The following is a 57240-nucleotide window of genomic DNA, read 5'->3' as shown; positions in this document are numbered from 1 at the left end:
CCGTCTTTCATGCCAAGTACAACATCGGTTTGGAAGATAATGGCCCAGGCTCCGCCTAATAATGCTCCAATAGCCACCGCTGGAAAAGCGGGCATCTTTCGCACAGCAAGCGTTAGCAACACAACAAGGGGCACAAGCATGAACAGATTCAGATTAAAGGTGTTTTCCAACAGCAACTGCATTTCCTGAATCTTCGCCGCTGACTGTTCTGTAGACGCGCTAAAACCCAGAATAACAAACAGAATAAGCGCAATGATAAAGCTGGGGATCGTTGTCCATAGCATGTAGCGGATGTGTTCAAACAGATCTACGCCGGCAACTGCAGGTGCCAAATTGGTTGTTTCTGAAAGTGGTGAAATCTTGTCACCAAAATAGGCACCAGAGACCACTGCACCTGCAGTAATTGCCGCAGACATGTCCATACCCGCGGCTACACCCATCAGAGCTACACCAACGGTCGCAGCGGTTGTCCAGGAGCTGCCGATACTCATTGCCACTACCGCACAAATTAAACAGCTGGCCGCGTAAAACATAGACGGATTAAGCAGTTCAAGGCCGTAATAAATGAGTGTAGGCACAGTGCCGGCAAGCATCCAGGTACCAATTAATGAACCCACTGCCAGTAATATCAGGCAAGCCCCCAGAGAGACTGAAATGCCCTGAATAATGCCCGCTTCAATATCTTTCCAGCGGTGGCCGTTTTTCATGCCTATGATAGCCGCTAAACCGGTACCAATTAACAGAGCTATCTGGTTGGGCCCGAACGATGAATTGTCAGAAAACAGATACACCGCCGTTCCCATCATTAGTACAAGTGAGACAATCGGGATTAACGCGTCCAGTAAGCTGGGTTGTTTAATTTCTTGTTGAGACGTCATGACTATTCCTTACATCACCGACCGATAAAACATCACAAGAATGACAACCGGACACACAAACTTTACATACCAAGGCCAAATTTTCCAAAACAGGCGCTGTTCCATATCGGGGGCACTGGCCTTCAGCTCGGCCAGAATTTCATTTCGCTTCCACACCCAGCCGGCAAAAATACACAGTGCGAAGCCTAACAACGGCTGACTGTACTTCGTCGTTAGCGCAATAACTAAGCCGAAAAGTGTAGAGAAATTCAGAATAATAATCGCGCTGAGCAGGAAAATGGTGGTGGTTACAATCCACACCGCGCGTTTGCGTGGCATATTCCGGCTTTCAGATAAATAAGCTACCGGCACTTCCAGCATTGAAATAGAGCTGGTTAAAGCGGCAATCACCATAAGTGCAAAGAACACCACGGACACCAATAAGCCTATCGGCCCTATAGTTTTAAATAATGCAGGTAACACGGTGAAAATTAACTGGTCGCCAGCGATTAAATCCCCCGACTCCGAGAAAATTTGTACGCCGTTGTTTAGCGCCACATACATCGCAGGGATAATTAACATACCGGCGATGATAGCAACACCGATATCCACTAATGCCACCCAGGCACCAATACTTGGCAGGTCCTCCTTTTTACTCATGTACGAGCCGTAGACCAGCATAGTACCTACACCCAGAGACATGGAAAAGAACGCCTGCCCCATAGCATCAATGAGCAGATCGGGATTCAATACCCGGGTAAAGTCGGGAACCAGATAAGCCGCCCAGCCTTCACTTGCGCCAGGTTGGAAACTGACATAAACAATCAGTAAGCCCATTAGTATGAACAGGGTTGGCATTAAACGCACAGACCACCGTTCGATACCGGCTTTTACACCACCGAGTACGATGTACGATGTTAAACTTAGGAATAGCGCACAAAAAATCAGATTGCTGCTAATAGAATAGCTAACAAACCAATCACTGACAGCCTGTGAAACAACCGGGCGTGTGACCGATTCACCAAAATAAGCAATCATCCAGCCGCCGACAATGGCGTAGAAAGCCAGTATCAGCGATACGGTTATACAACCCCACAAACCCGTCAGGCGGCCCAATGGATTTGACGTGATCTGTCCAAGCGAGTCGACCATGTTGGCTCTGTGAGCCCGACCAATGATCAGTTCTGCCATAAGCACCGGATATGCCAGCGCAAACGCTAACATTAAATAGACCAGTACAAAAGCCGCTCCACCATTACTGGCTACCTGGGTAGGAAACCCCCAGATGTTACCCAGTCCAACTGCTGACCCCGCTGCCGCCAGGATAAACCCGATACGGGAAGAAAACTCACCGCGAATCGCCATATTGTTCCCTTTATTATTGTTTTAATAATGATTTTATTTTGTTGTTGTATTTTTCAACACTGCTTTTTGAATGAAAAAGGGCTGGCAAACGCCAGCCCTTTCGGTATTTCTGATATTACCCTTGTTTAAATGCGTACTTACCTGTCTCAACCATGTCCAGTGTAATGTTTGCCGCTTCCGACAAATAGGGGTCGATGTCGTCCAAAGCCTCTGGCAGGTCATCAAGGTTTTCCACCTTGGGTAAACCCAGCCGCAACAGACGCTCGTTTGCACGCGTCAGCGCTTCAGCTTCGTTTTTTTCCTTCTCAGCCAAACGTTCTGATTCAACCAGGGAAATAAACGCTTTGTCTTTATTTTTACGATATTCTTCAATGTCTTGCTGAATATACGCAAACTCAGGATCCTGTAAAATGCGCGCATTATGTTTTGCCGCCAGAACGTCAATTGCAGACTGGGAATCACCAAACGTGGTGTAATTAGCTCGTTTAATGCTATCCCACGGCAATGCGTTTTCTTCCTGACTTTCGCCCCACTCTGCCGGATCTATTGGAGAAGGGAACAAAATATCAGGCACAACACCTTTGTGCTGCGTACTGCCGCCATTGATACGATAGAACTTAGCGATGGTGTATTGCACACTGCCCAGCGGGTTTTCGTATAAATCGTAGATACGTCCCAACCCTTTGTGTTGTTGAACCGTACCTTTACCGAAAGTTTGCTCACCGATGATTAATGCGCGATTGTAATCCTGCATCGCTGCGGCAAAGATCTCTGACGCCGAAGCGCTGTAACGGTCAACCAGCACCGTTAAAGGTCCGGAATAAGCAACACGTCCATCGGTGTCTTTATTCACACTCATGCGCCCGCCTTCATAACGGATCTGAACTACCGGTCCTGCCTCAATAAACAAACCTGAAACCAGTGTCGCTTCAGACAGCGAACCACCGCCATTACCGCGCAAGTCAACAATAATGCCTTTTACATCTTGCGCTTTTAACGCGTTGATTTCTTTAAGTACATCAACGTGTAGGTTGTTATAGAAACTGGGTATATCGATAACGCCAATTTTTTCGCCTTGGTGTGGACCTGACTCAGGCACAAACACTTCTGACTTGGCGGCGCGGTCTTCCAGTTTAATTTTGTCGCGAACGATATTGATCACCGAGATCGCGGTGCTGTCGCCAGTTCCTTTTTGAACCTGTAAGCGTACTTCACTGCCCTTTGGGCCTTTGATCAGTTCAACCACGTCGTCTAAACGCCAGCCGATAACATCAACAAAATCTTCATCACCCTGAGCGACACCCACGATCTTGTCTTCGGGCTTCAAAGCCTTCGTTTTGTCGGCAGGGCCGCCGGCTACAATGCTCTTGATGACAGTAAAATCGTCTTCACTTTGTAGTACTGCACCAATACCTTCCAGAGACAGATTCATGTCCATCTGGAAGCGGTCTGCATTACGGGGCGATAAATAACTGGTATGCGCTTCAATACTACGTGCAAACGAATTCATTACGGTTTGAAACACATCTTCGCTTTGCGTTTGTTTCAAACGCTTAATGGCACGCTCATAGCGCTTGGTCAGCAACTCTTTAATTTTTTCTGGCTCTTTGCCCGCGAGCTTCAGGTTAAGCGCGTCGTATTTAACACGCTGACGCCATAACTCATCGAGTTCTGCCATATCAGTAGCCCATGGCGCTTCTTCACGGTCGTAATAGAACTTGTCGCCCGCTTTTTCAAAATCAAACGGCGTATCGAGCTGCTTGAGCGCAAACTTATAGCGCTCTACGCGTCGTTCCAGATTGATGTTGTACATGTCGTACGCGATTTGCAAATTACCGCGGGTTAATGCATCGTCAAATTCGTCGCGGTATTTAGCAAAGCCGTCAATGTCTGATTGCAAAAACACATTGCGGTTGCCGTCCAAAGCCCGCAAAAATCGATCGTAGACTTTCTCCGAGAGTGCATCATCAAGTTTAATAAGCTTGTAATGCTCACGGGTGAACAACGTACTTATTCGCTTAGCGGCAGACGAGTGCTGTGGCTCCTGTTGGAGAACCGGCAAATCTTCTACGCTATTACCTGATGTAACGGCACCAGCGCCAACACTTAGCGCTAAAATAGCACCGGCGACTGAAACTCGGAGTAAATCTTTCATATTACGACCTCTTGGAACGTGCTAGACGTAAAGCCTCTGGGTTGACTTTAACCACCATCCCCGTATCCAGTTGAACATGAACACCGTCTTTCGCTACTTCGGTAATTACAGCATGCATAGGCGCTTTACCCAGCTTCACTGTAACTGCTGTACCGGTAGTAAGATCTGCGTCTGTTAATTTCGCTGGGGGTACTTTAGTTGGTCTGTTTGTTTTGGATTTAGTTCCATTATAGCGGCCTGGCGCTGATTTCGCCTGGCGTTCACCGCCATTTTTAGCAGCTGGTCTGCCGTCTGGCTTTTTGCGAGGTGGCTTACCCGCCGCTTTGCGTTTTTCGGCCGCTTTGGCTTTGCTTTCCTCCAGCTGTTGTTTAGCGTGATCTTCATGCTCCTGCTCAATCGCAGCATCCTGATTACCATCTAAGTCAACGCGGTGGTTACCTTTTTTAATACTGTAAAGGTAACGCCAGCTGTTGGTGTAATGACGCAGACTGGAACGTAACAAGGTTTTACTAACCCGTTCGTCTTCCTGCAGGCGCTCGGCCAAATCCTGGAAAATACCAATTTTTAAAGGACGAGCTTCACCTTCCAGGCTGAAGCATTTCGGGAATGTCTCCGCCAGAAAGGCGATGACTTCTTTACTGTTACTAAACTTCTGTGATGATTCCATCAATATTAACGTGTATATGAGTTAATCGAGATTGTCTGCATCATCCCAAGTTGCTAGCAGATGGTCAACCCAATCAAGCAAATCATCGTCATTTACGTACAATAAATTTTCATCTTGATGCCAAATTGACCAGGTATGAGACAGCAGACCTTCAAGCCGCTCCACTGAAATGTCTTCTTCAGCACGGTCATATACCATATGCAATATGGTATTTAACCGTTCAGCTGCCTCATCTGGCTCTTCAAATACATCTTCCATGTCCTGCCAGGTGGCAAGCACCACCTGAATGTCAATCAAATGCTTCATACCAATGTACGACTCAGGACACCTACAATCTCACACAGACCCGCCTCGTCTTCTGCTGTAAAGCGCGACAGCTTCGGGCTGTCGATATCCAGCACACCAATTAACTGGTTATTGACCACAATGGGGATCACAATTTCAGAGTTTGACGCAGCGTCACAGGCAATATGGCCTTCGAACTGGTGAACGTCTTCTATTCGTTGCACCGTATTGGTTGCTGCTGCCGTGCCACAGACGCCTTTACCCATTGGGATGCGGATGCAGGCTGGCTGCCCCTGAAACGGCCCTAAAACCAACTGGTCTTCTTTATACAAATAAAAACCCGCCCAATTGACATCGTCCATCTGGTTAAACAATAGTGCGCTAATGTTAGCCATGTTGGCAATCATGTCGCGCTCGCCCTCTACCAAACTACGGGCCTGAGCGGCGAGCTGTGAATAAAAGGTACTGCTTGTCAAATTCTGTCTCTCTTAGTGATATTTTTCTATTAGCTCAAATGACACTGACACGGTGGCTGTTATGTCTGACTGACCAGGCAAGCTACTGCTCATCTCGTCTTTCATTCGCATAGTGGCCATAACGGGCGGCATGCTGTGTCCGGCTGATTCATTAATGGTAATTACGTTACCCAATTTTACTCCCATTTCGCGCGCTAACAAGCCCGCTCGTACTTTTGCATCCTGTACAGCAGCTATCAGCGCCTGCTGATAGGCTTCGCCAGCATCTAAATTAATAAATTCAAAACGCTGAATGCGGTCTACGCCACGCCCTAGAATACCATCGAGAATTGAGTCGTAAGATTGCAGCTCCGTAGAGGTTACGCGTACCTCTCGACTTAAAATGAAGCCCTTGTCTTGCCTGCCATTCGGCGTGTGCTCGTACCACGGGTTTAAATTAACTGACATGGACTGAATGTGCTTTTCTTCTACGCCGGACTTCAGTAAAAATTGGACGACTGATGCCAATCGGTCTGACATTTGCTGATTTAACTTACTGACAACAGGACCGCGTTCTTCCAGCACAACACTGACTGTAAAAGCATCGGGTACAACGCTGACCGCCCCCTGACCAGACACATTAACTAACCTGCGATGCTCGTGGGTATTGGCGGCAAAAGCACTGCTCGAAAGTCCGACACTCACGATCAATGCACACAACATGTTAAAACGCATGATTTACTCCTTTGTAAATTGAGCGAGTAGCATGACAACTGTTACCTTAACGGTATCTGAACACATACTGACTGAGGTTTAACCAAAGAACCAATAACTTACCAGAATGGCTGTAACAATACCCGCTAAGTCTGCTGCCAGACAACAGGCTACGGCGTAGCGTGAATGTTTAATGCCCACTGCGCCCAGGTATACTGCAAGCACATAAAAGGTGGTTTCGGTAGAGCCTTGCATCACAGATGCCAACCTACCGGCAAACGAATCTGCGCCGTGATGTTGCATTGTCTCTATCATCAGCGCACGGGCACCACTGCCACTCAGAGGTTTCATAAGCGCGGTGGGCAATGCGTCAACGAAACGGGGGTCGAAGCCTAGCCATATTGCGGCGCTGGCTATCCATTGCACCAGAATGTCCATCACGCCACTGGCGCGAAGCATACCGATGGCCACTAACATAGCCAGTAAAAAGGGAATAAGCGAGACCGCTACATCGAAGCCCTTCTTTGCGCCGTCGACAAACTGCTCATAGGTATTATTTCCTACACGCCAGCCACTAATGAGTACACCCACAACAAAAGTGAATAACAGGCTGTTTGCCACAATGGCTGACTGACTGGCTAATTCTGAAGCAGCTAACTGTGCAAAATACAGGATCACCGCGGCTAACAAACCAAATACCGCAACCAGATACAGCAAAATTACGCGATTAAACAGGTTAATTTTCTGTACCGCGCAGGTCACAATTAACCCCGCCAACGTAGACGCACTGGTGGCAAGTAAAATAGGAATAAATACATCGGTAGGCTGGGCCGCACCCTGCTCACCGCGATACAAAAATACCGCAATAGGAAAGAGTGTTACCGATGAGGTATTTAAAACCAGAAACAGGATCTGGCTGTTTGTGAGGGTGTCCTTACGCGGTGCCAGGCTTTGCATGTCCTGCATAGCCTTTATCCCGAAAGGCGTAGCGGCATTATCCAGACCTAATAAATTTGCCGACATATTCATGGTAATACTACCAAGTGCAGGATGGTCGCGGGGAATGTCGGGCATGATTCGGCACAAAAATGGCGCAAGAAGCCGGGAGAATTTCTGAATCAGCCCCGACTTTTCTGCTACTTCAAAGATACCTAACCAGAACGCCAGCACGCCGATCAAACCGATCGCAATTTCAACGCTCAGCGTTGCCATGCTGCTAACCATCGACATTACATCCTGAAACCCCTGAGGATGATCGCCAAAAACTGCCTGATACATAGTTGCAGCAAAAGCGCTTACTATGAAAACAAGCCAAATTCTGTGAAGCATAAAGAAGCCTTATTGTTGTTTTAATACAACGGCAAGCGCCGCTGTGCTGATACATTATCAATAAGGGAAATGAAAAGCGGCATGCGGAGCCCCGCAATGCTGAAACACATCCCTGTTAGCAGCGCCTGGATAACTGTGCTAACAGAGATGATACTAGCGTTTGTTGTCGGTAAATAACAATTATTTATTACAACTTTGCGATAGATGTGGAATTATTTAGTTTAAAACGGTTTTCAGTGCGCCCAGGCAGAAATCGACATTTTTGTCGGTACAACCTGAGCCCATCAGGCCAATACGCCAGACTTTTCCAGCAAACGCGCCTAATCCAGCGCCAATTTCGAGATTAAACTCATTTAACAGTCGACCTCGGATTGCTGCATCGTCTACGCCTTCTGGAATATTGACAACATTTAACTGGGGCAACCGATACGCTTTGTCTACGGCCATTTCAATGCCTAAAGACTCCAGACCTGCTACCAGTTTATCGTGCAGTCGTGCGTGTCTGGCCCAGGCATTCTCCAGCCCTTCTTCGTGCAACATCACAAGCGATTCATGCGTTGCATAAATGCTATTCACTGGTGCTGTGTGATGATAAGCACGCTTGCCGCCCTGCCCCCAGTAACCCACAATCAGGTTCATGTCGAGAAACCAGCTTTGCACCGGCGTTTTTCTGGCCTGGATCACTTCAACAGCGCGATCACTGAACGACACAGGTGAAATACCGGGTACACAGCTCAAACATTTTTGCGAGCCAGAATAAATTGCATCAATTCCCCAGTCATCAACCGCGACTTCAATACCCCCCAGAGAAGTAACCGCATCTACAATAGTCAGACAGTCGTATTGTTGAGCCAGTTTACACATTGCCGCCGCATCGTTGCGAACCCCGGTAGAGGTCTCAGCGTGAACAAAAGCAACAACTTTCGCTTCAGGGTGTGCTTTCAGCGCGTCTTCTAATTTATTCAGGTCTGTTTGTTTACCCCAGTCGTCTTCTACGACAACCGCTTTTGCACCGCAGCGAATGACGTTTTCTTTCATTCGGCCGCCGAATACACCATTAATACACACAATGACTGTATCACCCGGCTCAACCAAATTAACGAACGCTGCTTCCATACCCGCAGAACCCGGGGCTGAAATAGGCATTGTCAGTGCATTGTTTGTTTTAAATGCGTATTGAAGCAACTCTTTCGTTTCATCCATCAGACCAATGAAATCCGGGTCCAGATGCCCCACAGTGCTGCGCGCCATGGCGTTCAGTACACGCGGGCTAACATCTGACGGGCCAGGTCCCATTAAGGTACGTTGAGGAGGAATATGGCTTGTATAAGTTTTCATAGTGCATACCTTATCGAACAAAAAAGTGACGCATTGATTCTGATTATCTACCGCTTGCAACCTGCTGCAACCATAATCAGGGCAATCCTTAATAGCGCTCATTCTACTTTGACCATCACAAACCACAATGACAAGTCGGTATTCTGTAAGGGATTACCATTATTCATGCTGTGAATGGCTTACATTCCGTCAAGCTTTGTATAGTTATACTGTTATACGGACAGGCGCTTTGTAAAAAGACAGTACAATCCTCTGTGGATAAATATTGCACAACCTGTTTAAAATCTGTTCATTTGGCGTGGATTTATTGAACAAATTGACTTGATGCGTGTTAGGAATGGTCTATAATTCAGTCAGTTTGAAGTATTTCTAAAAAATTGTTTATAAAGTGAGCAGGTTTGCGCTATTATTACTGAACCGCGTGAATACTATACACCTCTCCCTTTGTGAAAGTTAGCGCACGGCTCAGCAATGAGCCATTCCCCTAGGCCCGGAGCTTTTTAAGTTCTGGGCATTTTTTATGGGGCGACAAAAGTCACGCTGCTGATGAAATAAGTGTTGGCGGCTCAGTTCATACGTCACTAATGGTAACCATAAACAATTGCAACCGCCACCAACAACAGATTGAGGTATTATTCTTCGCGCAAACGCATTAACCCTTCTTGCATTGTCGATGCGACTAATTCACCTTGCTGGTTGAAAATCTGGCCACGCACCAAACCACGCGCACTTTCGCTGACCGGGCTTTCCATTACATACAACAGCCATTCATTCATGTTTACCGGACGATGGAACCACATTGCATGGTCGATGGTGGCAATCACTAAATTTTTATCTGTTATTTGCACACCGTGTGGCTGCAGTGAGGTACTCAGGAAATGATAGTCACTGGCATAAGACAACACCGCCTGATGCATTGACTGATTGTCACCCAGAGCTTCTTCCGTTTTTAACCAGGTTGCACGAACGGGTTTGCGATTCTTTGCCGTAAACGACGCCACTGCATCAACAGTACGAATATCAATAGGACGATGGTAGCTGAGCGCTTCCCTCATGCGTCGCCCCAAATGCGCATAATTGCGTTCGTACATTCTGATGTCTGGCTCAACGTCTTCCGGACGCGGCACATCAGGCATATCGGCGAACTGATGGCTCATACCCGCTTCTGGTGTCTGGAAAGACGCAGTCATGTAAAAAATACTGCGGCCGTTTTGAATTGCTTTCACGCGTCGGGCTGAAAAACTTTTGCCGTCACGCACTATTTCAACGTCGTAAACAACCGGCTTTTTCGCATCGCCGGGTAACAGAAAATAACTGTGGAAGGAATGCACAACGCGATCTTCCGGTACACTTTGATAAGCAGCCTGCAGCGCCTGGCCTAATACCTGACCACCAAACAAAGCGCGAAAGCCTAAATCCCAGCTTTGGCCTCGGTATAAACCGTGTTCAAGGGTTTCTAGTTCTAACAGTGAAGACAGTTTAACTTCATTTTGTTGTTCCAAGGATATCTCCTAAAACGTATTTATCACCCCGAAGAAATGCGCACCCTTTAGCGTGAAAAAAACGCGCAACTAGTGTGCTTTGGGGTTTCTTGGATAATATTTGTCGGCGCAGCGCGCGCGGTGATCAAAACAACGAGTGTCTTTGTACGGCAGCTTCATAAAGCCACTTATTCCTTCACCGCTGATTTCAGGGAGTGCCTGCACGATCAAATCTAACAGCGCATTAAACTCATTTTCTTTAGTGTGATCAAGTAATCGATAGTAACTATGGATTTTGAGGTGGTGGCTTAATGCTTCAAAAATAATGCATCCGGTGTGATGAATGGCGTTTAACCGGGAAATAGCGTCCATGATTGTCGCCGGCAATGCGAGCAATTCATCAGGATCGTCACCGTCCTCAAAATAGGAATGCAAGCGACTTTCGCTGGCACTTAGTGTTTGCACAGATTTTTCGTACGGAATTCGTGTGCCGGGCGCAGCAACGAATTTGCTTTGTGACGTGTCCCTATCAAAATGCAGGGTGTTTTTGGCATCGAAAAGGCAACACTTGAATACCCCCTTGCGATGAATGGAACGGGCCAGCATCACCACATTGTTAACGGCCTGGTCAAACGCGTCTTTTTTGTCGGGTTCATGCAGGTTAAGACTGGAGTCAATATAAACGCCGTCCGGTTGCCAGTTGATCGCCAGGCCGCCTACCACCGGATATTTCGCCAATCGGCTGATGGCAGCTAGAAATCCCTTCTCCGTATCGCCCATGCCATCGAGATAATTCTTATAGTAGCGCTCGAACTGCGCGTCATTAATGTAATTGAGTGCCTGTACGGTGTCATTCTGGGCCGAGTCAGTCGCCCGCTCCCGCAGAAAAGACTTACGAGAGCTGTAAACCACGGTCTCAATAGCCTTGCTGCTGCGACTTACCCAGACCGGTAACAAAGCTTCAGCAGGCGCAGGCACATGCTCACCAAATACCAGGTTTTCCAATAATGACAAATGAGAAAGCAGGTAGTCGCCCCCTTCTCGCTGGGCGCTTTCATTGTCACTTAGCATATAGGTGAGAATGTCAGACAGTATCTTGGGTAACCCTAGTGATGACGGCGGAATAACCTGTCGGGCAAATCGCGCTGATTGGCCGGAAGCCAACGCATACAGGGTACTTGCCAGGCCTTGTTCGTCGAATCGGGGACTCGACAGTGCCCCGTTCAATTGCGCATCGCCGATAAAATACACATCACCCAACCGCGCATTGGTTTGCTGTAGATCGCCAGACATCAGATCCAGTACATTGTTTTGCACCGGTTGCTGGTGCTCGTCTAGCTGCGCAAACACCGATGAACCCCAGTCAATTAATGCAATGCGCTCATTTACTTCATCCCATACCAGGTTCGAGGGCTTTATGTCGCCGTGAACAATAGGTCTTAACTGGCCCTGGTGCGTGTGGTGACGAAGATCTAGCAGGATTTTACCCAGCTGAACCGCAATTTTTACAACAAGTCGCGGATGCAATGCGCCTTCGCGCAAGCTGACTTGCTCTAAGTCCAGTCCGGGCGCGCGTTCCATCATAAGAATAGACTGCCGCCCTTTTTGATGAAAATCGATGACCCTGGGCACTAGCGGGTGGTCTACCAGCGACTGCATAAAAGCTTCTTCTTCCAACCGGTCCTGAATGCTGGCAGGCAGCGTAATACGGGTAAATTTAAAGACCCGGTGTTGCTGTTGACGGTCTACACCTGCGAAAGCAAAGCCATAAGCCCCTTTGCCAATAAGGTGAATATCGCGATAGCCCAAAGCACTCAGCTGTTCGGTGCATAATGCCAACCAGTCTTTTAACTTTTTGGCATCAGTATGTGACAGCAAATAAATTGACTGTTCTTCCGGGATGTAGAAATGCTTGATGCCCTTGGCGTTCATTAGTCGGTTTTATTCAGCCAGGTTACGGAGGATTGAGCCGCTGCACCCAATTGTGCGGTCAGTTCGTTCAGCATGTCATCAATGACAGCATCTATTTGCCACGCAGGGTTTATTAAACACACACCGGATCCGTACATACCAGCATCATTGGCTGGGTCGTCTACCCGCAGTTCGGCTTGCAGGACGCTATGCTGTAATGCCGCTAACGTCTCGCACATGGCTTCAGACTGCCCCGCTTTGTCGCCAGCGCGCTGCGACAACAACGGATACCACAACACAATTTGCGCCTGTGGCCAGCGTTTGAGTAGTTGCTTAACAGCAGTAATAACCGCATCGTACTCTTTTCGCTGTTCGTATGGCGGGTCAATCAGGATAGCGCCACGGTTGGGTTTAGGAGGACATAACGAGATAGCGCCTTCAAACCCGTCGCGATGATGTACATGGGTATGGCCGTTTCCACGATTTTGCTTAATGGCAGTGCGTAACCGTTCGTGTTCTCCCGGGTGCAATTCCATGAGGTGCAAATGATCCGCATCGCGCAGTTGTGACACGGATATAAGAGGTGACCCCGGATACTGGTGACGTTCCGAAAACCCTTTTAATACCTGAAGGTATCGCTGTAAGACGGGATGAACGGGTTGCCAGCCCTGCAGTAAAGCGACACCACTTTTGTACTCCTGGGTCTTCTGGGCTTGTTCGCCCGTCAAGGGGTAACAACCTGCACCAGCGTGGGTGTCAATAAGGGTAAAGGGTTTTGCTTTTTGATGCAGACGGTCTAATACCGCCAACCACACTGCGTGCTTGATAAGGTCTGCGTGATTGCCGGCGTGATAACCGTGAAGGTAACTTAACAAATTCGGGCTCTCATGATGATAAGGCGGCAAACAACGTTCGCTGAATGCCGCAATACTGTACCAGCTAAACTTCCGCTGGCGTTATACAGTGATTGTATCGCCGAGAGCCTGTCGGTGACAACGATAAACTAACGAAGCTGACTCAGCATTTTGAGCGGCTCACTCAGGTACTCGCACCACAGATTATTAAATCTGACCATCGTTGCCCCATCGATAACGCGGTGGTCTGCAGACCAACTAAGGTGCATAATCGATGCGCTGACAACGTTACCCTGTTCATCAAATCGGGGCAGCGTTTGCATTTTACCCAACGCCACAATGGCCAGTTCAGGATGGTTAATAATGGGCGTCGCTGTTGTACCACCCAGCACACCTACATTAGAAATACTGATAGTGCCGCCTTTTAGCTGATCAGATGAAAGTTTACCTGCTCGTGCAGATTGAACGATGTCTTGCATCTGTGCTGCTATGTCCATCACACTCAGGTTTTGTACCCCTTTAATATTAGGTACTAACAGACCAATCGGACTGTCTACTGCAAAACCAATATTGTGGTCCACGATGTATTCCAGCGCAGATTCATCGTCACTTAATCGGGCGTTAAATATCGGATACGCCTGCATGGCAAGAGACAACGCCTTAATAAAGAAAGGCATGAATGTCAGTTTGATATCCTGTTTAGCAAACGTATCGGCCAGTGCGCGTTTCAAATCAATTAACGCCTGCATGTTTAGCTCTTCCGACACAGTGAAATGCGGAATCGTGCTTACAGAACGGGTCATCTGTTTCGCCATAGCGCGCTGCACCGGCGTGAGTGGCACACGGTTAACGTCTGCAGAGCCCTGTGCCGATGGGGTTTGTTTTGTTGGCGTTGACACAGGTGCCGCTTGTTTTTCAACTGCTGCCAGAATGTCTTTCTTCAACACGCGACCTTTCTTACCAGACGCGTTGACCTGTTTTAAGTCGATGCCTTTTTCGCGCGCCAAACGGCGGACCGCAGGGCTTGCAGGTACCTTACCCGCAATGGTCTTCTGCGGGGCTTCACTTCCCTCTTCGAAGCCATGAGCAGGCTTATAATCATTTTGGGTAGCAGGCGTCTGAGAATTGCCGGAATCTACTGTGCTGTTAACCGGCGTTTGTTTTACTTCAGCAACAGAGGCGGTTGCAGCGGCAAAAGAAGAAGGTGTTCTGCCCGCTACATGCATGTCGAATAAAGGCTCATGTACTTTGGCTATCTCACCTTCCTGATGATACCGTTTGGTCATTGTCCCGGCATATTTGGCTGGAATTTCAACGACGGCTTTGTCGGTCATGACTTCAACGACAACATCGTCTTCCTGCATACTGTCGCCTTCGTTTAGGTGCCATTTAACAATTTCACACTCAACAATACCTTCACCGATGTCCGGTAAGATAAAGGTTTCGTTGGCAGCAGACTCGGTATCTGCAGGTTTTTGTTCAACTGACGGAACTGGTGTCTGCTCGTTTGCTTGGGCGTTGGTTTGTTCTGTAACCTGTGCATCGGCTTCACCATCACGAGCCATAGCAAACAGGGGTTCATGTACTTTGGCAATTTCACCGGCCTGATAAAACAATTTAGTGATCACACCCGCATGCATGGAAGGGATTTGGACCGTTGCTTTATCGGTCATGACTTCGGCAACTGGCTGATCTTCTTCTACCCGGTCGCCTTCTTTAACCAGCCATTCAAGCAGTTCGCATTCCACCACGCCTTCACCAATATCGGGCAAAATAAAATCTGTCATGTTTTGTCCCTCAGTAGTTCAAAGCGCGCTTAATGGCTTCATAGGTTTTAAATTCATCTGGCATGTATTCTTTTTCATGTGCCAGAGGATACGGCGTGTCTAAACCACAAACGCGAATGATCGGCGCTTCAAGATACAGGAAACATTGTTCCTGAATGCGCGCAGCGATTTCACTACCAAAACCAGACGTAATTGGTGCTTCATGGTTGATTAGCAAGCGTCCTGTTTTCATAACAGATTCAGCCACCGTTTGCGCATCCCAGGGTAAAATACTGCGCAGGTCAATAATTTCGCATGACACGCCGTCTTCAAGCGCCATGTCCGCAGCTTTTTTAATCGTCTCCACCTGAGCGCCCCAGGCCAGCAAGGTAATGTCGTTACCTTCCTGAACCACCTCCGCTTTACCCAATGGAATGGTGTAATCTTCTTCCGGCACATCACACACAGATGCACGATATAAACGTTTGGGTTCCATAAACAACACAGGGTTGTCGTCGCGAATGGCAGCCAGTAATAAACCTTTAGCCTGATAAGGATCTCTCGGCACCACAACTTTCAATCCTGGTACATGGCTGAAAAAGGCCTCTGGTGATTGCGAGTGATACAAGCCACCTGAAATTCCACCACCGTAAGGCGTACGAATAGTCAGTGAACCGCAGGTAAACTGCCCCCCGGAGCGGTATCGAAACTTGGCAGTTTCATTCACAATCTGGTCGAACGCGGGAAAAATGTAGTCACCGAACTGAATTTCAGCAATTGGGGTTGAACCCTGAGAGGCCAGCCCGTTGGCAAAGCCGATAATGCCCTGTTCAGTAAGTGGCGTGTTAAAACAACGCGCTTTACCAAATTTTTCCTGCAGATTACTGGTTGCGCGAAAAACGCCGCCGAAGTAGCCAACATCTTCGCCAAACACAACAGCCTTTTCATCTTCTGTCATGGCAGTGATCAGCGCCTGATTGATGGCTTGTAGTAAATTTAATTTTGCCATGCTTATAAATCTCCTGACGTTTTAGGGTACTTTGACGGATACTTCTTCACGTGAGCGATTAATGCATCACGCTGCTCCTTCAAATGCCAGGGGACTTCGGCATATACATCTTCTACGATGTCAGCCAGCGGGTTGACTGCAACCTGTTCAGAGGTTTTCAATGCAGCAAGAATATCGCTGCGGGTTTGTTGCATGAATTGTTCGGTCGCCGCTTCGTCCAGCCACGCTTTACTCAGTAACCATTGCTTGAACCGAGTCAGTGGATCTTTGAGTCGCCACTTGTCTTCTTCATTTTTAGACCGGTAGCCACTGGGGTCATCGGACGTTGAGTGTGCAGCCAGTCGATATGTCATGGCTTCAATTAATACCGGTTGATTGGTTTCCAAAGCCATTGCACGGGCTTGCTTTGTGGCGCTGTAAACCGCTAATGGGTCGTTACCGTCGACACGTATGGTCCTGACCCCGTAACCAATGCCTCGTGATGCAATACCGTCACCGGCAAATTGCTCCGCTGCTGGGGTTGAGATTGCATAGCCATTATTACGACAGAAGAAGATAACGGGGCAATTGAGTACCGCAGCCATGTTTACACCGGCATGGAAATCCCCTTCTGAGGCGGCACCCTCGCCGAAGTAACATATCGTTACCGCGTCTTTGCCTGCTAACTTCTGACCGTAGGCATAACCGGCAGCCTGCGGGATTTGCGTTCCCAGCGGTGAGGAAATGGTCATAAAGTTGAGCGCCTTGTCACCGTAGTGGATAGGCATCTGGCGGCCTTTGTTTGGATCCAGACGATTAGAAAACATCTGATTCATAAACTGGTCGGTAGTATAACCACGAAAAGCCAGCGCGCCCTGCTCGCGGTACTGACTCATGATCATGTCGTTTTCAGACAAGGCTGCAGCACTGGCAACCGCAGCAGCCTCTTCGCCTGTGCTGGCGAGGTAGAAACTGATGCGTCCCTGACGTTGTGCAGCAACCATACGCTCATCCAGCAGTCGGGTGTACACCATGGTGTGGTATATCTTTTCGGCCAGCGCTTTGTCGATATCGGGTGCTGTAGCACCGGGATAAATATTGCCGTCTGGATCGAGAATGGCCAGCATGGTGATTTCCAGCAGCCCGTTTTCAATGATCTTAACCTCGTGCGTTAATGCAACATGGTCGAGGTGATTTCTGTCGTTCATTGGCTTCCTCTAATGGGACTCTTAACCTATATCTATCGTAGAACAGGTCCCACAGGAGCGTCCGTCTAATTTAACAATTAGTTTACTTAAGCGTGAGGATAAACATTTCTTCGCATGCAAAGAAACGTGATAGATATTCTACTTTTCGCTGCAATGTAAATTGTAGGTTAATTGCCTGCTAAAATAACGTATACACACAAAGGGTCGTAATCTTTGTGTGACTTGATCGGTCTGTATACAAAGATTCGTAAAAGCGTATGACACAAGTTATTGTGATGTGTTAAAAACCTATAAAAAACCCTATAAAAAGCCGACAGAAACTCCGGCAACCACAATGGAGTAGTATAAGTGAAGCCATTATCCCCTGTGCCTCTGGTCGTATCAGGACTGTTACTTACGGGTGCAGTATTTGCTGAAAATCAGGCGGTTGAACCTGCCACCGTTAATAAGTCAGTTAATCTGGCCCTCTCCCAAACGCAAAATAACGAGACTAAAACAACGGAGAAAACGCCCTACATTATAAGACTGGCAGATCCATCAATTGCACAGTACTCAGGGGGAATCAGTGGGTTTGAAGCAACAATGCCGACCACATCAACACTGTCAACGTTGAATCGGGTTAAGGCAAACAAGCGAGAAGTGACTGCATACCGAAAGTACCTCAGAACGCAGCAATCCAAAGCGTTGAATCGCATATCAACCGTGACCGGTACTGCGACACCACTAAAACAGTTTCAATATGCCATTAACGGCATGGTAATGAACCTCACAGCCGCAGAAGCAGAGGCAATTCGCAATATTAGCGGCGTAAAAGCGGTAGAAAGTGACAGAAAACTCAAGCTAAATACAGATACCAGCATTGCACTGACCGGCGCGCAACAAGTCTGGGCAGGCACTGCGGACAATGGCTTAAATGCAATGGGTGAAGGCACGGTTGTCGCGGTATTCGACACCGGCATTAACACGGATCACCCTTCCTTTGCCGCAACAGGTGGCGACGGATACACCCACACTAACCCATTGGGCAGCGGAAATTATCTCGGTGACTGTGATGGCGATTTTCCCAATTTATGTAATGACAAACTGATCGGCGTATACAGTTACGCACTCATCACCAATCAGTATGCCGACACGGATATCTTTCCGGTTGGATTAGGCAGAAACGGCGAAGACTACAATGGTCACGGTTCACATGTTGCCGGCACCGCCGCGGGGAATATATTGTATGACGTGCCGGTTTATGGACTGGCGTTTGACGAAGAAGTTAGCGACGGTTACCCCGGTGAATTCACGTTTGACCAAATGTCGGGCATGGCACCACATGCCAATATCATTTCATTTCAAACCTGTTTGCCCGGCGAATCCGATGATGAATATACCGGTTGTTATTACAGCCTGGCGATCAGTGCGATCGATGATGCGATTTCAACCGGTATTGTCGATGTCATTAACTATTCGATTTCAGGTGGCGAGGCCGTCTGGGGCGACGCACTGAGTGAGGCATGGTTGTCGGCCAATAATGCCGGGATTTTTGTTGCGCATTCAGCCGGTAACGACGGTCCGGGCGTGTCGACCAGCGATAAGTTTGCGCCCTGGATAACGCCGGTCGCAGCAACCGACCACGGCAGAATTATCGACTACAGCAAAACTTTGTCCAGTTTCTCGGGTGGTGTGTCACTGCCCTCAACAATCAACGGACAAAGTAATACTGCAGGCATTACCGCGAATGTCGTTTACGCCGGCGATTTCACTAACCCCAATGACCCGGGTGGTGACTCTGCGCAGTGTCTTGAACCATTTCCGGCAGGTACGTTTAATGGCGAAATCGTGCTGTGTGATCGTGGTGAGATAGCCCGGGTTCAAAAGGCGAAAAACGTGGCTGACGGCGGCGCTGGTGGCTACATCCTGGCCAATGTTTCTGCAGATACCGACAATCTGGTTGGCGATGTATACGTGATCCCTGGTATTCACGTTAATGTTGCAGCCGGGAATCAATTGCGCACCTGGCTGGCGTCGGGCAGCGGGCACCGAGCAACTATTTCAACAACATCGGGCGATTTGTCGATAGACCAGGATGCACTGGATACCGTAGCCAGCTTCTCTTCTCGCGGTCCAAACACAGAAATCAGTACCTTATTGCCAATGATAAGTGCACCGGGCGTGCAGGTCTACGCAGCTTATTCTGACGAGCATTATGGGCATGAAACCACGGGCCCTGCACCCGCCGATTATGCTTACCTGGACGGCACTTCCATGGCCTCTCCGCACGTAGCCGGCGCTGCCGCGTTGGTTCGTCAGGTTAATCCTACCTGGAGCGCAGACGCGATTCGTTCTGCATTAATGATGACAGCAACGCCCGAGCTGCGAGTTGAAGGCACCTTGGATGATGCTAACTGGCTCGACATGGGGTCAGGGCGAATTCAGGTAGATAAGGCAGTCAATGCAGGATTAATTGTTGAGGAAACCCAGGCAAATTACGAAGCGGCGGATCCTGACATAGGAGGTGATCCCAAAACGCTGAATATGCCTGCGCTGGTTGACAACAATTGCCTTATTGAATGTACCTGGCAACGCACATTTACCGCAACGAAGGCCGGTAGCTGGACCGTTACAGGCGACGCCATGAACAGCGGGCTTGAAATTACAGCCTCCCCTGCATCATTTACACTCGCTGCCGGGCAGTCTCAAACCGTCACGTTTACCGCAAACACCTGGAATGCCAATGACGGCGATTGGGAATATGCAAAAGCAGTATTAACGTCAGCCAGTTCACCTGACTTACACTTGCCCATTGCGGTTGTGGCTTCGAACGGTAATTTCCCTGATGAAATAGACCAAACAAGCTACCGCAATGCAGATTCATTGCTGATAAAAGATCTGGTAGCCATTGAAATCACAGACTTCACCGCGCGCACGTCAGGCCTAGTACAGCCAACTGCAGTGAATGAATCTATTGCCGAAGACTCTGATCCCGAAGCATTTTTGGATGACGTTGAAGACGGTGTCTATTTTGAAGTCATTGACGTCGCTGAAAATACCGACCGACTTGTCGCCTACATCAGTGAATCCACGGCCCCGGATTTGGACATGTTCATTGTGCTTGATTTGAATAACGATGAGCTGATTTCAACGTCTGAAATCATTGCTTCAAGCACCGGGTTCAGTTGGGATGAATATATCAACATAACTAACCCGCAGGCGGGTAGCTACTATGTATTTGTGCAAAACTATACAGGGTCGAGCCGCGCTACAGACGACTTTGTGCTGGAATATGCGGTTGTCACTGCTGTGGATGAAGGGTCGTTACAAGTAGACGGTCCGGGCAGCGCCGCATTACGTGAACCTTTTGATATGCGCGTGAGCTGGCAACTGTCTGACAGCCTTGAGGGAGACCGTTACTTTGGTGCCATCACCGTAGGCAGCGATGCAGATAATCCAAGTAACTTAGGCACAATTCCGGTTGACCTGGTCCGTGGCGAAAATGACGTTACACTCGCAGCTACATCATCTGGCCGTGTTGCACCAGGAGACACTGCGTCTTACGCGGTTACAATTAAGCCAAATTTGACTAATGAAAACCGTGATTATCAGGTGAGTGTTACTGTGCCGGATGGCACGTCCGTGGTAACAAGCAGTGTCGATGATGGCGGATTGATACAAGACAACACAATCACTTGGGATGTGACTCAAACTGCCAGCACGTCATCTGCTTCATTCGCAATGACATCAAATCAAAGCGATCCTCAATGTTCTGTACCGGACGTTGGCCAGGGAACGGGCTTCATTGATTTACAGTCCATGGGCTTTAGTCCGAAGTTCGGCAGCCTGGACACCGTGCTGGCCAACTACCCTATTCAGTTCAACGTGCTAAACGAAACACTACAAAGTCTGAATGTGTCTTCTAAAGGCTTTATAATCAGTGCGGATGCACGGACACTGAACCGTCCGGGTATCAACCAATCGCTGAAAGACCGTCAGCAAAATGCGGTCTTGCTAGCGCCGTTCTGGCGCGACTGGACATTTGCCGACGCTGCCGATTCAGGTATTACGGTTGCCACACTGGATGACGGCAACGTCACAGTGATACAGTGGTCCGGGTTGGTATCTGGCAATGAGTCAGCAGATGTTGAAGTTATTATACTGCACAATGCGCCGAGCAATTCACCCTCAGTCTTGTTTGCTTACGACAATGTAACCGTTGGAAGCGATGCCATCCCTACCACGGTGGGTTATGCAAGTGAGCAGGCTCAGTCCGGTGGCCATTTCAGCTATATCAGTGCATCTGATAATAGCGTTGAGGCATCGGTGGCTGAGACCATTTCAAATGACACTGTATTGTGTTTGACACCAGACCTGGCTACTCAGGCAGTTGGAGACAGCACACTGTCGTTCTCTTTGCGTGTAGATAATGACGCCAGTATTAGCGGTGCAGTGTTGGTTTCACTCACTTCTTCGGTGACCAATATTCCGGGTACCGAAGCTGAAACCGCGGCATTAAATACCGACGTTCAAATTCATGCCGCACCGGAATTGCTAATTAACGGGGTTGAATCTGCCACGCTATCCATGACCGAGCAGCAGGCGACTTTGTTACCGATTAGCGTGACAGATGCTAATGGCGATGCCATTACATTAAGTGTCGATCAGCTAAGTGGTCCACAGGCAGGTATCGCTATTAACGGGGATACGGTCACGATTACGCCTGCAGCCGCGTCTGCTGGCAACACACTCGTGCTTGAAGTCACTGCAACCGACGAATTTGGTTACACTGACACCGCACAAGCCACCATTATGGTAACGGAGAATCAACCTCCTGTGCTCACCGTAAGTGCACCAGGCAGTGTTCAGGAGCGCGGCACTATCACCATTCGCGCTTCTGCCACTGACCCAGAAGGCGACACTGTGACCTTCACCATAAACGGGGTCCCTGGAGCAACTTTTAGCAGCACAGCTCCTGATACTGACAGTACCACGTCCGTGAGCTTCACGGTAACGGCAACGGATGGTAACTCGACGGTAAGTGAAACGGTGACAGTAACGGTCACCAACCGACAAAGCAGCGGCGGTGGCAGCTTGGGTTTTGGCTTGCTCTTAGGCCTGATGGTTCTGACCTGGCAGCGTGCAGTCAGACGCAAAGCACACTAGTTACAGCCTGTAAAACAAAAGCCCGCTGGCAAATTGCTACGCGGGCTTTTTTATTGCCAATAAGGAAACAGGCATCAACGTCGGTATTAGTTGTTAATCAGGCTCAATGGTAAAAGACTCACCTATCGGCTGATACAATGACGGCTTATTTATCGGTGTTACCGTAAACCGATGTCGTATGGTGGGTTCAAGCAAATCAGATAGGGCTTCAACCGGATGCGCTGCGCAGTCCAGCCAGCGTTGCAGGCTGTTGTCCTCGGCCGATAACATCAGCGGCGAGGCCTTTTCATGAATGGGCATTAATTTAGGATGAGGAGCCAGTGTAACCACTGAGCAAGAGGTTTCAATAAACGTATTCCCATGCGGATCGCGGCCGTGCCATTCGCGATACAAACCGCCCATCGCAAGCGGCGTGTCTTCACTTGCTATCATGTCGTGATAGGTCATCGATGACCCACGCTTTTGAGACTCCCCAAAACCACTTGCTGGGATCACACACCGCTGCTGTCGAAATGCCTGATACCCTGCACTGCCGCGTTTATTGAGTTTGTCGTACCGGGTATTAAACGACGTATATTTAGACGGTATGAATCGCATAACCGGCCCGCGATGATCGGGCTCCAGCAGTAACCACCATACGGCGTTTCGCATTACCGATTTACCGTTGTGCTGCATAACGATACTGACTCGGTCTGTGGCCCGAGTGAAGCGCTTTTTGAGCATGCCTTCCTCTGGCCAGAGTGTAATTTCCAACTGATCGCAGAGCGATTTAACGCCCGGGCTGTCGGCTACATTTAACCTGCCACACATAACAACACTCCAAGTAATGCCGGTGTAAGAAGTGTCATCATAACGTTTTGTCCCATGCCTGCCAAAAATGCAGGCGTGGTTTTATTGAAATCTTTTGCCAATGCATAAATGCGCAAGCCAACGACCATAGGGATCGCTGCGCAGTAAACAAACCACGGTACCTCGAGTAACCATAGACCCGTTAACAGGGCCAAAAGCGCAAATTGCCACTGTACAAAATACACATACGCTGCTGTGCTGTATCCGTGTTGTATTACCAGGTGATTGCGGCCATGCTGCTGGTCTGCTTCAGCATCAGGAAACTGATTTAACAATAAAAGGTTATTGGTTAATAACGTGGGGACCAGTGCCAGTAACATAACCTCAAACGAATGGTTTCCTCCCAACACAACGAAGCAGCCGTAACTCATTAGAAGACCAAACCCCACGCCTGGGGCCAGCAGACACAAAATCGCATACCGATTAAGTATAGGGGTATAAGCAATCACAATCACAAGGCCAAGTAACCCCATGGTGACGAGTTGAAATGGTTGCGCGGTTGATAAACGCATTATGAGCAAACCAGTCACCGCCGTGGCTACAATAAAAAACCAACCCGTTATTCTGACTGCATTTAACACGTCAGGGTTACTGACTAATGCACCACTGCCACCGCTAAAGGGAGTTCTGGATGTATGGAAATCCAGTTGGGATGCACAATCGTGATATTCATTAAGCATATTCACGGCAATGTGTGCAGACAGACCACACACACAAACAAGGCTAAATATTAACCAAGACCAGTCGATATTGAGATAAGTGAGCAGACCAATCGATTGCAACAGGCAACTTACGACCAGAAGCAGAAACGGCGGGCGCATCGTCTGAAAAACCGCACTAACGGTTCGCATTCTATTCTCCTTTAAACACGATTCGGCACGTTTTCACTAAATTCAACTATACTCGAGCTGTAGTAGTGCCATAAGGTTTATCATGGACAGTTATCTTTCGACCAGTATTGATCTAAGCAAAGTAAATATCTTAATTGCTGTATTTTTTTGTTTATGCTGGTTGGTGATTGCAAAACCCCTTCGGCTGTATTATCAAAGTAGCATCCGATTTTCAGCGGCAAATGGATTTTTTGCATTGTCGCTGGTACTTGGTGCACAACAATATGCCTTTGCAGACGCAAACCTCTGGGTTGTAGCAGACCTCACGCTGTTAATCACATTGGTCATGTACAACCTGGCGTTACGCCATTTGTTAGTCCTGCCGTCAGATCCAGGCGTTATTCGTTGGCTTACATTAGGGGCTGCCAGTCTCGCTGTATTACATATCTTAGGCGTAGTTTCGGCCAATTATACCTCGCTAACCCTGTTGCTCATGGCGTTGTTCATGCTCATTACTACGGCATGGATGAAGTACCGCGCGCTTGCTACTGCGTTTAATAATGGCATTGGCGCTATTCTGAGTATTTCAGATATGTCACTGGTGCTTATTGTCGCAATAAAAAGTGTGATGTGGATGGTTGATCAACGTGAGGATGTAATTGCAATACCCTTGTCTTCCAAGAACAGCCCAACCCTGATGTGGGTCTATATCTTACTCATCATATTCATCAATGTGACGGCCGTTGGTACCACTGTCTCTCGATTGATCATCAGAATGAAGCATTTGGCTGAACACGATCAGCTCACCGGATTACTCAACCGTCGTGCATTTGAGGTCAAACTGTACGACTATTTTGCGCTCTACCAACGTTACAATATGCCCTTTAGTATTGTGATGCTCGATATTGATCACTTCAAAAAAATAAATGACAGGTATGGTCACGCATCGGGCGACGAAGCCATAGTAAATACGGCACGCATATTTAAGTCATCTGTCAGGCAGACAGACATCGTGGCCCGATTCGGCGGGGAAGAATTTATTATTTTATTGCCGGGGCAAAACGCAACGGACGCGTTAGAGGTCGCCAACAAAATCGGCCATGCTATTCGCACGACTGCATGGCGGGAAGACACGCCACCGCTTACGGTAAGTGCGGGCTGTGCAGATGTTACTATGGTGAACAGCCAGGATAAATTGCTTACCCTGGCCGATGACGCTTTATATCAGGCGAAACGAAATGGGCGTGATCAATGTGTTATTGCGACGCCTGTTAAGCCAATGGCAGCACAGGCATAGCCACTTATTCGTCTGCGCTATCTTCGTCGTTCATGGCTTCGCTGGCGAGGCGCTTACTGGGTTGAACTCCCAGTTGTCTAAACTGCTCAACCTGGCGAAGAATGTTCCCTCTACCCGACGACAGTTTATTTAAGGCCGCATCGTAGTGTTTTTGCGTGGCCTCAACGGACTTACCAATTTTCTCCATATCACCCACAAACCCCGCAAACTTGTCGTACAGTTTGGCAGCGTGCTGAGCAATTTTTTGTGCATTCTGATTTTGGTATTCGTACTGCCAGATATTATTGATAGTGCGCAAAGCTACCAGCAAGTTCGTCGGTGACACCAGCATGATGTTTTGATTGAGCGCAAGAGTAACAAGCTCCGGATCCGCATCTACTGCCAACAGAAACGCGGGTTCCACCGGTATAAACATCAACACATAATCCAGGGTTTTCAGGGCTTCCAGCTCCTGGTAATCCTTTGCGCCTAACGTTTTGATGTGCGTACGGATCGAGTTAACGTGCTCTTTCAAATAACGGGCACGCTCATCTTCGTCATCACTGTTGAAGTAGCGCTCGTAAGCAGCCAAACTGACTTTGGCATCAATAATAACGTCTTTGTCATTCGGTAAATGCACGACGACGTCCGGCTGTTGTAACTTGCCGTGTTCATTTCGCACAGAGACCTGGGTTTCAAATTCATGGCCTTCCCGCAATCCTGATTCTTTCAGTATGCGCTCAAGCACCACTTCTCCCCAGTTACCTTGCTGCTTGTTGTCGCCTTTTAACGCACGTGTTAATGCTGCTGCATCTTCGGTAATCTGTTGATTCAGCGCCTTTAAGCCTAAAATTTCCGTTTTTAGGGACGCTCGCTCCTGACCTTCTTTGACATACTGATCAGTGACTTGCTTTTTAAAGCCTTCAATCTGGTCTTTCAGCGGGGTTAATAAGGCATCCAAACGCGATTTACTTTCAGTCGTGAAGCTCTCAGCTTTTTGCGTGAAGATCTTATTCGCCAGATTTTCGAACTGTTCCTGTAAGCGTTTTTCTGCACTTTGCAGTGCTTCCAGCTTCTCTGCATGTCCTTTTCTGGCTTCGTCAAACGCAGCTTGTCGCGCTTCGCTGAGTGATTTTAACTCTGTATATTCCAGCTGGAGCGTTTTAAGTTCTTGCTGCAATGACGTGCGCTGTTGCTGCAGTTCCGGTACCAATGCCGCTTTAGAGGCATAGTCCTGATTTTGGGTTTGCAATAGCTGCGCTTGTTGCTTGTATTCGGTTAGCTGCGCCTGCACTGCAGATAAACTGGCCTCTGCCTGTTGCTGAACCTGTTCTAAACGTTGTTGGAGTAAGTCATTGTCTGATTGGGCTTGTTGCGCATGATTTCGCCCTTTTAAGTGACCAATAATCACGCCAAGCAGCAGTGCGGCTAATCCAATACCAGTGTTGAGTATGATTTCGATGTGTTCCATTTCACCTGTCGTAAAAAAAGAACGGGTATCACTGCAGCGTAAACGCCTCAGGTACCCGTTATTGTTCGGAGCACTGCCGGTTTATTGTTACCGGCAGTGTTAACCCTTTATAATCACTGCTTTATTTAGCAGACAGCGCTTTGTCCAGATCGGCAATTTTTGCTTTCCAGATTGCCGGGCCAGTTTGGTGTGCGTTTGCACCCGTGCTATCTACTGCAACAGTCACAGGCATGTCTTCTACTTCGAATTCGTAAATAGCTTCCATACCCAAATCTTCAAATGCAACGACGCGCGCTTTCTTAATGGCTTTAGACACCAAATACGCTGCACCACCGACGGCCATTAAGTAAACCGATTGGTGTTTTGCAATAGAGTCAACCGTTGCCGGACCACGCTCTGCTTTACCGATCATGCCGGCAATACCGGTTTTTTCCAGCATCATGTCGGTGAATTTGTCCATACGTGTTGCCGTCGTCGGACCCGCAGGGCCAACCACTTCATCGCCAACCGCATCAACCGGGCCTACGTAGTAAATGAACTTACCGTTAAAATCTACGCCTTCTGGCAGGCCTTCACCATTTTCCAGCATGGTTTGAATGCGCTTGTGCGCGGCATCACGGCCTGTCAGCATTTTACCTGACAACAGCACGGTTTCGCCTACTTTCCATTCCTTGATGTCTTCTTTAGTGACTTCGTCCATGTTCACGCGACGGGTGTTTTCGCCTACTTCCCAGGTCACTTCCGGCCATTCTTCCAGCTTCGGCGCTTTAAGGTCGGCTGGGCCGCTGCCATCTAAATAAAAGTGTGCGTGACGTGTTGCGGCACAGTTAGGGATCATGGCAACCGGCTTAGAAGCCGCGTGAGTAGGCACAGATTTGATTTTCACGTCAACGACTGTGGTTAATCCACCCAAGCCTTGTGCGCCGATACCCAAATCGTTAACGCGTTTGAAGATCTCCAGGCGCAGTTTTTCATCGGTCGTTTCAGGGCCGCGTTCCATTAATTCCTGGATGTCTACCGGGTCCATCAGGCTTTCTTTGGCCAGAACAGCGGCTTTTTCTGCCGTACCGCCAATGCCCAGGCCTAACATGCCTGGCGGACACCAACCGGCACCCATGGTCGGTAAGGTTTTCACTACCCATTCAACGATGTCGTCACTTGGGTTGAGCATAACCATTTTTGATTTATTTTCTGAACCGCCGCCTTTAGCCGCGATCATGACTTCAATTTTGTCGCCTGGCACCATATCAATATGCACAACAGCAGGCGTGTTGTCTTTGGTGTTCTTACGCGCGCCGGCAGGATCGGCCACAATAGAGGCACGTAACGGGTTATCCGGATTCATGTAAGCACGGCGGGTTCCCTCATCAACCATTTGCTGAACGGTCATGTCGGTCTTGTCCCAGCTCACTGCCATACCGATTTTTACGAAACAGGTAACAATACCGGTGTCCTGACACAGCGGGCGTTTCCCTTCTGCTGACATACGCGAATTGATTAAGATCTGCGCCATGGCGTCTTTCGCTGCCTGGCTCTCTTCTTTCAAATACGCTTTTTCAACAGCTTTAACGTAATCTAGTGGGTGATAGTAGGATATGAATTGCAATGCATCTTCGATGCTGTCAATAAAGTCTTGTTGACGGATTACGGTCATGGCGTCCTCTTATTTTGTGGGCTCACATAGTCATCTAGACGAAGAATCCGTATACTACCGCATGTCGACAGGCTGCACCAATAAAACCATGTCCGACTTTGGTGTGTATAAACAGCCAAACGGTGCATTCTGGCACTGGTTCTATTGATGTTGTAACGGTAACCATCCTAATCAAAACTATGACAAATCCGATTCACTTTACGCCCAGCAGTTTACGCATTACTCCTCTTACCGTTCCGGAACACGTAACGGTGCAGGAATTATTTGGCGCCATGGCATCCCTGCCCTGGTCACAGTTACTGGACTCGGGTGGCAGCACCGCCAGCAAGAGCCGATTCGATATTCTGGTGTGGAGCCCAGCCGTAACCTTGTCGTGTAAAGACGGAAAGACCGTTATCGAGGATCTTCGTGAAGCCGAAATCGCTACTTACAGCGTTTCTGAATCCCCCATTGACGCAGCGATTGCGCTGACTTCATCGTTTGAAAACTCAGTAGATGCGGGTGCCTTGGACGCGTTCAGAGGTTTACCCTTTGTATTAGGCATGGCCGGCTTTATCAGCTACGACTATGGCCGCTACCTTGAACAATTGCCTGACACCAATCCGAATGAATACGCCTGCCCTGACTTTGCAGCGGGTTTGTACGATCGAGCCATTATTTACGACAACCAGGCCAGGCAGTTTTACTACTGTTGCCTGGATTACGTGGAAGCATTTAGCGTTGAAACGCTGCTAGAGACAACGCAAAGCACCCATTTTGCACTAACCAGTGACTGGCAGAGTAATTTATCGAAACAAGCATATTTAACAAGGCTGGAACAAATTCATGATTATCTGGTCGCCGGTGATTGTTATCAGGTAAATTTTGCTCAGCGTTTTAGCGCGAAATATCAGGGAAATGCCTGGGTCGCATACAAGCGTTTGACACAAGCCAATAAGGCGCCCTTTTCTGCGTTTATTCAGCTACCGGAATGCAGCGTTATTAGTGTGTCGCCGGAGCGATTCATACAGTGTAATGACGGCCAAATTGAAACCAAGCCAATTAAAGGCACACGGCCAAGATTCAGTGATGCGGATCAGGATGCAGCCAGTGCTAACGCATTGTTAAGTGCAGAAAAAGATCGGGCCGAAAACCTGATGATTGTGGACCTGTTGCGCAATGATATCAGTAAACACAGTGTGCCAGGGTCGGTAAAAGTCCCTGAATTATTCAGTCTGGAAAGCTACCCGGCGGTGCATCATATGGTGAGTAAGATACAAAGCCAGTTGCTGCCTGACAGCCACCCGCTGGAATTGTTGGCGGCTTGTTTCCCTGGCGGGTCCATTACCGGCGCGCCAAAAATACGCGCAATGGAAGTCATTGAAGAGCTTGAGCCCAGTCGCCGGGCCATTTATTGCGGCAGTGTTTTCTATCTGGGCATTCGCCGCGATCTCGATTCCAGTATTTGTATACGTACAGTACTGGCGGAAAACAACACCTTGTATTGCTGGGCCGGTGGCGGCATTGTGTTAGACTCAAATCCCGAAGAAGAGTTTGACGAGACCCTGGCGAAAGTCGCTAAAATCCTCCCGGTACTGGAGTCCACCCTTGCAGAAAGCTGAGTTTTTAACCCGTTTTCACAGTGCTCCGCCACTGCAACCCGTTCCCGATCATCCTTTGCGAAAGTCCGGGCGCTCAGCGGCTGTGTTAATACCGGTTGTTACTCACGACAATGCCCTTTCCGTTTTATTTACCGAGCGGGCGAAACATTTAAAGCACCATCCCGGCCAGGTGAGTTTTCCGGGTGGGAAATACGAGCCCGGCGATCCCGATCTGGCGTTTACGGCAAAACGCGAGGCCTGGGAGGAAATAGCACTCCCCGACTCACACATCGCCATTGTTGGTCAATTACCGCCCTATCGGACCATTTCTGGCTTTGCTATGACGGCCTTTGTGGCCACTGTAGAGCCAGGTTTCGACTTAATTCCGGACGGCAATGAAGTAAGTGATACATTCGAAGTGCCGCTGTCATTCTTAATTGACCCGAGAAATTACCAAACCGAGTATATTACCCGCGCGGGACACACTTACCCTGTCTACTTCATTCCGTGGCAAAACAAGATGATTTGGGGTGCTACTGCGGCCCTGATGAACAGTCTGGCGTCAATTTTTACTGACAACGCCTAGCCTCTGCCGCTAATGGCAAATCATTTCGATTAATTTTTCTCATGCTACCATTAGCATATCTGAGTTGCTGAGACAGCGTGCTCGCGTCAAACTAACGATATATTAACAATAACAAAGCGTACCCTATGATTAGTGTATTTGATATGTTCAGTGTGGGCATTGGCCCATCCAGTTCTCATACTGTCGGTCCAATGAATGCGGCCGCAGACTTCGCTGCGTTTCTGACAGAAAACCAGCTTATTCACCGAGTCACAGAAGTCAAAACAGAGCTGTTTGGCTCGCTTGGTCAAACCGGTAAAGGCCACGGTAGCGGCAAAGCCGTCATTTTAGGCTTGTTGGGCGATCGCCCGGATACCGTAAATGTGGATACGGTAGACAACGTACTGGCAGATATCGACCGTTCACAAACATTGAATTTAAATGGTCAGCAGGTGATCCACTTTCCGCGAAGTAATGCGATTGTATTTCACCGCAGAAAGAGCCTGCCACGTCATGCCAACGCCATGACATTCCATGCCTTTGAAGGTGAAACGCTGTTGCTAGCTCAAACCTATTACTCTATTGGCGGCGGCTTTATTGTGCGCGATGACCAATGGGATCAGGCTAAGCAAGAAGCCCACGAATTGGTTGCGCAGGTCCCCTATCCGTTCCGTACCGCGCAGGAACTGCTGGGTTTGTGCAAAGAGCACGGCTTGAGCATCAGTGCGTTAATGTTAAAGAACGAAAAAGCGCTGCACCCGGATACAGACATTAAAACCCGTCTCCAGCAGCTGTGGATGACCATGGATACCTGCATTAACCGAGGTATGGATGCAGAAGGTATCTTGCCCGGCGGATTAAAAGTGGTTCGCAGAGCGCCGTCGTTACATCGTAGGCTGACCACTGAATTTTCTAATGACCCGATGCAGACACTGGATTGGATAAACATGTTTGCACTGGCGGTGAATGAGGAAAACGCAGCCGGTGGCCGCGTGGTCACCGCGCCTACAAACGGCGCAGCTGGGATCATTCCTGCTGTTTTGAAATACGTCGATAAATTTATCCGACCGGTAGACAAGGAAATTGCCAGCAGATTCCTGTTAACGGCCGGTGCCATTGGTATTCTCTATAAAGAAAACGCATCGATTTCAGGTGCCGAAGTAGGTTGTCAGGGTGAAGTCGGTGTGGCCTGTTCCATGGCTGCCGGGGCATTAACTGAAGTGCTGGGTGGCAGCATCCAGGCAGTCGAAAATGCGGCTGAAATTGGCATGGAGCACAACCTGGGCTTAACGTGCGACCCTGTAGGTGGCCTGGTTCAGGTGCCCTGCATAGAGCGTAACGCCATGGGAGCGATCAAAGCCATTAATGCGTCCCGGTTAGCGCTTCGTGGCAGTGGTGAGCATAAAGTGTCGCTAGATAAAGTTATTAAGACCATGCGTGACACTGGCTCAGACATGAAAACCAAATACAAAGAAACCGCACGTGGCGGTCTGGCAGTCAATATTATTGAATGCTAATTAACACAACAGAAGACAGGCGCTTCGGTTAAGACCGCTGCGCCTGTTCTTGTTTTGATTGGTCGATAACATTTTGCCAGAGAGCTTTGCGGTTCCAAACATACTGATAAAGCTGCCATAAACCGGGCACAAACAAAAACGGCATGACGAATAAAGCACCTGCATAAATGCCAGCTTCTTCTCCGTTCACCGCCAGTAAATAAGTCGAAAACACTAAACTGGCCGTCACTGATATCGCGAGGAGCCAGAAACTCACCAGCCACACCCAGCGATACAGAAAGGCTTTGTTGTAACGGTTGCCGAGAAACGCAATAAATACCAAACCGATTGCCAGAAAACCACCATACCGGCTTGCGAAGCCACCCGTTTCTGAAACGAGCTTACTGATCAGTTGTGCAAAGGCGAGCACCAGTAATAACGCGAAATACATCCATTCATAGGGTTTTATATTTGCTTTAGCAAACACATCGTTTCCTTCTGTTTTTTCTATTCACGTGACAAGAGAACGTTACTCTTTGCGTTGTTCTTTGCCACACTTCGGGCAAAACATATACTGAGCAGCAATAGATGCACCACAATGTGTACAAAATAGTTCCGTGCTGCTTTTTTGGTGTTGTTTACCCATCACAAAACGGTCAAATGGATCTGTTTCCTTGCCTGGCGCGACAATATCCTGCGCTGAAAATCGATTTTCTGATAATGCATTATAAATATGGTAGCAGCCCGCTACGACAGCAGATGCGATAACAAAGTAGGCAACAAGCGTTACACCTATATTGTCGTCACTGGTGCCAGTCAATAAAATCAGTCCGAATAAACTTCCGCCAAAGAGTTCACTCAACCCTCTTCCTAATGAGGGAGCACGCCCCGTTTTTACTGACGCAATATTTCCATAGTCATCAGCCATGGTAACGCGTTGCACTTTTTGCGATTTAGCGCGATCTTTTATCAGCAATGCAATCTGAGCGGCACGTTCTGGGTGCGCGTTGGCGTCGAGTTGCTGTTGACAGTCAAGCAGCTCTTCAAGCGTATAAGACGTGTAATCGATATCACTCATAGCCTGATTTCCTTTTTCAACTCATCCTGCGAGTGCGACTCGTTGCTCCATACTACGTTAGTCTGTTTTATTCCCAGGCCGATTCTAAATGCCTCCGGAAAGGCCAATTCAGGTTCTCCTATCCACCCATTTTCAATGTACAGGTTATAACCGTTTTCCGCTTTTTCATAGCGCACGGCATATAACCAAATCAAATCCCAGTCACCCAAATATTGTAAATCGCTTAATGCGTCGGGATACGCGCCATTACGGGTTTTGTGAAGCTCAATAAAAGCCACTGCTGAGACAAAGTGCTGTTTCCCGAATTTCGCGTTAACTTCATGCTGTGGAAATGAGCAACTACTCAACATGCACAGGCACAGTATGGTGAAGATTGTTTTATTCATGCTACTTCCCGATAAGTTGAATAGCGCACAATACCCACATGGCTATCACCGCTACGAAATTGATGGTAAAAATAACGCCTCTCAGGCGCACATTGTTAAGTGCAATCTGCACTACGCTGTGGAACACTCTGCCTGCAACGAATATCCACGCTAAGCTTATGAATGCCATGTTATCGGCGACCCCAGCGTACTGTGAAACAAGACAAACCACATAAAAGAACACCGGCCATTCAAACTGATTGCTCAGATTTGCGCTTATCAACGCTTTGCGTGATTCAAGCGATGAAATGACAGCGCTACCGCCGCCCACATGCCATACAGCTGGCGCTCGGGCAAGCGTTAGCAAAAAATACAAAAAAGCACACAGCAACACGTGCGCGAACATGGGTAGAAAAAGCGACATCATAGCGGTTTATCCATAAACACAGTGCCCGTAAACCTATACATAACAAGGTTGCTAGCAACGACCTCTATTTATATCGGGCAGCAGTAATAAACTGTTCAAATGACTCACACCAGACAATCACCGTTGTGTAATCATCAATATTCACGCTTGAGTCTACCTCAACAATAAAGTTTGTGAAGGTTGGGATATCGCCCACCTGAACCAGGTTGGATTTATTCACTTTGAACGCTGACTCCGTATCGATAAACGTGGGTGACAGGTACAATTTAAAATCAGGCCCGGGTGACAACTCGCCATTGAAGGTAATGAAGTCTGGTCCAACGCTCACCTTGCCTTCCCCCCAATGTAAAAAGTCACTGTCGGTGAGATCTTTTGTAAACGCGGTTTGATAAAGGCTATTGGCGGATGCTGCTTGCAATTGTGCCGAGCCAGGTGCTTCGGGCGCAATAAGAATGGGCAAACTGTAGATCCCCACAGCAAAACCTAATACGCCAACAACGACATGAGTTACGGTTAACTTTACCAGCGAAGCTATTTTCAAGTGCATCAACCTTTTACGTTATCAGGGTACTAAAGCGGAGGTTATTAGCAATCTCCACCACCACCGCCGCCATCACTACCACAACTGCTATCGGAAGCTGAACCGGCGGACGTATCCCAATAACCGCCAGATTGCGTGTCGCCTGTCGTGCGCTTTGTACCTTTACCTTTAATAAAACTCATAATGAGTAATAAAGTAAAAAGGAACAACCCGCCTATACTCAGCTCATGAGCCAACTCTGCATCATTGGTATTTATACAAAGTAGCATAGAGGCCAGGAGGCAAAAAAAGTAGACATATTTCATCGCAGTATTCCTTTACAACGTGTCTTCCGATTTCACTTTTGTCGACATATGAATCAATGGAAACGGGTTACCCTGACCATCCAGCGCTGAGCGCCCGGTGCGGTTAAACCCCATTTTTTCGTAGAAGCCAATCGCCATGGGGTTTTGTTCATTGACGTCGACCTTTACGGCTGCCAGATGCGTTTGGGCATAGTGCACCAGCGCTTTACCAATGCCCGAACCGAAATGTTCAGGATGTACAAATAACATTTCGATATTGCTGTCAGCCACTCCAATAAAGCCCGCAGGGTAACCATTAATACAGGCACAACGGAGCGCAACAGCGTCAAAATAGTGCTCTAAAATAAGCGGTTTTAACGCCGAAATGTTGGCTTCTGGCAAGAAATCGTGGGTAGCACGTACAGCGGCTTCCCAAATCTCAATCAACGAAACGTAGTCGTCTGTGGTAGCTTGTCGGATAATCATAATCAACCTTTAACAGTCGAGTTGGTGTAAAAGGCATCGACCTGCTCAGCCAGTGATGAAAGTGGTCGTGCGCCCTCAAAATGACTGGAAGACGTGTTATGAAACTCAATAAACCCGAGCTTTGTTTCTACATCGTATTCACCCAGGGATTCATCCAAAAATAAGTAACCGAGGTTACCGTAAAGCGGGTATTCGTCCTGGCTAAAGTGCTCAAAAAATAGCACTACCCCGAGTTTGTCTCCATCGGGATAGAGGTGGTAGTAGACATCTTCTGCTTTAACCGTGACATCGCCAATTGAAAGGTCATTCAGTAGGCTTCGTCGTTGACGGTACGCAACGACTATCCATTTCTCAAGGTCAGGGGCTGCCTGGCACAATGATTCGACACTCGAAAACGCTGATTTAATGCCACCGGCACTGATAACAAACTCTCGCTTACCATTCTCACGAATGGGGCTGAACTCAAATGTTAAATCCTTATTGACGTTTGCCAGCGCTGTAGTGAGCTTTTCGAAGACCTTTTCCCTGTCTCTTTCAAAATGGAAAATATCGTTGCTGTTTTTTTGAAACCATACCCAGAATTTCTCTTCTTCCGTCGCCTTACCGCCAACACCAAATAGAGAAAGAATACTCATTGTTTATACTGCTCCCTGTATGAATCTACCCAAACTGGTTTGACCTGATCGCGAGCCATTAAATCACTACACTACCGATGAAGTACCCACAAATCAATGAAGTCTCTATTGCTGCGATGTAACTTATAATCCACTATCACAAAATGAAAGTTGTTATCGCAACTTACCAGATTAACATCGTAAAATAATCATACCGTTCGTTAAGGATTTACATGGCGCATACCACTTTGTTTTCACCGTTTGAAACTAGCAAACTCAGCCTCGACAACCGAATAGTTATGGCCCCCATGACCCGTCAGTTTTCTCCAAATGGTATACCTACCAGCGATGTAGCAGGCTATTATCAGCGTCGCGCCAAGGGTGGTACCGGTCTTATCATTACGGAAGGAACAACAGTCAACGACAAAGTGGCTACTATGGACGCCAACATTCCCCAGTTCCATGGAGAACAAGCGCTTGCAGGGTGGAAAAATGTGGTTGAGGCGGTGCACAGTGCAGGTGGAAAAATTATGCCTCAACTGTGGCACGTCGGTATGGCCCGCGTAGCAGAAAAAGCGCCTTTCCCTGAATTACCCAGTGCGGGTCCGTCAGGCCTGTTTAAGCCCGGCAAGCAAGGCGCTGAACCCATGACAGTGGAACACATTGAAGCGGTGATTGAAGCGTTTGCTCAGGCAGCAGCGGATGCCAAAGCCATTGGAATGGACGGTATCGAAATTCATGGAGCCCACGGTTACCTGATTGATCAGTTCTTCTGGGAAGGTACGAACCAGCGCACAGATAGCTGGGGCGGTAATATGGCAAATCGCGGGCGTTTTGCGGTTGAAATCATTAAGGCCATTCGTGCAGCAACGTCAGATGACTTCCCTATTGTGCTGCGCTATTCCCAATGGAAGCAACAAGACTACACGGCCAGACTGGCTCACACGCCTGAAGAACTGGAAACATTCCTCTTGCCGCTCAGCGAAGCCGGCGTAGATGTGTTTCATTGTTCACAGCGCCGTTACTGGGAGCCCGAATTTGAAGGCAGTGAACTGAATTTAGCAGGCTGGACTAAAAAACTAACTGGCAAACCCAGCATTACTGTGGGCTCAGTAGGATTGAACGACGACTTCTTTGGCGCATTCAAAGGTCAGGATTCTGGTACGCGCGCCGTTGATGACTTGCTAGAAAGGCTGGATGCAGGCGAGTTTGATTTAGTCGCTGTTGGTCGCGCCTTATTGCAAGATCCTGACTGGGCAAACAAAATAAAGGAAAACCGCACCGACGAATTACAACAGTACTCGGGTAAAGCACTGGCTACATTGTCCTGAGGACGATGAATTTTAAGTTTATAGAGGCACCAATAAGGTGCCTTTTGTATACCTGAAACTAATCCAGGAGTGACTGAATACTCTTGACTACCAGGTCTCTGTCAGCAATGTGCAAATGATGCTTTTCTGACTCGGAATACACAACAACTGTGTTTTCGGACAACGCCTTAAATTTCGCTTCTGCTTGTTCGAACAGCGTATCCATGGTTTTAGCAATGGCGTCTGGTACGAACGGTGGATCGTAACGTTCTCCTGTGGATTTTGAAAACACAACAATCAACGGCTTGTTACCAAAATCCTGCGCGTCTTTAAGTTGTTCATAGCTTTGCATATGATCAAGTTTTTCCGGCGCCCGTTTGAACATTGGATTTTTAACGCTTTGCTCAAATTGATAATAACCATTCAGCGCTTCATCCTCTGAAGTAAAGCCCTCTGGCCACCGGTTAGCCATTGTATAAAAATAACCAAACGGCGGTGGTGCAATAAACACGGCACCCAGTACCTCTTGATCATATTTATGGTTAAAAGCAGTAATAATGTAGGACGCGTAAGAGCCACCGGCAAAGTAATAAGGTGGCGAAACCCCAGCGGCTTGTAATAACGCATGTAGCCTGTCAGCAGTATCATTCACCGTAAACGGGACAGGTCCCGTCTCACTTTTTCCCAACCCTGAGCGGTCGTAGAGGCACACACTGAAATCGTTTGTCAGTCGTTCAATACTGGGTAACCAGACGCCATCAGAGCCAAAACGACCAAAGCCTTGCTCTAAAATCAGCTTGGGCTTGTCGTTCTCATAGCATTCAAGATATAGGCTAAATCCTCCTACATCGAACATGCCTGATTTCGTGGGTGTTAACTTAGGCTCATTGGCGAAAGCCGAAGAGGAGAATAGCGACAATAATACCAATGTCCTTAATGTCATCAGGTGTCCTTTTTTAATGGGCAACACACTCGCTTATACGCTATCACATTGCCCTGATGTTATGTTTTGCTTCTGATAACCCAGCCGACACTCAGCAAATAACGGTTCCCTTTCAGCACCTTTGTGACTTCATGCTTGCAGGCATCGGGTCGAAACAACTTTATACGTTTTGAACAGTAGATAGGGGTAGCACAAAGAAACTCACCGCCCGATTCAGCCCGTTTTAAAACAATATTCAATCTGTAATGCTTTCCATTAGCTACCTTATCAGTATGCGGCGGCACTTCACAACCTTCAGGAAACCTAAGCAGATAGAGGTCAAACATAACCGGCCATCGCAAGCCAGCAAGTAACATCTTTTCGTATCCCGTTTTTTGCCTGCCCCGCTGCCAACGGAAAAGCGAATGACCTAATCCCATTTATACCCCTAACGTTTATACTTGCACGCCAGCGCTCAACTCCCTGCTGGAGATCGCTTTATCAAACTCACGCCGATAGCGATAAACCAGATGATTTGCGTTATGCCGAATATCTCAGTGAATACCTCAGCAGGATAAATAGTTGCAATACCAGCCAAGCCCACAAAACAACCTGTATAGTTGACAGTGTTACCAAACATACGCTGTTTTAACGCAGTGATACTTGTAAGTAACACCCAAACACCGCCAACCAGCTCGTTTCCGCCTCCCAGGCTTTCGACAAGCATAGACACCACACCCCATAATCGATAGGCTTCTTCATTGCTAACAGCAGTAGTGCTAACAGCGTGCGACATACCAATGGTTGCAATCATCCCACTGGCAATCACCAAACATACCCAGATTTTCCCGAACAGCGTCCCCATTCTCAGCAAACGATTTTGTGTTTGATTCACGCAGCTACTCAGTATGTCATCGATTGCGATAACCACGACTGCCAGTAAAACCCCAAAGATCACGTAGATTGTGAAATAAGCGATCCATAACGCATTAACATTCTGGGTTACAAACGCCATAACCACATCAGCCTCATTGCTTGCGGGGAATGACACCATTGCACCAAAATAAACGAACGCGCAAACGTAGATCAGCGCCATTAGCATTGACGCCGTACCAGCCAGTTGGTTGCTACTCAAAATTAGATCCTCATTTTTTGGAATTAGGTGGCAAAGTTCTTGTTAATAGTTCCGTTTTACACGCCACTGAACCACATAAAACATACCACCGCCCACCAGACCACTGTACAAGCATAATTTATGAAGCAAACTTACAGATATGACACCCAACCATGGGTTGTCCACCGATATTGGATAAAAGGGCTCCACGTCTGCGTGCATCAAGGCATCCAGCGCCACGTGGCTAACACTCCCTACAAAAGCGCTCATCATGGCGGCGTGCCATGATATGTGAACAGGGTTGTTCGCCTTGGATACGCCTATTACACGCAAGCCGATTTCCGAAAGGTATTTGCCCGTCAGGCACGAAAAAACAGCAATTAAACACGCGCCTATAAACGTATGCGTAAATCCATGAATATGACCATGCCCTCTTACCATGACCCAAAGAGGCTGTAAATCCATTACAATTTGCGTCCAGCCAAATACCATTAAGCTGAAACTACTTTGCAATATTGCTTTCAGTAGTATTCCAGGACCCATGTGGAAAGGCGTAAATGGCATATCTCTGTTATGTAGGGTCAGCCTGATTCAGGAAGGTCTTTCTATGATAGATAAGATATCCCCAGGTAATCGCAAATATCCCCGTGCCAAACGGAAAAAACAGAGCATAGGGTAGCGACAATATTAATGACCAATAGAAATACCATCGGGCTCGAAAACGATTAAACAACAAAATCACAGCGCCCATACATGCGGTAAATGGACTTATAATCAGAATAATTGCGGCTGAAATCAGTTCTTGCGAAATGGCACCCGCCAGCACTTTGGGATCATTCCCTACCGTAAAGTTGGGGTCTAAAGCCATGAAAATGAGTTCGACAATACCGACGACAATCGCAATAACAAAAACGCCGAAAAGTACCGTACTCAAAACGGCGAGATTCTTATTCATTGGAGTCCTTCAAAGGGCTGTTACCCGAGGTCACAATATTCAAATTTTCATGTAACGCTGGCGCTTCAAAATACCCAGAAACAAGCCGGAACATCGCTTCAGTATCAAACTCACCTCGTTCCGGTTGTTGGCGTCGGCGCTCACCAATTTGCGCCAAACACTGCTCGTCAGAGATATCCAGGTAGTACATTTCATGTTGGCATTCAGCCTCGGCACACACGCGCAAAAACCAACTGCGCTGTTTCACCGTGTTCGCTGGGAAGTCCATCACAACGTTAACACCTGATTGCAACAGCGACACCACATGCTGTTTTATGAACGGCTTGATCAGGTTCGAATAGGTAATGTAGTCATTGAAATCATGAATAAGAGACGGGTAATGGGCTGCCAGCCATTCGTCTTCAGAAAGCAGTACTGCACCATGTTTGCTTGCCACCTGTCGGGCCACTGTTGACTTCCCTGCCCCCATTTTTCCGCAAAAGAAAAACAAGGTCCCTTTGTTGCGCATAGAGCATTCCTATGTCAAGCGTTGGTTGTTTGTGTAACATACGGGAAAGCCATTCAACGTGCAGGCTATTTTATGTATCAATTTATGTGTATTGATACAAATGCCTGGGCTTGCATTCACCGTTAATCCGGCAACAACACCTGCAGGTAGACAACGCGTATATCTATTTCAGCGCGACTTGTGTTTCAATATAAATAGCATGTTCATCAAGTTCACCACTTGGATAAACAACAACAGATTTAATAAACGTCAACCTGTCTACACGCACCGCTTCATTCAACCAATAATCATCTCTAGCCACACTGTATTCTTGTTGTGGAATGCCGTACACACCATCATCATTTAACTCTTCATCGAGTTGCTGGATAACAACAACATCAACCAGTTCACCCTCTTCAAGGTACTCGCCAACGTGGGTAATTCGCCCATAACTGGTATCTTCATCGATGCTATTCCACCATTCTGGTGTGCCTAGCTTTGGATTAGACAAAAAATACTCTGGGAAAGTCTGCTCAATGTCTTTATTCAGTTCAGAAGCCCAATCAGCCTCTTCTTTTAGGTTAAAGATTATGTCCATACCGATGCTTATCCTTTTGTTCCATTATTTGCATACCTGAAGTAGACAGCCGGAATTAAAAAGAACACTAACCAGTGCCCGGAAAATGCCCTCACGCCTGCCCGCTTAAGCGCAAAAAACTCAGCCTCAGAAAGTTCCCTTACATAGCGACCGTGATCGAGTAAGACTAAATTACCCTCCTGAATAGCCGGTGACCCATCTGATAACAGCGTTATCGAATACATAAAGTTAATGCCAGCATAGATAAATACACCAATGGCCAACGCCCTCATTGCTTTGGGAATGCCCTTAAGCAAGTCTTTAAAATACGCCTTTTTATTTGAAGTTAATGCTCCTTTACGAGAATGTATGAGCATCCCTATGAACGGAATAAAAATCAGAAAATGCAGCACGAATGTCGCGTTATTTTCGGCGAAATAATTCACGCCCAGAATGGTTAACAGATGGACGATAAGTGCGGCAACAAAGCCCGAAGCTGCCAGGTAAAACAGTGCTCTCATTTATAACTGTCCCATTGGTAAAATCCCTAAATACGGTGGTAAATAAAACAGGCTAGCAACCTAAAACAAATTGGTTATATAAGAGGCTACATCAAAGAAAGCGTCTACTTTGTCACTACCCTTGTGCCAGTTGTCTCGAAAAGGTTTAAAACCATACCCGAGTGTGCATCTCCTTTCAGATTAATTGATTGCTGAACCGCTTTCTTTTGCAGCCGTCGCGACAATTTTAACCTTGCCGTCAAAGGGCAACCTGGCGGCTTCGTATACCGTTCTCGCCGGGCGTTTTCCTTCAGGGAAGAGTGCCATGTATAACGCGTTGACTTCATTGAGGTCGTTTAAGTCAGCAAATGCAATATCAATATACGCAATATGGCGCTTTTCGAAACCGGCTGCTTTCAATGCGGCAAAGACACTGTTGAAGGCGCGCTGCGCTTCTTCAGTTACTGACCCTTTAACATATTCTCCCGCTTCGTTTACCGATAATTGCCCACTCACAAAACAAAGGTTACCCACTACAACGGCGTGGCTGATGGGATTCGACCATTTAGGTAAGCCTTCACCAGTTTCTATAAATTTAAGTGTCATGAAATTCGTGTCCTTGGCCCATCTATGAAGTGTATTTCAGGTATCTGGTGTTACTGCCTTTGCTTCAGAATTTTCACTATACGGTTAATAGTGATCTCCGACAGATTCCACTCATACCCTTCAAAGTCCGTGGTATTAATGAATTGAACTACAACGGTATCTATATCTTTGTGATATTCAGCCAGGCTCTGATAGCCGGGCACCAGACCGCCGTGTTCATACACGTAAATCGATGAATAAATGGCCTGCTCTCCTTCATCGAAAACTGAGCCGTCGTTTAACGCTCGTATAAACCTGCCGACATCTTCGGCGGTGGCCAGCATGCCATTTTCATTTTCTTTAAAATCGTCTGGTATACCTACGTAATAACCGCTCATTACATCGTCCAAATCTACGTCTTGAATAGAGCCGAATGTATTAGTTAACTTAAGCGGTATTAAAATTTCTTCTTTTATGAATTGGAAATGGTCGTATCCCACAATGTTTTTAATGAGCTGCCGTAGTAACAGATAATTAGTATTGGAATATTCATAGCCCTCACCAGGTGCAAAGCTGGTTGGCATGCTTAGCGCAAAATCCAGCGCGTGCTTACCGTTTTCCTGTTCGTTCTGCCAGAACGCAGGATTACTGGTGAAATTGGGGATACCACTACGATGTTGAACTAACATTCTGACCGTGATTTGTTCAGCATATGGGAGTTTGCCGACTAATTCCGGAAAATAATCGGCAACGGTATTATCGAGTGATAAGCACTCTGCTTTGACAAGTTTAGCGATTGAAACCGCAACATAGAGTTTGCTGATACTGGCAATTTTAAACAGTGAGTCAGGTTCTGCGGGAATGCGTGCATCCCTGTCCTTCCAACCACCGGTGTAGAATTCTGGTGGTTTCCCAGCTTGATCGACGTACACGATCATGCCATCAAAACCATGGGAAATTGCTTCATCTACCTGCGCTTGCACAGAGTCAGGCAGCGGCAGGATCCAGGCCTTTACCAAAATCCAAGGCACAAAGAATAATGAAATGGCTGTCCCTGCTAATAAAACAACTCTGAACAGGTTCTTTCGTTGTTTGCTTTTCATAAGCGCTTGTTAGTAATTTATTGTTATTTTCAGACCTTACTACGAACCCGAAACATTTCGTGTATTAAACTATAAGGTATTATTTATGTTGTCTGGCCATACCCAGAGTAAACCCAACCGCTGTACCAATCGCAACGCCTGCCCCCAGGGTAACAGGCAAGACATCAAACACTACGCCAAACACAACACCCAATGCGGTACCAATGCCAGTACCTAACGCCATGTACATGCCAAGCACACTGTCTGGTGAGGACCTACGTCGCTGATTTGCCATTGCACTTCCCTGTGTATTCTTACTTTCAAGTTACATTGCCAGAGTTCGTTCTCAAACGCAAAATACTCTGCAACCAGGTCCGTGTCAGTTCGGCTTGTTACTGACCTTTAACAACGTTTTGCTGAAAATGCTTGAGAGACGCAAGATCAGAAGTCCAGTGTAACTGTGACTCACAATATATATTCATAACCGGCGTAAGCTGAGCGGCGCTGTCTAAAGCCCCCAGATAAACAATCGTTAATCCAGTAAGATTGGGGTTTTTATTGTAAACAGGCGTTCCGCACTGCTCGCAAAAATGCTTCGACGCATGCTCTGAAACCTGCACTGTTTTTAATGCGCCAGAAACTAACTCAAACTCACTTTCATTTACCACAACGTAGGTTGAAAACGCACTGCCATTCATTTTACGGCACAAGTTACAGTGGCAATTTACGACTGTAACGGCATCGTCTGATACCGAAAAGTGAATATGTTCACAGAGACAACGCCCTTCCATAGTAGCTTTCCATTTTCAATATTACATTAAACCGTTAACCGTGATGCTCCATCGTCTCAGCACTACACCACGCTCTTTCGTTGTTTAGCGGTAATCAATCCGCCGGTTTCTTCGATTAGCATTTCGATTAACGCTTCTGACGACGTCTCTTGTGCGTACGTAAGTTCGGCTTCTGTTACCCCTACAATTTGCAGAAAATCAACACGTCCAGATTTTATATCTATATTTTCAGGAAGTTGAAAAGTTGGTGCAATCACCATGGCCGCAATATCATCAGACAAGGCAAAAGGGATACGGTTGCCGTAGTCTAACAAACCGGGTTCACCCATTTGACCACTGGCCAGCATTAAATTGTACGCCATAAGGGTGTGCAACACGTTTATTGCCCATGTTGACGCTTGTTCTGTTTCGAGTACAAATTCCACACCAAAACCTGAGTAGTCCTGAGGTTCATCAGACTCCCAGGGATTAGACATGCCCGAAGTAACATATACCCATGTGTTCCGCGTGTCGTTTGGCGGCGACTGAAACACGCCATGCGTAAGCCAACGAGGATCTACAGACTGAGCGTCTAACTGCTCAAAAACGTCATTAGACAACGGATAGATACCGGGTCCGGTATCACCAAATACCTCTGGATAAACGACTTCTTCCCTTTCTTCCCATGCATCTTCTAATAAACTCATAGTTTGCCATTACTGTACTGCTGTTAGTTTTGTTGAATAGTCTGTCTACTGTATCGAACCATCTACTTTGAATGATCGCGCAGTTGCTTATTCGCGACCTCCAGCATGATAAGAGTTTCGCATGGAGAATACTTCTCTAGCAGCGATACCGAGCGGTAATTGATCCATTCTGAAATAGGGTCAAAATCATTCTTCTTTTTAAATGTTAGCTCTTTTATTTGAACAAGACATTCGCCCTGCATTGCGGCATTAGTAATCTGCTGCTTGCTCAATGCATTTTCAGGGTATTGGCTCGCCACCTGCGAGTACATTGTTGTGTTTGCCACTGCGGTACAACAGAAAATAGATACTGCCAGAACGAATAAAATCGTTTTCATTGTTTATTTTTCCCTAAATAACATAACGTTGATTTTTGCTGTGAGGCGCGTTAATTGGCCAACTCCATCAGCACTTTGCGGTTGTATATAACTTGTCTTCGCGCCTGATTTGGATCAGAAACGCTATTGATTAACCACGTTGCTGCTCGTCTTTTCTTCGCTGCGTATGTGAGTCTTTGGTCCTAACGCTCTTGTTGTCATGAATACTACGGCCAGGGTGTATAGCCATATTAATCCGTGATAAAGCGTGTATATGCTAGCCCCTGTTTCAAAGAAACCAACGGTAGTCTGGTAGACTGAGGTAATGACAACCAGACTACCAACAACATATACACTTGAGCGTGCAAAGATGGGGTGATCTTCGCTCCAACTGGCAAAAAGTAACAGTAAGATACTGTAAGCAAAAGTAAACGTAGCATAGGGTTTAAACGATGCGTTTTGTAGCAGGCCGAAAATAACAATGAGCAGTGTCAATACTATGCCAAAAGCAAATATGACAACCTTCAACTCACTGACAGACCGCTGAACAGCAACAAACTCAAACGATCTGGGCCATTTCAGCCCGTATAAATCAAACATTTTGCATCCTGCACTTTCACACAATTAGACGTTGTTGCATGTCAGACTATCACAGAAGATATTGCAGTCTACATTGCAAAGAACAAAGCCCTGTTCTTTCGAACAGAGCCTGTTTAACAGCGGATTGTACTTCCTAATGAACTATTTTGTTTCGTAATAGTCTCGCAGCACGTACCAGGCTTTCTTTCTAATCCCTTTTTCTGAAACCAGCCCTTTTCGATTCCAAAAGTCCTGAATATGTTTAAGTGGCCTGCGAGGCGATCTGAAGTCTTTCAGGATCCATGGACTTAAACCTCTGAGCGCGGACATGTTGTCCACCATTTCCAGGTTATGAATGTACACTGACGCCTGAAACTCTTCTGTCCACCGTTCGTTACTTTCACCATGTAAGCCCTGCAGTGCGCCGGCACCGAGTTCACTCATAATAATGGGCTTTTGATACTTGGACTCCCATTTTAGCCCCGAACATTTTGATGCTTCAGATACATACCAGCCGCAGTAGCTGTTAACGCCAATGATATCCACTTCACTGGCCAGGGGATCATCGATCAGAATACCGTTCTTTGTGCTACTTTGGGTATCCATTGCTGCCGTTATAAGGCGCGTGCTGTCGAGCTGACGCGCCTGCTTAATAAGACTCGAGATAAACGTGAGTCGCGCGTCTGTTGATGGTGTTTCATTCGCCATGGACCACATGATCACAGAGGCTCTGTTTATATCGCGATGTATCATTTCAGCGAGTTGCTGTTCGGCTTTACGGTAAACCATTTGATTGTCGAACAGTACCGTCCAGTAAACCGGGATCTCGGACCACACCATAAGGCCCATTTCATCAGCGACTCTTAACATATGTTCGTTATGCGGATAATGCGCCAGGCGCACGAAGTTACAGCCCAATTCTTTCGCACATTGCAATAAGGTACGGGCATCTTCTTCACTCCATGCCCTGCCCGACGTCAACGGCGACTCTTCATGAATGCTAATGCCTTTCAGGAAAATTGATTGGCCGTTTAGCAAAATGTCCTCGCCTTGAGTTTCAATGGTGCGAAATCCAATGCGATCGTGAATGGTTTCTCCGTTATAGGAAATCTCTACATCATATAGCTTAGGCGTATCGGGCGACCATAGTGCGGGATTCGCTGTGAAAGAAAACGTCGTCGTTGAGCTCTTATTCACTTTAACGGTTTCGCGAACACCTAACTCAGGAATGCTGATTGCCACATTCCCTTTGTGATCCGCAGGGCCCGCAAGCACAATAGTACCTTTAATGGTATTGCCTTTGTCAGGGGAAAGCTGAATTCGATAGTCCGACAGGTATGATTGGGGAACAGACACAATACTTACCGAACGAGTGATACCACCATAATTCCACCAGTCGGTATTGACTGTAGGCACCTGATCTCTCTCGCGACGATTGTCTACTTTAACAGTAACAAAGTTATCGCCGTCTTTGAGATGCTGGGTTATGTCAAAATTAAAACTGGTAAAACCGCCCTCGTGCTCACCTACTTTATTGCCGTTAACATAAACAATGGCTTTGTAATTTACAGCGCCGAAATACAACAAATAGTTCTGGTCGCGTTGCTTTTTGAAGGTAAAGTTTTTGTTGTACCACACAGTACCTTCATAAAGGTACAGATGGTCTTCCTGTGTATTCCAGTCGCCGGGAACGGTGATCTTGTCAGCAGTATCAAAGTTATACTCCAGTAACTGCGACGGAGATGTCATTTTTGCATTCTTAAAATACCCATGAGTATGTGGCTCGTACCTATGGTTGTAGTACCCGTTTTCGTACGGGTCGATAATATAGGTCCACTGACCATCCAGACTCACCGTATCCCGGCCTGACACATTTTGAATCAGTGGCTCAGGGAGTCTTTGCTCATTTTGCGCCTGTGCTTCAGCATGAGTGACATGAAGAAACACACTATAAATAACCAGCCACCCGAGTATAAAAAGTTTCATGTTGTCTGTTCCTTTCGACTATGTAGTAGTCGTTTGTTGATTTTTAACGGCGCAGTAAGCTCAGTTTCTGTCCGGAACAAAATATAAACGCACCACAATTGGCCTTACCAAAATAAAGAAAATCCAGATTAATTTACAAAAAATTAAAAATCAAGAAACAAATAAGCAAATAACTGAAAGGCTGACAATTTAATAAATACTAAAATAATAGTTTAAAAATAATCATTTATAGGTGAATTAATTCGTATTTTAATTACACCTTGGTGATTCCAAGATAAGGCTATTGACCTGCTATTGTGGTTGAGTGGTATTACCAATAGTCGAAATAGCAACACAGGCGCATAAAGACAAGAAATGCATTCTAAGCGTATATAATGCTAATCAATAACTGGTAAATTTCGCTATACGCTTTTGTTTCCTAAACGACCATTCCCTCGCCAGTAGGCAATAAGAAACACGATTGAGATCAAATACTGAAGGGCTAGCAACAAGAATACGCCTATCGCAGCTTGTGCGTCTGGCTCGATAGCAAAAAGCATAACCGCAGATATAGCTGCCAGCGCTAAAAAAACAAAAGCAGCTATGTTAATGATGTCTCTGGTATCAGTGGGCTTTATGGTTGCGAAGAATGTGCAAAAAGGAAGAGTAAGTAATATAGCTCCTTTGATACTACTAAATTCAGAGAGCCAAACACTAGCGATTGCCGTCAAGAGTGCTAAAAACTGTATAGTTCTGACTAATTTCACGTTCATTCCTATTTCCTTGGAGTAAGTGTCGTCCCGATGTTATTACCTGAATGTCGGGCAAAAACCACTACCCCGAAATCTAGGACTATATTTTTCTTTTATCACTAGTACGCTCTTGTGGCGGCAAAAACAGCAATGATGCCCTCGAAAACAAGCGTAGCAATAAACCTATTTTATTGATTCTTGCAGATATACTCGCTCGCCAAAATTGATCGAGCGCAACGCCAGAATAGGCTTGATAGGCAACCACGCCTAAAACAGATAAAGCAAAACCCAACAAAGCCGGATTGTCTGGGCTATTTGGCAAAGGCAACACTGAGAATAACGCCCATACTAAGAATAGTATAATAATCCCTCGTTTGTAGCTTTTGCCATGTTCTAACTTCATAGAGTGACCAGATTAAGTAACCTAATAATCCTGTTCCTTAGCCCCTGCTAGCGGTACTTTGAAATAGTAATTTACACGAGCTAAACGAGAGCACCGTTTAACAGTAATCCGGGCATAAAAAAGCTGACGGCGAAAAACGAAGAGCCGGTAAAAGCCAGCGCCAGAAAACAAAATGAAGCTTGCAATGCAAACACGCCTGGTCTGGCAGACGCGCTGTGACGCCAACTTATGACCACCAAAGCGGCAATATTTTCTAGTTTTGCATAAGAATTTTGGACGAAATGCAGTACTGGTTTAAGGCTGAAGACCAAAAAGGCAAACGCAACTTCAATACCTCCAAATTGCAGCAGCATACCGATTTCGGGAGCAATCACCGCAACGGCAATGATGGCCACACCAATAATGAGTTTTTGGATTATGGATAGGTCTTCCCAGTTTTTCATTTCAATTCCTTTTTTCATGAGAAACGTTATAACACTAACGTATCAGATATAGTGACGCTTTACTAAACGAAAAGTGTCTTTGAGTATTAATTTCGCATTTAGAACAAAAAGCGACGCTGTTTACAGTTTAATTACCCGCGTGTCTTTGTGATAGGTGCTCAGGAGTTATTAAACGCCTGTGTTGCCGCCGTTCGCTGTGGGCGTGGAACTTTTCGTTAGGCACTTGCGCCAAACGTTACGTTCATTTCCGGGAGTTTTTTAAGCTTGCGAGATTGTATGATTGCGTTTTGAATAGCTTTTATCTGTTCTTTTGGCTGTAGACTTAATATTGACTGTGTAAAATCCTTAACCGAAATAGCCCAGTCTCGTTCATCAGAGCACTGAATTACATTTTCTAAATGAACACGCGCGCCTTGAAAGTCTAGCGCATGTAAACAAGCTAAGCCCTTATTAAGACATCCCCAAATATTCCGCTCACCGCCCTTGGTGTTCTCTAACACAAAAGCCTTTGCGAGCTCAGGAGAAGACATTGATTGGCGAAGGCTAAACACGCATTCCTTTGCTTTCTCTGCTAACGCAATTGTATCTCTGGAAAAAGTGTCTTCGTCCTTGAATTCTATGAATGAATTCTCTCGATATCCGATATCGAATGACATGTAATCTTTGGGGTACCAAAGCCAACTTATTCCAACATTGAGATAGGTACCTTTAGACCAACTTGACGGCTGAAACTCTACCATTATTAGCCACCACGCGTTGTCGTCTAACCATAACCGGGACTGCCCTTTTCTTACCAATCCAATAGGTTTCAACACTTCCCTGGCAGCTTTATTGATTAACTTGCTATGTACTGGTGTTGCCATTCATCCCTCTTCTTCCCCAGCCTTTGAGCAGTCACTCTGCCACGTTTGCTTAGCTTAATCCCGCAATAATGTGTTTGTGCTCGCTCTTACCTGCTTAAGTGCCACATTAGTATTTTTCAACATGCTTTCTAATATGCTCGTTTATTCCGTTGACTCTATTGATGCAATTTTTCTTATCCGTGCCCGACAGGTCACTGCAGCTTTGAGGTTTTGGTGCTCCCTCTGGTTTTTCGCCAGTGATAACGTAGTTTAATATCGCTAGGTCAATCTCCCCTCCGAGACCTGAAAGTGATGCATCATCGCTAGGTCGCTGCGTGTTTCGGCGTTGATTGTCGCTTGAGGTTTCTGGAAGCTTACTGTCCAAAACTGCACCAACAATAGAGCATCCTTGTAATATCAGAAGAAAACCAACTACTCCAAGCATTTTCATATTCTTAATTCCTGTTGGTCGCTTTTGTAGTCAATATAAACTGATGGACATTAAAGAACAGTAATAGTGCACTTAGGCCACTAAAAATACTCTCAATCAAATTCACTTTAAACTTTATTATGAACCATGGGCAGCAGTAACTCTTTAACTAAATTTAAGCGAAGAAATCCAGCTTACAAGTAAATTTAACCCACGATATTCTATATTCGAGTTTTCAGGCGAATTAATGAAAATTTTATTTTTAATCATCGACATACCGATGAAAAACATATTTTTCATAATCAGAACCGTCGCTGAAAAGCCTATTCATTTCCACTTTTTCACCGACTCTTATTGGGGTTTTACCAGGCAGCCTGACTTTCACTAGTTGTTTGCGATCATCCAGCGCAACATACAGGAATATGTCATGGCCTTCGTCATGGAGTAGCGCTCTGTGGTTCATCGCAACCCCCACGACAATTTGACTTGATGTAGGCTGATTAAAAATATACCAGGCAGTAATAACAAAGAGTAAAGCAATTATTACGATGAAAGGTGCGTATATTCCAAACCTTTCCGCCGCATACTCTCGATCAAGCTTCTCTTTCTCTTCTTCATTCATTTCGCAGTGCTAACCCTGAAATCAATCGGCTCGTATAGCGAGCAAAAATACGTGCCCTATCACACCAGAGAAGGAAGTGAGTGAGTTGATTGGCTTGTTAGGCTTTACCACTTTAGCTTATTTAACCCTTATGTTGCATCAGTGCCCAATCTTTATCTTGGTTTTCCATTACAAAACACAGTGGTTCCATTTTTTTATTACCTATAGAGTATGTTGTTACGAAAACACAACCGCCGGACTCTCTTGCTATAACGCCTGTAACAAGTGAGTTAGCACCTTCAATTCCATACATGCCAATCTTACTACGAAAATCTTTTGCGATTATCTTGATAGTTTTGGACTTTGGTGCATCGTAATACCAAAAATGCCAAGAACTCCATCTGATCATAGTGCCTTTATACTTCTCGTGTTCTTCTTGATTTAGTATCCGCGCCACAGAATATATAGAGCCTTGTGGTGTGAAGGATAAAAATTCTTGAATGAACTTAGAAATCTTCTTTTCCATTGTAAAACCAGTTGTCTATGTGAGAAGCCTAACACCCCGCTTAGGGGCAAAAATACGCTGGCTAGAATTAGGAGTGAAACGACTGGGAGCCTGCGAGTAAGTGTCCCAGCGAAGCGCGTTTATTGGTTTGTTATATGCTTCCGCATAACAACTTTCCGTGCGAAAACTTTTCAAGCTTTTTGGACACTCGAACAGACACAATGATTTCATTAAACAAGTGCTCAGTGTACACATCATGAGAAATAATTCTCACCTGATAACCTATAAAACTCTTCTTCTTTGATAGTTTCAGTTCGTCCAAATCAAGCACAAGGCCAAAACTTGGAAAACTGCTCAAAAGCCATAAATTATCGCTACCAACTACAAATTGAACATTGTATTTCCGCCCGTCAATTTCCGCCACACCCGAGAACTTTTCGCCCTTGACGCCATTCATTGCTTCTTTCCTAGGAAAACCACTCGCACCGAGATGGATAGAAATCAGCCCGAAAAGACTGGAAGCTATCCCCAGTATAGGAACCAAATAATCCAAAAATAAATCCTCGGTATTTCAAAGGCATATAACACTTAAATATGGTGCACAAACAAACAGACAATAATGGCGAAGCCGCCTGCCTGTTTGTGTCCCAGCCCGCCTGCGGGCGTCATAATTTTTTTGTTATGTACCTTGCTCAAAATAACAACTCAGCGAATGTGCCAATATTAGCGATAACTAATCCGGCAATTAGGCCATAGTAAAAAGCTCTAGATACTCGATCATTTACCTTTTGCCGTTCAATTTCCTTCAGCATTTTATCAACAGAATCGCATGTTTCAGTAAATTGACTAAGTTTATACTTGGTCTCTCCGTTAAGCGGGACGCAATACTGTTTATGATTTTTAAAGAAACTTCTTAGTTCTGATTGACTGTAACCTGTTTCTAAGGAGAGAGTAATCACGCCAACGCCTTCTTTACCGGAAGATTCCAACGCCTCTAGAACTTTTCGCGCTTCTATGCTCATATAAACTTCCTATGTTTACTTCTTCTGGAGGTACATCCCCCCCAAGAAGGGGCCATTTCATGTGGGCTATAAAATGGAGCGCAGCGACGGGAGCCCACATGTGATTGTCCCACCTGCTTGGCTTTTTTAGGTTTCGTTTGCACTGTAAGCACTTTGCGATGCTCTGTAAGAATAATAAGGAAGCATGATTGCGTAAAAAAGTGCAGCCGTTGTACCAAAACTAATAGCATGGTGTTTTTCAAAAGGTGTTCCAAATGCCCAGCTAACCCCACCAATTTGAAATGAATGATACATAAAACCGCCTGAGATAATTAATAAAACAAAAACGACTAAATGAACTTTAGATATGCTCAATAGAGCCTTGATCGGCTCTAAAAAATTATCAATTGTATCTCTAATATGTGTGTTAAGACCTTTCTTTTTGCCTGTATTTTTTCCGTTTGATGCTATGGAATATTTAATACGAATTAAAACAAATGCAATAAATAGAGGGAAAATGGTGATTAGTGAAATAATGGCGAATGGTTTTGTGATTTCAAAGATTAATTCAAAGTTTTCTATTGCAGCAATAGCACAAATGACAGAGATGACGCCAAAAATTGCGCAGGTATTGGCGCTTAATCGAAACAAGAGGGTTTGAATTTTATTCATAGAAACCTAACACCTAAATATGGGGCACAAACAGGCAGGCTACAATGGCGAAGCCGCCTGCCAGTTTGTGTCCCTGCCCGCCTGCGGACGACATATTTTTTTTGTTAGTTGCCACTGCTTGATATTACCTTTTTACTAGTTCCTGATGTTCCAAACCAAATTAATGCCGCGAAAATAACAAAACGCTTAGCAATGTTAATATAGAAGGTTCGAGGCTCTGATTCTAAGGAATATACAAGACCTCTTCGTGTAATAAAGCCATCGTTTATGTCTACCATGATTTGATAAAAAACATAAGCAGCCGCTATACAGAGTAAAATTTTTAAAGGCCAATAGAGCGGCTTAGGCAGTCCTACTTTTACTAAATTCAAATTCATTCCTTTGAACAATGGGATACAGCTTGGGAACTAACACCCCACTTAGTGGCAAAAACACGTGGGTTATAATAACGAGCGAAGCGAGGACAGCCCACGTATTTTTGTCCCAGCACGCCCCGCGTGCGTCTACAGCGGTTTGTTATACGTCGCCTATTTCAACCCGCAGAATTTCTTAAATAACTCAACAGGCACGATTTGTGGCTCAGTTCCCAATAAATCAACATTATCAAAAGCTGGGTCGTTAAGAGAAGTAGACTGAGGAAATACAATCGTAACGTCGTCACCACTATTATCTGTATAAATCGAAGCCCACATTTCTTTGTTTCGTAAAACAGCGAGTTCTGTATACATACACATCATCCAACGACTAGCGCTCGCTGTGCGATCTTGGAAGCCAGGTATTTCCAAAACAGAGAAGCCTTCGGCTCGTTTAACTTCTATGACTTTAAAATCAAATGCGGAAATCCCTCTTTCTGCTGAAGAAACAGAAAACAACTCTTCTGCACAAACTGAATGTGCAGTAGCGAAAATAAAGAGAAATACTGTTAAAAATATAGTTTTCATAAAACATTCCTTGTAGTCGTATAACGCCCCAAGCAGGGGCAATAACACGTAGGCTATAATACGGAACGAAGTGACGAGAGCCTACGTGTTAGTGTCCCGCTGACTTGGTTTGTTATACGCTATTCCGCCCGTTTTAAAATATACGAGCCATTCCACCAACTGTCCGGTGTTGTTCCACGGTCATAATCATCGTATTGAAGATCTATAATCATTTTACCATCTACAAAACTTATAAAACCCAAATACTTGTAATGACCTTTTTCGGTAGGTATTTCATTCCCTTGGACTATACCTGAGATTCGAGGAACATTTATAACTTCCGAAACTTCACTAGAGCCTCTAAAAATCAATGAAATGGGATCGTGTGCCATATTGCCACGCATTCCATTTACGGTTATGCGATATCCATTACTGACAGCTTCATACGTTGCAACTTCGTTATTATAATTTTTGGCGCATCCTGTCATAAAAAGAGCAAGTAAAACTGCTATTAATCTCACTGATGTGTCCTTAGCGTATAACACTTAAATATGGGGCACAAACATGTAGGCTAAACTGCGAAGCAGGGCCTGCTTGTTTGTGTCCCAGCCCGCCTGTGGGCGACATAATTTTTTTGTTAGGTGCGTACTAAAACACCCTTTATTTGTTGCCACTAAATACAATCTAAGCCTACAGTGCAAACAGTTACTAGCGTAAAAAACGGCCAAACAACGCCTGTAATTATGGAAGCAATGGATGCCATTACATTACGAGTTTTTGACTTTATATTTTGAGACAGTTTTACAAATAAGGCGGCTAAACCCAAGGGTACAGAGTACATAATAAAAAGGCTTATAAGTAGCTCCCTTTCCCGGCTTTGTATTACGTGAGGAGCTGTGCCTTCATACCCGCTAATGGTAAAAAGGCTGAAATAAAACAATAAAACCGCCAACAGTCCCTTATCTTTGTAGGTGTTAGACGCCCAAATTGAGCTGAATAGAACTGTAAAGCAAACAACCGTAGAAGTTATAAGAGCTTCGAACAAATCCATTTTCCTTGTAGCACCTAACACCCGCATAAAGGGCGATAACACATGGGCTAAAATTAGGAACAAAGTGACGCAGCCCATGTGTTAGCGTCCCAGCGAGCTCGCGAGCGAGTTAATGCGTTTGTTATGGCGCGGCCCTACTTACAGCATTTGGCTCTTTTCTTATTAGATCCGCAAAAGCAATAATCTTTTTGCGATGTGTTTTCCTTAGCTAGTTGCAATATCGATGGGTATAAGACCTGTGCCTTCAGTTGAATATCCAGAACTTGTTTCTGAGAGACCAATCCTGAATTAGCTAGCCTTAGGTCGTTCATTTCTCTTTCCAAGGCTAAATAGTTGTCTAACATCTTATTGGTAATCAGTGGAACTAGCTTTTGTGGTAAAAAGTTATTAACTATAAGAGCGTTAACGCCATTGTCAGGACTAAAGCGAACTTTGTCTTTTCTATATGGATTTGGAGTAACGCATAGAAACTTTTGTTCATTAGTTTTCACAACAGCATGAGCAGTTAGCTTGAGTGCAATGTTTCCCATAATCGAAAATATCCAACCCAGCTGGACCTCACCGCCGAAACTATCAATATAAGCTTTAACGTTATTGAGACAGTTTTGAGGCAAAGCGCCTTTGAAGGGCTTAATAGGAACTAAAACTGTTTCGTTTATTCCGGCCTTCCGAAGGATGCTTTTTTCGATATTAGGTGGATCAAAATAATGCAAAGCTATAAATCCTTTTAGCGCTATAACACCCCACTTAGGGGCAAATACACGTAGGCTAAAATTGGAGCGAAGCGACTGAGCCTACGTGTATTTGTCCCAGCCTGCTTGCGGGCGACTACAGTGGATTGTTATGCCTTTTTACACCAAAAAAGCTCCAGATTGAGAATGCGACAACAACCATAAAGAGCAACGCCCCTGCTGAAGTTGATTTACCCACAAATTCATTTTGTGAATAAATCTGACTACCGTTTATAGATACCTCTACTACTTTGCCAGAAGTTGGTGAATCTTTGAAATAGCTAAAGGATACGGATTTACCGATGATTGTGCTTTCTTTCTTCCCAGAGCATCCTGTCCGATAGGCAAATTCTTTAATAACATGAAATTTTGTCTCATCGCCTTTAACTTGAAAAAATGGCCTTGCGTATTTATCGGTAGGACATTCGGCATAATCAATGCGCTGTGCTAAAAGTGACTCTATTGGTTTCTGTACGGGATCACCGTACATCATTTTTACGGAAAGAACTCCGAGCAAAACTAAAAAGACAACTTTAAAAATGAGAACTAATTTTTTCATTTACCTGAGGCATAACGCTCCGCATAACGGGCAAAAACACGTAGGCTACAATACCAAGCGAAGCGCAGGGAGCCTACGTGTTTTTGTCCCTAGCGAGCGCAGCGAGTGTTAATGCGTTTGTTATGTGCGCGGCTCTGAAACAACCTTTACGTAACCAACTATGGTGTAAGCCTCACAAATATGCCAAGTAAAGCCGTTTTTGATTAATGGTAAATCTTGTTTGGGCAATACAAACCCTCCAATTGCTCTGCAAGTTCTCCCAGGCTCTAGTATTTCGACACCAATAAAATTTAGCTTTCCAATAAAGGCATAATCTCGACCAGGGATCCAATGGTTTGGGCTTATCCCAGTTCGATATCCCCACCGATTTTTCATGGCAAGTTCAAT

Annotated in this window: 66 protein-coding genes (1 of these 66 only partly in view); 7 read left to right on the top strand and 59 right to left on the bottom strand. The window is 46.3% G+C overall.

Annotated features, from left to right (window positions below; genetic code table 11):
- The 15 genes from nhaC to BUB81_RS16755 form a co-directional block, all read right to left on the bottom strand.
- Positions 1–878, bottom strand: partial view of a Na+/H+ antiporter NhaC gene (gene nhaC, locus BUB81_RS16825; protein ID WP_073324524.1) — the 5' portion only. It extends 607 nt beyond the left edge of the window; the window shows 878 of its 1485 coding nt (coding positions 1–878); its start codon is at positions 876–878; its stop codon lies beyond the left edge, outside the window.
- A gap of 9 nt (positions 879–887) precedes the next feature.
- On the bottom strand, positions 888–2222 hold the full coding sequence (locus BUB81_RS16820; RefSeq protein WP_073324523.1) for a sodium-dependent transporter: 1335 nt from the start codon (positions 2220–2222) through the stop codon (positions 888–890).
- A 115-nt stretch (positions 2223–2337) separates the two neighbouring features.
- Positions 2338–4377, bottom strand: a complete 2040-nt coding sequence (gene prc, locus BUB81_RS16815) for a carboxy terminal-processing peptidase (RefSeq protein ID WP_073324522.1) — start codon at positions 4375–4377, stop codon at positions 2338–2340.
- Between the two features lies 1 nt (position 4378).
- Positions 4379–5044 (bottom strand): RNA chaperone ProQ, encoded by a 666-nt coding sequence (gene proQ, locus BUB81_RS16810; RefSeq protein WP_073324521.1) that lies wholly within the window; start codon positions 5042–5044, stop codon positions 4379–4381.
- Between the two features lie 21 nt (positions 5045–5065).
- Positions 5066–5350, bottom strand: coding sequence for a hypothetical protein (locus BUB81_RS16805; protein ID WP_073324520.1), 285 nt, complete (start codon positions 5348–5350; stop codon positions 5066–5068).
- On the bottom strand, positions 5347–5805 hold the full coding sequence (locus BUB81_RS16800) for a GAF domain-containing protein (protein ID WP_073324519.1): 459 nt from the start codon (positions 5803–5805) through the stop codon (positions 5347–5349). The genes BUB81_RS16805 and BUB81_RS16800 overlap by 4 nt, the downstream gene beginning before the upstream one ends.
- Before the next feature lie 12 nt (positions 5806–5817).
- Positions 5818–6519 (bottom strand): SIMPL domain-containing protein, encoded by a 702-nt coding sequence (locus BUB81_RS16795; protein ID WP_073324518.1) that lies wholly within the window; start codon positions 6517–6519, stop codon positions 5818–5820.
- 78 nt (positions 6520–6597) lie between these two features.
- Positions 6598–7827, bottom strand: coding sequence for a nucleoside recognition domain-containing protein (locus tag BUB81_RS16790; protein ID WP_073324517.1), 1230 nt, complete (start codon positions 7825–7827; stop codon positions 6598–6600).
- A gap of 216 nt (positions 7828–8043) precedes the next feature.
- A complete protein-coding gene (locus BUB81_RS16785) occupies positions 8044–9123 on the bottom strand; it encodes a pyridoxal-phosphate-dependent aminotransferase family protein (RefSeq protein WP_073324836.1) in 1080 nt (359 codons plus the stop codon).
- Between the two features lie 674 nt (positions 9124–9797).
- Entirely contained in the window at positions 9798–10667 is an 870-nt protein-coding gene (locus tag BUB81_RS16780; RefSeq protein ID WP_073324516.1) for an acyl-CoA thioesterase domain-containing protein, read from the bottom strand.
- A 69-nt stretch (positions 10668–10736) separates the two neighbouring features.
- Positions 10737–12578 (bottom strand): serine/threonine protein kinase, encoded by a 1842-nt coding sequence (locus BUB81_RS16775; protein ID WP_073324515.1) that lies wholly within the window; start codon positions 12576–12578, stop codon positions 10737–10739.
- Positions 12578–13432 carry a 23S rRNA (adenine(2030)-N(6))-methyltransferase RlmJ gene (locus BUB81_RS16770; protein WP_073324835.1) on the bottom strand — a complete coding sequence of 285 codons (855 nt, stop codon included), beginning with the start codon at positions 13430–13432 and terminating at the stop codon, positions 12578–12580. Before BUB81_RS16770 ends, BUB81_RS16775 begins: the two co-directional genes overlap by 1 nt.
- A 128-nt stretch (positions 13433–13560) precedes the next feature.
- Positions 13561–15198, bottom strand: a complete 1638-nt coding sequence (locus tag BUB81_RS16765) for a dihydrolipoyllysine-residue acetyltransferase (RefSeq protein ID WP_073324514.1) — start codon at positions 15196–15198, stop codon at positions 13561–13563.
- Between the two features lie 10 nt (positions 15199–15208).
- Positions 15209–16186: an alpha-ketoacid dehydrogenase subunit beta gene (locus tag BUB81_RS16760; protein ID WP_073324513.1), complete on the bottom strand. Its 978-nt coding sequence runs from the start codon at positions 16184–16186 to the stop codon at positions 15209–15211.
- Between the two features lie 2 nt (positions 16187–16188).
- Positions 16189–17373 carry a thiamine pyrophosphate-dependent dehydrogenase E1 component subunit alpha gene (locus tag BUB81_RS16755; protein WP_073324512.1) on the bottom strand — a complete coding sequence of 395 codons (1185 nt, stop codon included), beginning with the start codon at positions 17371–17373 and terminating at the stop codon, positions 16189–16191.
- A gap of 348 nt (positions 17374–17721) precedes the next feature.
- Here BUB81_RS16755 and BUB81_RS16750 point away from each other — a divergent pair, with 348 nt between their 5' ends.
- Positions 17722–22518 (top strand): S8 family serine peptidase, encoded by a 4797-nt coding sequence (locus BUB81_RS16750; RefSeq protein WP_073324511.1) that lies wholly within the window; start codon positions 17722–17724, stop codon positions 22516–22518.
- A 93-nt stretch (positions 22519–22611) separates the two neighbouring features.
- On the opposite strand, the gene BUB81_RS16745 is transcribed toward BUB81_RS16750, so the two are convergent.
- Complete coding sequence (locus tag BUB81_RS16745) at positions 22612–23328, bottom strand: SOS response-associated peptidase family protein (protein ID WP_073324510.1); 717 nt, start codon at positions 23326–23328, stop codon at positions 22612–22614.
- Positions 23313–24218, bottom strand: a complete 906-nt coding sequence (locus tag BUB81_RS16740) for a prenyltransferase (protein WP_084526676.1) — start codon at positions 24216–24218, stop codon at positions 23313–23315. Before BUB81_RS16740 ends, BUB81_RS16745 begins: the two co-directional genes overlap by 16 nt.
- 82 nt (positions 24219–24300) lie before the next feature.
- Between BUB81_RS16740 and BUB81_RS16735 the strand changes: the two genes are divergently transcribed.
- Positions 24301–25494, top strand: a complete 1194-nt coding sequence (locus BUB81_RS16735) for a GGDEF domain-containing protein (protein WP_073324509.1) — start codon at positions 24301–24303, stop codon at positions 25492–25494.
- Between the two features lie 4 nt (positions 25495–25498).
- Here BUB81_RS16735 and rmuC read toward each other — a convergent pair whose 3' ends face one another.
- Entirely contained in the window at positions 25499–26944 is a 1446-nt protein-coding gene (gene rmuC / locus BUB81_RS16730; protein ID WP_073324508.1) for a DNA recombination protein RmuC, read from the bottom strand.
- 121 nt (positions 26945–27065) lie between these two features.
- Positions 27066–28598, bottom strand: coding sequence for a fumarate hydratase (locus tag BUB81_RS16725; protein ID WP_073324507.1), 1533 nt, complete (start codon positions 28596–28598; stop codon positions 27066–27068).
- Between BUB81_RS16725 and BUB81_RS22200 the strand changes: the two genes are divergently transcribed.
- The 4 genes from BUB81_RS22200 (at position 28597) to BUB81_RS16710 (ending at position 32260) form a co-directional block, all read left to right on the top strand.
- A complete protein-coding gene (locus BUB81_RS22200) occupies positions 28597–28746 on the top strand; it encodes a hypothetical protein (RefSeq protein WP_155523169.1) in 150 nt (49 codons plus the stop codon). The genes BUB81_RS16725 and BUB81_RS22200 overlap by 2 nt on opposite strands.
- A 31-nt stretch (positions 28747–28777) precedes the next feature.
- Positions 28778–30199 carry an aminodeoxychorismate synthase component I gene (gene pabB / locus BUB81_RS16720; RefSeq protein WP_073324833.1) on the top strand — a complete coding sequence of 474 codons (1422 nt, stop codon included), beginning with the start codon at positions 28778–28780 and terminating at the stop codon, positions 30197–30199.
- Positions 30186–30764: a CoA pyrophosphatase gene (locus tag BUB81_RS16715; RefSeq protein ID WP_073324506.1), complete on the top strand. Its 579-nt coding sequence runs from the start codon at positions 30186–30188 to the stop codon at positions 30762–30764. Before pabB ends, BUB81_RS16715 begins: the two co-directional genes overlap by 14 nt.
- A gap of 125 nt (positions 30765–30889) precedes the next feature.
- On the top strand, positions 30890–32260 hold the full coding sequence (locus tag BUB81_RS16710; RefSeq protein WP_073324505.1) for an L-serine ammonia-lyase: 1371 nt from the start codon (positions 30890–30892) through the stop codon (positions 32258–32260).
- Positions 32261–32288: 28 nt separating this feature from the next.
- Here the strand turns inward: BUB81_RS16710 and BUB81_RS16705 are convergent, their stop codons facing one another.
- The 8 genes from BUB81_RS16705 to BUB81_RS16670 all read right to left on the bottom strand — a co-directional run bounded on the left by BUB81_RS16705 (position 32289) and on the right by BUB81_RS16670 (position 36055).
- A complete protein-coding gene (locus BUB81_RS16705) occupies positions 32289–32726 on the bottom strand; it encodes a hypothetical protein (RefSeq protein WP_073324504.1) in 438 nt (145 codons plus the stop codon).
- A gap of 42 nt (positions 32727–32768) precedes the next feature.
- Entirely contained in the window at positions 32769–33317 is a 549-nt protein-coding gene (locus BUB81_RS16700) for a zinc ribbon domain-containing protein (RefSeq protein WP_073324503.1), read from the bottom strand.
- Positions 33314–33703, bottom strand: a complete 390-nt coding sequence (locus tag BUB81_RS16695; RefSeq protein ID WP_073324502.1) for a hypothetical protein — start codon at positions 33701–33703, stop codon at positions 33314–33316. The genes BUB81_RS16700 and BUB81_RS16695 overlap by 4 nt, the downstream gene beginning before the upstream one ends.
- Before the next feature lies 1 nt (position 33704).
- Positions 33705–34109, bottom strand: a complete 405-nt coding sequence (locus BUB81_RS16690; protein WP_073324501.1) for an MAPEG family protein — start codon at positions 34107–34109, stop codon at positions 33705–33707.
- Positions 34110–34173: 64 nt separating this feature from the next.
- Positions 34174–34656 carry a DM13 domain-containing protein gene (locus tag BUB81_RS16685; RefSeq protein ID WP_073324500.1) on the bottom strand — a complete coding sequence of 161 codons (483 nt, stop codon included), beginning with the start codon at positions 34654–34656 and terminating at the stop codon, positions 34174–34176.
- Between the two features lie 38 nt (positions 34657–34694).
- Positions 34695–34955, bottom strand: a complete 261-nt coding sequence (locus BUB81_RS16680) for a hypothetical protein (RefSeq protein ID WP_073324499.1) — start codon at positions 34953–34955, stop codon at positions 34695–34697.
- Positions 34956–34967: 12 nt separating this feature from the next.
- Positions 34968–35420, bottom strand: a complete 453-nt coding sequence (locus BUB81_RS16675; RefSeq protein ID WP_073324498.1) for an acetyltransferase — start codon at positions 35418–35420, stop codon at positions 34968–34970.
- 2 nt (positions 35421–35422) lie between these two features.
- Positions 35423–36055, bottom strand: a complete 633-nt coding sequence (locus BUB81_RS16670) for a hypothetical protein (protein ID WP_073324497.1) — start codon at positions 36053–36055, stop codon at positions 35423–35425.
- A 212-nt stretch (positions 36056–36267) separates the two neighbouring features.
- Here BUB81_RS16670 and BUB81_RS16665 point away from each other — a divergent pair, with 212 nt between their 5' ends.
- Positions 36268–37365 (top strand): NADH:flavin oxidoreductase, encoded by a 1098-nt coding sequence (locus BUB81_RS16665; protein WP_073324496.1) that lies wholly within the window; start codon positions 36268–36270, stop codon positions 37363–37365.
- Positions 37366–37423: 58 nt separating this feature from the next.
- Here the strand turns inward: BUB81_RS16665 and BUB81_RS16660 are convergent, their stop codons facing one another.
- From BUB81_RS16660 to BUB81_RS22290, 32 genes are all read right to left on the bottom strand, one after another.
- Positions 37424–38287, bottom strand: coding sequence for an alpha/beta fold hydrolase (locus BUB81_RS16660; RefSeq protein WP_073324495.1), 864 nt, complete (start codon positions 38285–38287; stop codon positions 37424–37426).
- Positions 38288–38346: 59 nt separating this feature from the next.
- Complete coding sequence (locus tag BUB81_RS16655; protein ID WP_073324494.1) at positions 38347–38706, bottom strand: 2OG-Fe(II) oxygenase family protein; 360 nt, start codon at positions 38704–38706, stop codon at positions 38347–38349.
- Positions 38707–38741: 35 nt separating this feature from the next.
- Positions 38742–39401, bottom strand: a complete 660-nt coding sequence (locus BUB81_RS16650) for a hypothetical protein (RefSeq protein WP_245819253.1) — start codon at positions 39399–39401, stop codon at positions 38742–38744.
- Between the two features lie 42 nt (positions 39402–39443).
- Positions 39444–39845, bottom strand: coding sequence for a metal-dependent hydrolase (locus BUB81_RS16645; protein WP_245819251.1), 402 nt, complete (start codon positions 39843–39845; stop codon positions 39444–39446).
- Positions 39846–39951: 106 nt separating this feature from the next.
- The gene (locus BUB81_RS16640; RefSeq protein WP_073324491.1) at positions 39952–40335 is read right to left on the bottom strand and encodes a hypothetical protein; all 384 of its coding nucleotides are present in this window, start codon (positions 40333–40335) and stop codon (positions 39952–39954) included.
- On the bottom strand, positions 40328–40843 hold the full coding sequence (locus tag BUB81_RS16635; protein WP_073324490.1) for a P-loop nucleotide/nucleoside kinase family protein: 516 nt from the start codon (positions 40841–40843) through the stop codon (positions 40328–40330). The genes BUB81_RS16640 and BUB81_RS16635 overlap by 8 nt, the downstream gene beginning before the upstream one ends.
- A 163-nt stretch (positions 40844–41006) precedes the next feature.
- Complete coding sequence (locus BUB81_RS16630; protein ID WP_073324489.1) at positions 41007–41420, bottom strand: hypothetical protein; 414 nt, start codon at positions 41418–41420, stop codon at positions 41007–41009.
- Positions 41421–41428: 8 nt separating this feature from the next.
- Complete coding sequence (locus BUB81_RS16625; RefSeq protein ID WP_073324488.1) at positions 41429–41920, bottom strand: hypothetical protein; 492 nt, start codon at positions 41918–41920, stop codon at positions 41429–41431.
- Positions 41921–42100: 180 nt separating this feature from the next.
- Positions 42101–42505: a RidA family protein gene (locus BUB81_RS16620; RefSeq protein ID WP_073324487.1), complete on the bottom strand. Its 405-nt coding sequence runs from the start codon at positions 42503–42505 to the stop codon at positions 42101–42103.
- Positions 42506–42555: 50 nt separating this feature from the next.
- Entirely contained in the window at positions 42556–43587 is a 1032-nt protein-coding gene (locus BUB81_RS16615; protein ID WP_073324486.1) for a serine hydrolase domain-containing protein, read from the bottom strand.
- Between the two features lie 79 nt (positions 43588–43666).
- Positions 43667–43861, bottom strand: coding sequence for a hypothetical protein (locus BUB81_RS16610; RefSeq protein ID WP_073324485.1), 195 nt, complete (start codon positions 43859–43861; stop codon positions 43667–43669).
- A 97-nt stretch (positions 43862–43958) separates the two neighbouring features.
- On the bottom strand, positions 43959–44357 hold the full coding sequence (locus tag BUB81_RS16605) for a GFA family protein (protein WP_073324484.1): 399 nt from the start codon (positions 44355–44357) through the stop codon (positions 43959–43961).
- Positions 44358–44419: 62 nt separating this feature from the next.
- The gene (locus BUB81_RS16600) at positions 44420–45043 is read right to left on the bottom strand and encodes a suppressor of fused domain protein (RefSeq protein WP_073324483.1); all 624 of its coding nucleotides are present in this window, start codon (positions 45041–45043) and stop codon (positions 44420–44422) included.
- Between the two features lie 62 nt (positions 45044–45105).
- Positions 45106–45420 (bottom strand): hypothetical protein, encoded by a 315-nt coding sequence (locus BUB81_RS16595; protein ID WP_073324482.1) that lies wholly within the window; start codon positions 45418–45420, stop codon positions 45106–45108.
- 123 nt (positions 45421–45543) lie between these two features.
- Positions 45544–45999, bottom strand: coding sequence for a hypothetical protein (locus BUB81_RS16590; protein ID WP_073324481.1), 456 nt, complete (start codon positions 45997–45999; stop codon positions 45544–45546).
- Between the two features lie 141 nt (positions 46000–46140).
- A complete protein-coding gene (locus BUB81_RS16585) occupies positions 46141–47964 on the bottom strand; it encodes a glycoside hydrolase family 2 protein (RefSeq protein ID WP_073324480.1) in 1824 nt (607 codons plus the stop codon).
- Positions 47965–48365: 401 nt separating this feature from the next.
- Complete coding sequence (locus BUB81_RS16580; protein WP_073324479.1) at positions 48366–48716, bottom strand: hypothetical protein; 351 nt, start codon at positions 48714–48716, stop codon at positions 48366–48368.
- A gap of 79 nt (positions 48717–48795) precedes the next feature.
- On the bottom strand, positions 48796–49098 hold the full coding sequence (locus tag BUB81_RS16575) for a hypothetical protein (protein WP_073324478.1): 303 nt from the start codon (positions 49096–49098) through the stop codon (positions 48796–48798).
- Between the two features lie 80 nt (positions 49099–49178).
- On the bottom strand, positions 49179–49541 hold the full coding sequence (locus tag BUB81_RS16570; protein ID WP_073324477.1) for a hypothetical protein: 363 nt from the start codon (positions 49539–49541) through the stop codon (positions 49179–49181).
- Between the two features lie 215 nt (positions 49542–49756).
- Complete coding sequence (locus BUB81_RS16565; RefSeq protein WP_073324476.1) at positions 49757–50404, bottom strand: hypothetical protein; 648 nt, start codon at positions 50402–50404, stop codon at positions 49757–49759.
- Between the two features lie 106 nt (positions 50405–50510).
- Positions 50511–50834 carry a hypothetical protein gene (locus BUB81_RS16560; protein WP_073324475.1) on the bottom strand — a complete coding sequence of 108 codons (324 nt, stop codon included), beginning with the start codon at positions 50832–50834 and terminating at the stop codon, positions 50511–50513.
- A gap of 241 nt (positions 50835–51075) precedes the next feature.
- Positions 51076–51435: a hypothetical protein gene (locus BUB81_RS16555; RefSeq protein ID WP_073324474.1), complete on the bottom strand. Its 360-nt coding sequence runs from the start codon at positions 51433–51435 to the stop codon at positions 51076–51078.
- 121 nt (positions 51436–51556) lie between these two features.
- On the bottom strand, positions 51557–51940 hold the full coding sequence (locus BUB81_RS16550) for a hypothetical protein (RefSeq protein WP_073324473.1): 384 nt from the start codon (positions 51938–51940) through the stop codon (positions 51557–51559).
- 130 nt (positions 51941–52070) lie between these two features.
- On the bottom strand, positions 52071–52472 hold the full coding sequence (locus tag BUB81_RS16545; RefSeq protein ID WP_073324472.1) for a hypothetical protein: 402 nt from the start codon (positions 52470–52472) through the stop codon (positions 52071–52073).
- A 139-nt stretch (positions 52473–52611) separates the two neighbouring features.
- Positions 52612–52941 (bottom strand): hypothetical protein, encoded by a 330-nt coding sequence (locus tag BUB81_RS16540; protein WP_073324471.1) that lies wholly within the window; start codon positions 52939–52941, stop codon positions 52612–52614.
- A 126-nt stretch (positions 52942–53067) separates the two neighbouring features.
- Entirely contained in the window at positions 53068–53592 is a 525-nt protein-coding gene (locus BUB81_RS16535; RefSeq protein WP_073324470.1) for a hypothetical protein, read from the bottom strand.
- A 104-nt stretch (positions 53593–53696) separates the two neighbouring features.
- Positions 53697–53963 (bottom strand): hypothetical protein, encoded by a 267-nt coding sequence (locus BUB81_RS21985; protein ID WP_139241617.1) that lies wholly within the window; start codon positions 53961–53963, stop codon positions 53697–53699.
- A gap of 156 nt (positions 53964–54119) precedes the next feature.
- Positions 54120–54533, bottom strand: coding sequence for a hypothetical protein (locus BUB81_RS16530; protein WP_073324469.1), 414 nt, complete (start codon positions 54531–54533; stop codon positions 54120–54122).
- 119 nt (positions 54534–54652) lie between these two features.
- Complete coding sequence (locus BUB81_RS16525) at positions 54653–55033, bottom strand: hypothetical protein (protein WP_073324468.1); 381 nt, start codon at positions 55031–55033, stop codon at positions 54653–54655.
- Positions 55034–55697: 664 nt separating this feature from the next.
- A complete protein-coding gene (locus BUB81_RS16515) occupies positions 55698–56276 on the bottom strand; it encodes a hypothetical protein (protein WP_073324466.1) in 579 nt (192 codons plus the stop codon).
- A 115-nt stretch (positions 56277–56391) separates the two neighbouring features.
- Positions 56392–56853, bottom strand: a complete 462-nt coding sequence (locus tag BUB81_RS16510; protein ID WP_073324465.1) for a hypothetical protein — start codon at positions 56851–56853, stop codon at positions 56392–56394.
- A gap of 120 nt (positions 56854–56973) precedes the next feature.
- Positions 56974–57240 (bottom strand): hypothetical protein (locus BUB81_RS22290; protein WP_217653478.1); only part of this gene is annotated, 267 nt, incomplete at its 5' end.

The sequence above is a fragment of the Marisediminitalea aggregata genome, assembly GCF_900129565.1.
Taxonomy (GTDB): Bacteria; Pseudomonadota; Gammaproteobacteria; order Enterobacterales; family Alteromonadaceae; genus Alteromonas; species Alteromonas aggregata.
This window is presented reverse-complemented; position numbering and strand designations above follow the sequence as displayed.

Excerpts from the sequence above, each read along its gene's own strand:
- BUB81_RS16610 (WP_073324485.1), bottom strand. The coding sequence starts at position 43,861 with ATGGCAAATCAGCGACGTAGGTCCTCACCAGACAGTGTGCTTGGCATG.
- BUB81_RS16570 (WP_073324477.1), bottom strand. The coding sequence starts at position 49,541 with ATGAAAAACTGGGAAGACCTATCCATAATCCAAAAACTCATTATTGGT.
- BUB81_RS16620 (WP_073324487.1), bottom strand. The coding sequence starts at position 42,505 with ATGACACTTAAATTTATAGAAACTGGTGAAGGCTTACCTAAATGGTCG.
- BUB81_RS16590 (WP_073324481.1), bottom strand. The coding sequence starts at position 45,999 with ATGTTTGATTTATACGGGCTGAAATGGCCCAGATCGTTTGAGTTTGTT.
- BUB81_RS16665 (WP_073324496.1), top strand. The coding sequence starts at position 36,268 with ATGGCGCATACCACTTTGTTTTCACCGTTTGAAACTAGCAAACTCAGC.
- BUB81_RS16630 (WP_073324489.1), bottom strand. The coding sequence starts at position 41,420 with ATGGACATAATCTTTAACCTAAAAGAAGAGGCTGATTGGGCTTCTGAA.
- BUB81_RS16625 (WP_073324488.1), bottom strand. The coding sequence starts at position 41,920 with ATGAGAGCACTGTTTTACCTGGCAGCTTCGGGCTTTGTTGCCGCACTT.
- BUB81_RS16785 (WP_073324836.1), bottom strand. The coding sequence starts at position 9,123 with ATGGGACCTGGCCCGTCAGATGTTAGCCCGCGTGTACTGAACGCCATG.
- BUB81_RS16795 (WP_073324518.1), bottom strand. The coding sequence starts at position 6,519 with ATGCGTTTTAACATGTTGTGTGCATTGATCGTGAGTGTCGGACTTTCG.
- BUB81_RS16680 (WP_073324499.1), bottom strand. The coding sequence starts at position 34,955 with ATGAAATATGTCTACTTTTTTTGCCTCCTGGCCTCTATGCTACTTTGT.
- BUB81_RS16550 (WP_073324473.1), bottom strand. The coding sequence starts at position 51,940 with ATGGAAAAGAAGATTTCTAAGTTCATTCAAGAATTTTTATCCTTCACA.
- BUB81_RS16775 (WP_073324515.1), bottom strand. The coding sequence starts at position 12,578 with ATGAACGCCAAGGGCATCAAGCATTTCTACATCCCGGAAGAACAGTCA.
- BUB81_RS16640 (WP_073324491.1), bottom strand. The coding sequence starts at position 40,335 with ATGAATAAGAATCTCGCCGTTTTGAGTACGGTACTTTTCGGCGTTTTT.
- BUB81_RS16655 (WP_073324494.1), bottom strand. The coding sequence starts at position 38,706 with ATGGGATTAGGTCATTCGCTTTTCCGTTGGCAGCGGGGCAGGCAAAAA.
- BUB81_RS16740 (WP_084526676.1), bottom strand. The coding sequence starts at position 24,218 with ATGCGAACCGTTAGTGCGGTTTTTCAGACGATGCGCCCGCCGTTTCTG.
- prc (WP_073324522.1), bottom strand. The coding sequence starts at position 4,377 with ATGAAAGATTTACTCCGAGTTTCAGTCGCCGGTGCTATTTTAGCGCTA.
- BUB81_RS16710 (WP_073324505.1), top strand. The coding sequence starts at position 30,890 with ATGATTAGTGTATTTGATATGTTCAGTGTGGGCATTGGCCCATCCAGT.
- BUB81_RS16675 (WP_073324498.1), bottom strand. The coding sequence starts at position 35,420 with ATGATTATCCGACAAGCTACCACAGACGACTACGTTTCGTTGATTGAG.
- BUB81_RS16695 (WP_073324502.1), bottom strand. The coding sequence starts at position 33,703 with ATGAATAAAACAATCTTCACCATACTGTGCCTGTGCATGTTGAGTAGT.
- BUB81_RS16700 (WP_073324503.1), bottom strand. The coding sequence starts at position 33,317 with ATGAGTGATATCGATTACACGTCTTATACGCTTGAAGAGCTGCTTGAC.
- BUB81_RS16565 (WP_073324476.1), bottom strand. The coding sequence starts at position 50,404 with ATGGCAACACCAGTACATAGCAAGTTAATCAATAAAGCTGCCAGGGAA.
- BUB81_RS16685 (WP_073324500.1), bottom strand. The coding sequence starts at position 34,656 with ATGCACTTGAAAATAGCTTCGCTGGTAAAGTTAACCGTAACTCATGTC.
- BUB81_RS16580 (WP_073324479.1), bottom strand. The coding sequence starts at position 48,716 with ATGAACGTGAAATTAGTCAGAACTATACAGTTTTTAGCACTCTTGACG.
- BUB81_RS16575 (WP_073324478.1), bottom strand. The coding sequence starts at position 49,098 with ATGAAGTTAGAACATGGCAAAAGCTACAAACGAGGGATTATTATACTA.
- BUB81_RS16660 (WP_073324495.1), bottom strand. The coding sequence starts at position 38,287 with ATGACATTAAGGACATTGGTATTATTGTCGCTATTCTCCTCTTCGGCT.
- pabB (WP_073324833.1), top strand. The coding sequence starts at position 28,778 with ATGACAAATCCGATTCACTTTACGCCCAGCAGTTTACGCATTACTCCT.
- BUB81_RS16735 (WP_073324509.1), top strand. The coding sequence starts at position 24,301 with ATGGACAGTTATCTTTCGACCAGTATTGATCTAAGCAAAGTAAATATC.
- BUB81_RS16805 (WP_073324520.1), bottom strand. The coding sequence starts at position 5,350 with ATGAAGCATTTGATTGACATTCAGGTGGTGCTTGCCACCTGGCAGGAC.
- BUB81_RS16755 (WP_073324512.1), bottom strand. The coding sequence starts at position 17,373 with ATGAACGACAGAAATCACCTCGACCATGTTGCATTAACGCACGAGGTT.
- BUB81_RS16585 (WP_073324480.1), bottom strand. The coding sequence starts at position 47,964 with ATGAAACTTTTTATACTCGGGTGGCTGGTTATTTATAGTGTGTTTCTT.
- BUB81_RS16605 (WP_073324484.1), bottom strand. The coding sequence starts at position 44,357 with ATGGAAGGGCGTTGTCTCTGTGAACATATTCACTTTTCGGTATCAGAC.
- BUB81_RS22200 (WP_155523169.1), top strand. The coding sequence starts at position 28,597 with ATGGCGTCCTCTTATTTTGTGGGCTCACATAGTCATCTAGACGAAGAA.
- BUB81_RS16760 (WP_073324513.1), bottom strand. The coding sequence starts at position 16,186 with ATGGCAAAATTAAATTTACTACAAGCCATCAATCAGGCGCTGATCACT.
- BUB81_RS16615 (WP_073324486.1), bottom strand. The coding sequence starts at position 43,587 with ATGAAAAGCAAACAACGAAAGAACCTGTTCAGAGTTGTTTTATTAGCA.
- BUB81_RS16535 (WP_073324470.1), bottom strand. The coding sequence starts at position 53,592 with ATGAATAAAATTCAAACCCTCTTGTTTCGATTAAGCGCCAATACCTGC.
- rmuC (WP_073324508.1), bottom strand. The coding sequence starts at position 26,944 with ATGGAACACATCGAAATCATACTCAACACTGGTATTGGATTAGCCGCA.
- BUB81_RS16645 (WP_245819251.1), bottom strand. The coding sequence starts at position 39,845 with ATGGATTTACAGCCTCTTTGGGTCATGGTAAGAGGGCATGGTCATATT.
- BUB81_RS16555 (WP_073324474.1), bottom strand. The coding sequence starts at position 51,435 with ATGAATGAAGAAGAGAAAGAGAAGCTTGATCGAGAGTATGCGGCGGAA.
- BUB81_RS16725 (WP_073324507.1), bottom strand. The coding sequence starts at position 28,598 with ATGACCGTAATCCGTCAACAAGACTTTATTGACAGCATCGAAGATGCA.
- BUB81_RS16510 (WP_073324465.1), bottom strand. The coding sequence starts at position 56,853 with ATGAAAAAATTAGTTCTCATTTTTAAAGTTGTCTTTTTAGTTTTGCTC.
- BUB81_RS16530 (WP_073324469.1), bottom strand. The coding sequence starts at position 54,533 with ATGAAAACTATATTTTTAACAGTATTTCTCTTTATTTTCGCTACTGCA.
- BUB81_RS16790 (WP_073324517.1), bottom strand. The coding sequence starts at position 7,827 with ATGCTTCACAGAATTTGGCTTGTTTTCATAGTAAGCGCTTTTGCTGCA.
- BUB81_RS16595 (WP_073324482.1), bottom strand. The coding sequence starts at position 45,420 with ATGAAAACGATTTTATTCGTTCTGGCAGTATCTATTTTCTGTTGTACC.
- BUB81_RS16765 (WP_073324514.1), bottom strand. The coding sequence starts at position 15,198 with ATGACAGATTTTATTTTGCCCGATATTGGTGAAGGCGTGGTGGAATGC.
- BUB81_RS16540 (WP_073324471.1), bottom strand. The coding sequence starts at position 52,941 with ATGAGCATAGAAGCGCGAAAAGTTCTAGAGGCGTTGGAATCTTCCGGT.
- BUB81_RS16560 (WP_073324475.1), bottom strand. The coding sequence starts at position 50,834 with ATGAAAATGCTTGGAGTAGTTGGTTTTCTTCTGATATTACAAGGATGC.
- BUB81_RS16745 (WP_073324510.1), bottom strand. The coding sequence starts at position 23,328 with ATGTGTGGCAGGTTAAATGTAGCCGACAGCCCGGGCGTTAAATCGCTC.
- BUB81_RS16600 (WP_073324483.1), bottom strand. The coding sequence starts at position 45,043 with ATGAGTTTATTAGAAGATGCATGGGAAGAAAGGGAAGAAGTCGTTTAT.
- BUB81_RS16820 (WP_073324523.1), bottom strand. The coding sequence starts at position 2,222 with ATGGCGATTCGCGGTGAGTTTTCTTCCCGTATCGGGTTTATCCTGGCG.
- BUB81_RS16670 (WP_073324497.1), bottom strand. The coding sequence starts at position 36,055 with ATGAGTATTCTTTCTCTATTTGGTGTTGGCGGTAAGGCGACGGAAGAA.
- BUB81_RS16635 (WP_073324490.1), bottom strand. The coding sequence starts at position 40,843 with ATGCGCAACAAAGGGACCTTGTTTTTCTTTTGCGGAAAAATGGGGGCA.
- BUB81_RS16690 (WP_073324501.1), bottom strand. The coding sequence starts at position 34,109 with ATGATGTCGCTTTTTCTACCCATGTTCGCGCACGTGTTGCTGTGTGCT.
- proQ (WP_073324521.1), bottom strand. The coding sequence starts at position 5,044 with ATGGAATCATCACAGAAGTTTAGTAACAGTAAAGAAGTCATCGCCTTT.